Annotated in this window: 58 protein-coding genes (2 of these 58 cut by a window edge); 37 read left to right on the top strand and 21 right to left on the bottom strand. The window is 66.2% G+C overall.

Going from position 1 to position 55287, the window contains the following annotated elements; genetic code table 11:
* The 5 genes in view from JT720_RS02255 to tatC are tightly spaced (at most 29 nt apart) and all read left to right on the top strand, a layout consistent with a single transcriptional unit that may run on beyond the window.
* A protein-coding gene (locus JT720_RS02255) for a segregation/condensation protein A (RefSeq protein ID WP_205479079.1) crosses the window boundary here: on the top strand, window positions 1-466 show its 3' portion. The gene continues 278 nt to the left of window position 1, outside the view; 466 of the gene's 744 nt are visible here — the last part of the coding sequence; the start codon falls outside the window, past its left edge; its stop codon occupies window positions 464-466.
* Entirely contained in the window at window positions 463-1035 is a 573-nt protein-coding gene (scpB, locus tag JT720_RS02250) for an SMC-Scp complex subunit ScpB (protein WP_205479077.1), read from the top strand. The genes JT720_RS02255 and scpB overlap by 4 nt, the downstream gene beginning before the upstream one ends.
* 29 nt (window positions 1036-1064) lie before the next feature.
* Window positions 1065-1337, top strand: coding sequence for a twin-arginine translocase TatA/TatE family subunit (locus JT720_RS02245; protein ID WP_205479075.1), 273 nt, complete (start codon window positions 1065-1067; stop codon window positions 1335-1337).
* A gap of 15 nt (window positions 1338-1352) precedes the next feature.
* Complete coding sequence (locus JT720_RS02240; protein ID WP_205479073.1) at window positions 1353-1712, top strand: Sec-independent protein translocase subunit TatA/TatB; 360 nt, start codon at window positions 1353-1355, stop codon at window positions 1710-1712.
* 29 nt (window positions 1713-1741) lie between these two features.
* Window positions 1742-2554, top strand: a complete 813-nt coding sequence (gene tatC / locus JT720_RS02235) for a twin-arginine translocase subunit TatC (RefSeq protein WP_205480121.1) — start codon at window positions 1742-1744, stop codon at window positions 2552-2554.
* A 98-nt stretch (window positions 2555-2652) separates the two neighbouring features.
* Here the strand turns inward: tatC and JT720_RS02230 are convergent, their stop codons facing one another.
* Window positions 2653-4194: a sensor histidine kinase gene (locus JT720_RS02230; protein WP_205479071.1), complete on the bottom strand. Its 1542-nt coding sequence runs from the start codon at window positions 4192-4194 to the stop codon at window positions 2653-2655.
* 27 nt (window positions 4195-4221) lie between these two features.
* Window positions 4222-4416 (bottom strand): NepR family anti-sigma factor, encoded by a 195-nt coding sequence (locus JT720_RS02225; protein WP_205479070.1) that lies wholly within the window; start codon window positions 4414-4416, stop codon window positions 4222-4224.
* A gap of 299 nt (window positions 4417-4715) precedes the next feature.
* On the opposite strand from JT720_RS02225, the gene JT720_RS02220 reads away from it, so the two are divergent.
* The 3 genes from JT720_RS02220 to JT720_RS02210 all read left to right on the top strand — a co-directional run bounded on the left by JT720_RS02220 (window position 4716) and on the right by JT720_RS02210 (window position 6438).
* The gene (locus JT720_RS02220) at window positions 4716-5519 is read left to right on the top strand and encodes a response regulator (protein ID WP_205479069.1); all 804 of its coding nucleotides are present in this window, start codon (window positions 4716-4718) and stop codon (window positions 5517-5519) included.
* A 64-nt stretch (window positions 5520-5583) separates the two neighbouring features.
* Window positions 5584-5724 (top strand): hypothetical protein, encoded by a 141-nt coding sequence (locus tag JT720_RS02215; protein ID WP_205479068.1) that lies wholly within the window; start codon window positions 5584-5586, stop codon window positions 5722-5724.
* A 75-nt stretch (window positions 5725-5799) separates the two neighbouring features.
* A complete protein-coding gene (locus JT720_RS02210; protein WP_336511925.1) occupies window positions 5800-6438 on the top strand; it encodes a sigma-70 family RNA polymerase sigma factor in 639 nt (212 codons plus the stop codon).
* A 66-nt stretch (window positions 6439-6504) separates the two neighbouring features.
* Here JT720_RS02210 and JT720_RS02205 read toward each other — a convergent pair whose 3' ends face one another.
* The gene (locus JT720_RS02205) at window positions 6505-6741 is read right to left on the bottom strand and encodes a hypothetical protein (protein ID WP_205479066.1); all 237 of its coding nucleotides are present in this window, start codon (window positions 6739-6741) and stop codon (window positions 6505-6507) included.
* 11 nt (window positions 6742-6752) lie between these two features.
* Here JT720_RS02205 and JT720_RS02200 point away from each other — a divergent pair, with 11 nt between their 5' ends.
* The 5 genes from JT720_RS02200 (at window position 6753) to JT720_RS02180 (ending at window position 11860) form a co-directional block, all read left to right on the top strand.
* Entirely contained in the window at window positions 6753-9446 is a 2694-nt protein-coding gene (locus tag JT720_RS02200) for a bifunctional [glutamine synthetase] adenylyltransferase/[glutamine synthetase]-adenylyl-L-tyrosine phosphorylase (RefSeq protein WP_205479065.1), read from the top strand.
* On the top strand, window positions 9440-9895 hold the full coding sequence (locus JT720_RS02195) for a peroxiredoxin (RefSeq protein ID WP_205479063.1): 456 nt from the start codon (window positions 9440-9442) through the stop codon (window positions 9893-9895). Before JT720_RS02200 ends, JT720_RS02195 begins: the two co-directional genes overlap by 7 nt.
* Window positions 9895-10362, top strand: a complete 468-nt coding sequence (locus tag JT720_RS02190) for an MgtC/SapB family protein (RefSeq protein ID WP_205479061.1) — start codon at window positions 9895-9897, stop codon at window positions 10360-10362. Before JT720_RS02195 ends, JT720_RS02190 begins: the two co-directional genes overlap by 1 nt.
* Window positions 10363-10452: 90 nt before the next feature.
* Window positions 10453-11235, top strand: coding sequence for a succinate dehydrogenase iron-sulfur subunit (locus JT720_RS02185; RefSeq protein WP_205479059.1), 783 nt, complete (start codon window positions 10453-10455; stop codon window positions 11233-11235).
* A 160-nt stretch (window positions 11236-11395) separates the two neighbouring features.
* The gene (locus tag JT720_RS02180) at window positions 11396-11860 is read left to right on the top strand and encodes a PaaI family thioesterase (protein ID WP_205479057.1); all 465 of its coding nucleotides are present in this window, start codon (window positions 11396-11398) and stop codon (window positions 11858-11860) included.
* On the opposite strand, the gene JT720_RS02175 is transcribed toward JT720_RS02180, so the two are convergent.
* From JT720_RS02175 to JT720_RS02165, 3 genes are read right to left on the bottom strand one after another with little or no spacing between them, the layout of a single operon-like run.
* Window positions 11857-12537 (bottom strand): ATP-binding cassette domain-containing protein, encoded by a 681-nt coding sequence (locus tag JT720_RS02175; RefSeq protein ID WP_205479056.1) that lies wholly within the window; start codon window positions 12535-12537, stop codon window positions 11857-11859. The genes JT720_RS02180 and JT720_RS02175 overlap by 4 nt on opposite strands.
* On the bottom strand, window positions 12534-13778 hold the full coding sequence (locus JT720_RS02170; RefSeq protein ID WP_205479054.1) for an ABC transporter permease: 1245 nt from the start codon (window positions 13776-13778) through the stop codon (window positions 12534-12536). The genes JT720_RS02175 and JT720_RS02170 overlap by 4 nt, the downstream gene beginning before the upstream one ends.
* A gap of 3 nt (window positions 13779-13781) precedes the next feature.
* Window positions 13782-14786 carry an efflux RND transporter periplasmic adaptor subunit gene (locus JT720_RS02165; protein WP_205479052.1) on the bottom strand — a complete coding sequence of 335 codons (1005 nt, stop codon included), beginning with the start codon at window positions 14784-14786 and terminating at the stop codon, window positions 13782-13784.
* 98 nt (window positions 14787-14884) lie between these two features.
* On the opposite strand from JT720_RS02165, the gene zapE reads away from it, so the two are divergent.
* Together zapE and JT720_RS02155 are read left to right on the top strand one after the other, a co-directional pair.
* On the top strand, window positions 14885-15991 hold the full coding sequence (gene zapE, locus JT720_RS02160; RefSeq protein ID WP_205479050.1) for a cell division protein ZapE: 1107 nt from the start codon (window positions 14885-14887) through the stop codon (window positions 15989-15991).
* A 103-nt stretch (window positions 15992-16094) separates the two neighbouring features.
* Window positions 16095-17534 carry a M20/M25/M40 family metallo-hydrolase gene (locus JT720_RS02155; protein ID WP_205479049.1) on the top strand — a complete coding sequence of 480 codons (1440 nt, stop codon included), beginning with the start codon at window positions 16095-16097 and terminating at the stop codon, window positions 17532-17534.
* 22 nt (window positions 17535-17556) lie between these two features.
* Here the strand turns inward: JT720_RS02155 and JT720_RS02150 are convergent, their stop codons facing one another.
* Window positions 17557-17943, bottom strand: a complete 387-nt coding sequence (locus JT720_RS02150) for a hypothetical protein (RefSeq protein ID WP_205479047.1) — start codon at window positions 17941-17943, stop codon at window positions 17557-17559.
* Window positions 17944-18084: 141 nt separating this feature from the next.
* Here JT720_RS02150 and mdh point away from each other — a divergent pair, with 141 nt between their 5' ends.
* The 8 genes from mdh (at window position 18085) to JT720_RS02110 (ending at window position 27626) form a co-directional block, all read left to right on the top strand.
* On the top strand, window positions 18085-19050 hold the full coding sequence (gene mdh / locus JT720_RS02145) for a malate dehydrogenase (protein ID WP_205479046.1): 966 nt from the start codon (window positions 18085-18087) through the stop codon (window positions 19048-19050).
* A complete protein-coding gene (gene sucD, locus JT720_RS02140) occupies window positions 19047-19931 on the top strand; it encodes a succinate--CoA ligase subunit alpha (RefSeq protein WP_205479044.1) in 885 nt (294 codons plus the stop codon). Before mdh ends, sucD begins: the two co-directional genes overlap by 4 nt.
* A 6-nt stretch (window positions 19932-19937) precedes the next feature.
* A complete protein-coding gene (locus JT720_RS02135; protein ID WP_205479042.1) occupies window positions 19938-22763 on the top strand; it encodes a 2-oxoglutarate dehydrogenase E1 component in 2826 nt (941 codons plus the stop codon).
* 13 nt (window positions 22764-22776) lie between these two features.
* Window positions 22777-24021: a 2-oxoglutarate dehydrogenase complex dihydrolipoyllysine-residue succinyltransferase gene (gene odhB / locus JT720_RS02130; RefSeq protein ID WP_205479040.1), complete on the top strand. Its 1245-nt coding sequence runs from the start codon at window positions 22777-22779 to the stop codon at window positions 24019-24021.
* Window positions 24022-24123: 102 nt separating this feature from the next.
* A complete protein-coding gene (lpdA, locus tag JT720_RS02125) occupies window positions 24124-25515 on the top strand; it encodes a dihydrolipoyl dehydrogenase (RefSeq protein WP_205479038.1) in 1392 nt (463 codons plus the stop codon).
* The gene (locus JT720_RS02120) at window positions 25515-25967 is read left to right on the top strand and encodes a hypothetical protein (protein WP_205479036.1); all 453 of its coding nucleotides are present in this window, start codon (window positions 25515-25517) and stop codon (window positions 25965-25967) included. Before lpdA (JT720_RS02125) ends, JT720_RS02120 begins: the two co-directional genes overlap by 1 nt.
* A 97-nt stretch (window positions 25968-26064) precedes the next feature.
* Window positions 26065-26937 carry an alpha/beta hydrolase gene (locus JT720_RS02115; protein ID WP_205479035.1) on the top strand — a complete coding sequence of 291 codons (873 nt, stop codon included), beginning with the start codon at window positions 26065-26067 and terminating at the stop codon, window positions 26935-26937.
* Window positions 26934-27626 (top strand): PepSY domain-containing protein, encoded by a 693-nt coding sequence (locus JT720_RS02110; RefSeq protein WP_205479033.1) that lies wholly within the window; start codon window positions 26934-26936, stop codon window positions 27624-27626. Before JT720_RS02115 ends, JT720_RS02110 begins: the two co-directional genes overlap by 4 nt.
* On the opposite strand, the gene sppA is transcribed toward JT720_RS02110, so the two are convergent.
* Window positions 27627-29495, bottom strand: a complete 1869-nt coding sequence (sppA, locus tag JT720_RS02105) for a signal peptide peptidase SppA (RefSeq protein WP_205479031.1) — start codon at window positions 29493-29495, stop codon at window positions 27627-27629.
* A gap of 119 nt (window positions 29496-29614) precedes the next feature.
* Here sppA and JT720_RS02100 point away from each other — a divergent pair, with 119 nt between their 5' ends.
* From JT720_RS02100 to JT720_RS02085, 4 genes are all read left to right on the top strand, one after another.
* Complete coding sequence (locus tag JT720_RS02100) at window positions 29615-31009, top strand: MATE family efflux transporter (RefSeq protein ID WP_205479030.1); 1395 nt, start codon at window positions 29615-29617, stop codon at window positions 31007-31009.
* Between the two features lie 160 nt (window positions 31010-31169).
* Complete coding sequence (locus JT720_RS02095) at window positions 31170-31376, top strand: cold-shock protein (protein WP_192585683.1); 207 nt, start codon at window positions 31170-31172, stop codon at window positions 31374-31376.
* A 61-nt stretch (window positions 31377-31437) separates the two neighbouring features.
* Entirely contained in the window at window positions 31438-31635 is a 198-nt protein-coding gene (locus JT720_RS02090; RefSeq protein WP_205479028.1) for a hypothetical protein, read from the top strand.
* Window positions 31636-31836: 201 nt separating this feature from the next.
* Window positions 31837-32412: a DUF4334 domain-containing protein gene (locus JT720_RS02085; RefSeq protein ID WP_205479026.1), complete on the top strand. Its 576-nt coding sequence runs from the start codon at window positions 31837-31839 to the stop codon at window positions 32410-32412.
* Here JT720_RS02085 and JT720_RS02080 read toward each other — a convergent pair.
* The 8 genes from JT720_RS02080 to JT720_RS02045 form a co-directional block, all read right to left on the bottom strand.
* On the bottom strand, window positions 32385-32699 hold the full coding sequence (locus JT720_RS02080; RefSeq protein ID WP_205479024.1) for a GNAT family N-acetyltransferase: 315 nt from the start codon (window positions 32697-32699) through the stop codon (window positions 32385-32387). The genes JT720_RS02085 and JT720_RS02080 overlap by 28 nt on opposite strands.
* Window positions 32700-32707: 8 nt before the next feature.
* Complete coding sequence (locus JT720_RS02075; protein ID WP_205479022.1) at window positions 32708-33520, bottom strand: arginyltransferase; 813 nt, start codon at window positions 33518-33520, stop codon at window positions 32708-32710.
* A 141-nt stretch (window positions 33521-33661) separates the two neighbouring features.
* Window positions 33662-34882, bottom strand: coding sequence for a threonine ammonia-lyase (locus JT720_RS02070; RefSeq protein WP_205479020.1), 1221 nt, complete (start codon window positions 34880-34882; stop codon window positions 33662-33664).
* A 43-nt stretch (window positions 34883-34925) separates the two neighbouring features.
* Window positions 34926-36926 (bottom strand): protein-disulfide reductase DsbD family protein, encoded by a 2001-nt coding sequence (locus tag JT720_RS02065; RefSeq protein WP_205479019.1) that lies wholly within the window; start codon window positions 36924-36926, stop codon window positions 34926-34928.
* Between the two features lie 192 nt (window positions 36927-37118).
* Window positions 37119-39734, bottom strand: a complete 2616-nt coding sequence (gene metH / locus JT720_RS02060; protein WP_205479018.1) for a methionine synthase — start codon at window positions 39732-39734, stop codon at window positions 37119-37121.
* 1 nt (window position 39735) lies between these two features.
* Complete coding sequence (locus JT720_RS02055) at window positions 39736-40782, bottom strand: homocysteine S-methyltransferase family protein (protein ID WP_205479017.1); 1047 nt, start codon at window positions 40780-40782, stop codon at window positions 39736-39738.
* Complete coding sequence (gene metF / locus JT720_RS02050; protein ID WP_205479016.1) at window positions 40779-41702, bottom strand: methylenetetrahydrofolate reductase [NAD(P)H]; 924 nt, start codon at window positions 41700-41702, stop codon at window positions 40779-40781. Before metF ends, JT720_RS02055 begins: the two co-directional genes overlap by 4 nt.
* Window positions 41699-42658, bottom strand: a complete 960-nt coding sequence (locus JT720_RS02045) for a metalloregulator ArsR/SmtB family transcription factor (protein WP_205479015.1) — start codon at window positions 42656-42658, stop codon at window positions 41699-41701. Before JT720_RS02045 ends, metF begins: the two co-directional genes overlap by 4 nt.
* 203 nt (window positions 42659-42861) lie before the next feature.
* Here JT720_RS02045 and JT720_RS02040 point away from each other — a divergent pair, with 203 nt between their 5' ends.
* Both JT720_RS02040 and JT720_RS02035 read left to right on the top strand, forming a co-directional pair.
* Window positions 42862-43137 carry a hypothetical protein gene (locus JT720_RS02040; protein ID WP_192585694.1) on the top strand — a complete coding sequence of 92 codons (276 nt, stop codon included), beginning with the start codon at window positions 42862-42864 and terminating at the stop codon, window positions 43135-43137.
* A gap of 90 nt (window positions 43138-43227) precedes the next feature.
* A complete protein-coding gene (locus JT720_RS02035; RefSeq protein WP_205479014.1) occupies window positions 43228-43401 on the top strand; it encodes a hypothetical protein in 174 nt (57 codons plus the stop codon).
* Window positions 43402-43420: 19 nt separating this feature from the next.
* Here JT720_RS02035 and groL read toward each other — a convergent pair whose 3' ends face one another.
* The 3 genes from groL to ctrA all read right to left on the bottom strand — a co-directional run bounded on the left by groL (window position 43421) and on the right by ctrA (window position 46551).
* Window positions 43421-45061, bottom strand: a complete 1641-nt coding sequence (gene groL / locus JT720_RS02030) for a chaperonin GroEL (protein WP_205479013.1) — start codon at window positions 45059-45061, stop codon at window positions 43421-43423.
* Window positions 45062-45117: 56 nt separating this feature from the next.
* Entirely contained in the window at window positions 45118-45432 is a 315-nt protein-coding gene (groES, locus tag JT720_RS02025) for a co-chaperone GroES (RefSeq protein WP_205479011.1), read from the bottom strand.
* A gap of 411 nt (window positions 45433-45843) precedes the next feature.
* Window positions 45844-46551 (bottom strand): response regulator transcription factor CtrA, encoded by a 708-nt coding sequence (ctrA, locus tag JT720_RS02020; protein ID WP_205479009.1) that lies wholly within the window; start codon window positions 46549-46551, stop codon window positions 45844-45846.
* Window positions 46552-46765: 214 nt separating this feature from the next.
* Here ctrA and JT720_RS02015 point away from each other — a divergent pair, with 214 nt between their 5' ends.
* The 3 genes from JT720_RS02015 to JT720_RS02005 are packed head-to-tail and all read left to right on the top strand — an operon-like array spanning window position 46766 to window position 48295.
* Window positions 46766-47416: an RluA family pseudouridine synthase gene (locus JT720_RS02015; protein ID WP_205479007.1), complete on the top strand. Its 651-nt coding sequence runs from the start codon at window positions 46766-46768 to the stop codon at window positions 47414-47416.
* Window positions 47406-47816 carry an alternative ribosome rescue aminoacyl-tRNA hydrolase ArfB gene (gene arfB / locus JT720_RS02010; RefSeq protein WP_336511924.1) on the top strand — a complete coding sequence of 137 codons (411 nt, stop codon included), beginning with the start codon at window positions 47406-47408 and terminating at the stop codon, window positions 47814-47816. The genes JT720_RS02015 and arfB overlap by 11 nt, the downstream gene beginning before the upstream one ends.
* Window positions 47816-48295, top strand: a complete 480-nt coding sequence (locus tag JT720_RS02005; protein WP_205479003.1) for a GAF domain-containing protein — start codon at window positions 47816-47818, stop codon at window positions 48293-48295. Before arfB ends, JT720_RS02005 begins: the two co-directional genes overlap by 1 nt.
* A 92-nt stretch (window positions 48296-48387) precedes the next feature.
* Here JT720_RS02005 and JT720_RS02000 read toward each other — a convergent pair whose 3' ends face one another.
* Complete coding sequence (locus JT720_RS02000) at window positions 48388-48858, bottom strand: universal stress protein (RefSeq protein WP_336511953.1); 471 nt, start codon at window positions 48856-48858, stop codon at window positions 48388-48390.
* A gap of 118 nt (window positions 48859-48976) precedes the next feature.
* Between JT720_RS02000 and JT720_RS01995 the strand changes: the two genes are divergently transcribed.
* The 3 genes from JT720_RS01995 to lpdA (JT720_RS01985) are packed head-to-tail and all read left to right on the top strand — an operon-like array spanning window position 48977 to window position 52095.
* A complete protein-coding gene (locus JT720_RS01995) occupies window positions 48977-50293 on the top strand; it encodes a pyruvate dehydrogenase complex dihydrolipoamide acetyltransferase (RefSeq protein WP_205478999.1) in 1317 nt (438 codons plus the stop codon).
* A 1-nt stretch (window position 50294) separates the two neighbouring features.
* Window positions 50295-50684, top strand: a complete 390-nt coding sequence (locus JT720_RS01990) for an acyl-CoA thioesterase (RefSeq protein ID WP_237219617.1) — start codon at window positions 50295-50297, stop codon at window positions 50682-50684.
* Window positions 50677-52095 carry a dihydrolipoyl dehydrogenase gene (lpdA, locus tag JT720_RS01985; protein WP_205478997.1) on the top strand — a complete coding sequence of 473 codons (1419 nt, stop codon included), beginning with the start codon at window positions 50677-50679 and terminating at the stop codon, window positions 52093-52095. The genes JT720_RS01990 and lpdA (JT720_RS01985) overlap by 8 nt, the downstream gene beginning before the upstream one ends.
* Here lpdA (JT720_RS01985) and JT720_RS01980 read toward each other — a convergent pair.
* Window positions 52071-53609, bottom strand: coding sequence for a hypothetical protein (locus JT720_RS01980; RefSeq protein ID WP_205478995.1), 1539 nt, complete (start codon window positions 53607-53609; stop codon window positions 52071-52073). The two genes, lpdA (JT720_RS01985) and JT720_RS01980, sit on opposite strands and share 25 nt — an antisense overlap.
* A 122-nt stretch (window positions 53610-53731) precedes the next feature.
* On the opposite strand from JT720_RS01980, the gene JT720_RS01975 reads away from it, so the two are divergent.
* The gene (locus JT720_RS01975; RefSeq protein ID WP_419555388.1) at window positions 53732-55027 is read left to right on the top strand and encodes a Xaa-Pro dipeptidase; all 1296 of its coding nucleotides are present in this window, start codon (window positions 53732-53734) and stop codon (window positions 55025-55027) included.
* 75 nt (window positions 55028-55102) lie between these two features.
* A protein-coding gene (locus JT720_RS01970) for a DUF4142 domain-containing protein (RefSeq protein ID WP_205478992.1) crosses the window boundary here: on the top strand, window positions 55103-55287 show its start. The gene runs 412 nt beyond the window's last position; 185 of the gene's 597 nt are visible here — the first part of the coding sequence; it begins with the start codon at window positions 55103-55105; its stop codon lies beyond the right edge, outside the window.

Raw genomic sequence — 55287 nt, 5'->3', positions numbered from 1 at the left:
GCCGGAAGAGCTCGCGGCCAGGCTGCAGTTGCGGCTCCAGCGGCTCGATGCAATGCGGGAAGCGGGCGCACGGCTGATGGGCCGTGACCGGATCGGGCGCGACGTCTTCATCCGTGGAACTCCGGAAGGTCTGCGACTGGTCCGCAAGGCGGCCTGGCAGGCGACGGCCTACGACCTGTTCTCTGCTTACGGCGGTGTGCGCGCCCGCACGGCCCCCGCGATGCACATCGTCGCGCACCGCGCCGTCCTGACCCTAGAGGCCGCGATCGAACGGGTCGCAGCACTGGTCGGCAGTCGTCTCGAATGGGCTCGAATCGAATCCTTCCTCCCCTCGACCCAGGATTCGGCCTACCGTCGGTCGGCGCTCGCATCCTCCTTTGCCGCAGCACTGGAACTGGCGCGCAAGGGGAGGGTCGTGATCCAGCAGGACGGCCCATTCGCCCCGCTGATGATCCGCGCCGCATGATCCGTGATGAATTCACCCGCGCGGTCGAGGCCACGCTATTTGCGTCCACCGAGCCGCTGACGCCGGACGAGATCGCTCTCCACGCAGGGGATGGAGACGTGTCTGCCGCCCTCAACAGCCTGACGGACGACTACGCTGGGCGCGGCATCGAACTGGTCGAGCGGGGCGGGCGGTGGCACTTCCAGACCGCGCCGGACCTTGCGCACCTTCTCCGCCGCACCCGGGAGGAGCCTCGCCGGCTATCGCGCGCCGCGACGGAAACGCTGGCGATTATCGCCTACCACGAGCCCGTGAGCCGCGCCGAGATCGAAGCGATCCGCGGCGTCCAGATCTCGAAAGGCACGCTCGATGTGCTGATGGAAGCCGGATGGGTGCGGCCGGCCGGACGGCGCGAAGGACCTGGTCGTCCGCTGCTCTATGCAACCACTGCCGAGTTCCTGGCCCACTTCGGTCTGGGCTCGCGCCGCGACCTCCCAGGGATCGACGACCTCAAGGCGGCCGGCCTGCTCGATCCGCTCGACGAGGCCTTCAGCCAACTGCAACTGGAAAGCGTCGACGAAGACGACTAGATACGGCCCCGGTTTAGGAGTTTATTCCCATGGGCGGTTTCAGCCTCATTCACTGGCTCATCCTCGGCGTCGTCATCCTGCTGCTGTTCGGCGGCAATCGGTTCTCGGCGATGATGAGCGATGTCGCCAAGGGACTGAAGAGCTTCAAGCAAGGCTTGTCGGAGGATGACGACGAGCAGAAGAAGCGGTTCGAGGAGCAGCGACGGTTGGGCGCGCAGGACCGGCCGATCGATGTCACGCCGAACCCCCGCGTGCAGGACCCCGTCGCACCGCCGCCACCCTCGGACCAGCAGCCCCGCTAAGCACCGGAGCCGCCGATGTTCGGCGTCGACTCTTCCGAACTGCTGATCGTCGCGCTCGCGGCACTGATCTTCATCGGACCCAAGGAACTTCCCACCGCCATGCGGACCGTGGGTCGTTGGGTGGGCCGGATCCGCGCCCATGCGCGCCATTTCACTGCCGGCATCGAGAACGTGATGCGGGAGGCCGAGCTGGAGGAAATGGAGCGCAAGTGGCGTGAAGAGAACGAGCGGATCATGCGCGAGCATCCGGTCGCTCTTCCGTACCCCGGTGCCGACCCGCAGGCCTTTGCGCCTTCCACCGACCACCCTGTAGCTGGCGAGGAGCCCGAACTTCCGCTGGACCCCCCTGAGCATCATGGGCGGCCACTTCCGTGAAGGACATTGACGACAGCAAGCAGCCGCTGATGGATCATCTTATCGAGCTGCGGCGGCGAATTCTCTGGAGCCTGGCCGCGCTCGTGGTGGCCTTCTTCGCCTGCTACTATTTCGCACCACCTATCTTCAGCGTCCTGGTGCAGCCACTCAAGGCGGCTGGCGAAGGGAAGCTTATCTACACCGATGTGTTCGAAGCCTTCTGGGTGCGGGTGAAGGTTGCCCTTTTTTCCGCGTTGATGGTCTGCTTCCCGATCTTTGCGACCCAGGCGTGGCGGTTCGTTGCGCCGGGCCTCTACGCCAAGGAGAAGAAGGCGCTGCTGCCTTTCCTGCTCCTGACCCCCGTCTTCTTCGCCGGCGGTGCGGCCTTCGCTTACTACGTCGCAATGCCTTGGGCGCTTCACTTCCTGCTCAGCTTCCAGGGCGATGTCGGCGGCGGGGTCCAGCAGGAAGCTCTACCGGGAGTCGGCAATTACCTGTCGTTCGTAACGCGATTCCTCTTCGGGTTCGGTGTCGCGTTCCTGCTTCCCATCCTGTTGATGGTGCTCGAGCGGGCCGGTCTGGTGACCCGCCAGCAACTCGCAGCCAAGCGGCGCTACGCCATCGTTGCGGCGTTCGCGATCTCGGCCGTGCTCACCCCGCCGGATGCGGTGTCGCAGCTGATGCTCGCGATACCCCTATGGCTGCTCTACGAAAGCTCGATCATTGCCATCCGGCTGACCCACTGGCGCGCAGCACGCCGTGCCGCAGCTTCCACTTCCGCCGATGTTGAGGGGCCCCAGACAAGTTTGGGCCCGGAAGCGCCACCGGGGGGGGGGAGGGTTGGCGGTTCCGGGCCCATGTAAGCGGATAGCGAGAGCGGGGGGGCAAAAGGTCACTATCCGAATACAAGAACGACCCGTCCTCGCGAGGGTTCCAACCGTCGTAAAATTATTTTGATCGCTTAACGCGGCGGGAAAATGGGGAGATCCACTCCGTACTTCCCAGGCTCCCGGTCGAGCGTCGAGCGAAGCTGCTTCGCCAGGCCTGCGACGATGCGCTCGAACTGCTTGCGATCGGGTTCGTCGTTGTCGTGGTCCACCAGTGCGGGGCTCTGAAGTTCGAAGCGGGCAGACAGGTCGTTCCGCCGCCGCAGGGACAATTGCACTGTCTGCTCCGGTTGGGTCAGCATCGCGAACTCGACGATTTCCGTAGTGAGGAATGCGATGGCGACCGCGACGTCCTGCGTGGTGTTCAAGCTCTCCAGGTCGAGGTCGATCGCCAGCCCCCGCGCATTGTCAGGCGCGCTTCCACGCAGGGAAGCCGCGAGTTCACTCAGCAGCGGCCGAAGTGCGATGCCGCGATTTTCTTCGAGCTCCGCATAATGGTTGCGATGGACCACCGCCAGCGCATCGACTCGGCGGCCGATCGACGCGTAGGCGTCGCGGGCATCCTGTGATCCGGCGCTGCGGCCATGAATGTTCAGCAGGGAGGCGACGACCTGCAGGTTGTTCTTCACCCGGTGGTGTACCTCACGGACCAGCTTCCGCTGCCCTTCGAGCGCCTCCGCCATGTCGTGCTCGGACTTTTCGATCCGCTCCACCGCGCGGGTGAAAGCCTGGCCGAGTTCCTGGATCTCGTTGGCGGAGCCGAGCCGCTCGGGCAGGTGGAACGGCTCTCCCCCTGGCTGGTAGCTGCTGACTGCCTTCTGGATGCGTCGGAGCGGCCGAATAAGAAAGCTGTTGACCAGCCACCAGCTGAGCAGCGCTGCGGCCACCCACATCAGGACCGGTAGCAGAATGATGACCCGGTCCATCGACTCGATGCGGCTGATCGGCACTGCGGTCGTGATGTCGATCTGGCCTCGGCCGACGCGTCGGGTCGTGGTGAGAAGATCCGGCTGGAACGGCCCGCTTTGTGGATTGTCGACCAGCCTGATGGTGCGCGTGCCGTCGGTCACGACGATGCGAGCGACGTCGGCCTGCGAACTCAGGGCCGCGTCGCGCAACTGCTGGCTGCTGAGCAGTCCTGTGGCATGACCGTCGGCAAGCCCCACGCGATAATAGAGCCCACTGCCGCCCTGCGAGATCCATAGACGGATGTCGCCAGGGGTGACGCGCTCCTTCAGCCTCTCCCAGCGATCACTCCCCGAAGCGCAGAGTGCCAGCCCTCGCGCGTCCGTGAGCGCGAAATTCTCTGCAACTCCGCTGGTGGGCCGAAGGGAGCGCCGTACGTATTCGCAATGATTTTCCGGTTCCCTGAGTGCCCCGCTTGCGGCCACTCGAAGAGCCAAGGCATTGCGAGCGATCAGGGACTCGACTGCCCTTGCTGCCGAACGTCCTTGTGCTTCGGCATTGGCGCGCAAAGCCGAGTTGGCCTGACCGATGCCCGCCGTCGCCGCCAGCACGAGAACCAGCCCGAGAGGGAGAACGGCAGCCGAGAGGATGACCAGCAGCTTGCCCGCTGTCGGCAGCCGCTGAAACCAGCGCCTGACCTTTCCAATCATTCCAGCATTCCGGACGCTAGGGGTGAGCTATTCAAGCTTGCCGAGGAGGTCGAGGAAATCGTCCGGCACGTCTTCGCGCAGCGTCTCGTCATAGACCGACCGCAGGGCACGACCGAGGTCGGCCGGCGCCGCACCCCGCTTCTTTCGTGCCTTCGCCGACTTTGCGGACGACTCCGGAGATTCGTCGGCACGTCGCGATTCGGCCTTGTCGGTACCACTCAACCTCTCGTCCCCCTCACGCTAGCGACGGTGCGTAGCGAATGATGGTGAAATGCTTGTTGACGTCGCGCAACGAAGCTCCCCCCTAAAAGTGGTTCAGCCGACTCGTCAACGCACCGCGCGTACGTATTTCGCGAGTTGAAGCTGCCCGCCCCGGAAACCAAATCGGACAACCTTTGTTCCATGCTTCGGAAAAGAAGTCCCGAACTCCCCGGCCAGGGAGTTTGTGACCGCCCAGCAGGCTTGCGCAATCGGGCATCGGTCACCAATAGGGGCCCAACGATTTAGGGAGCAACGCACGTATGTCGCTTGGCCAGGAACTCGCGCCGCACCTACCATTCTTGCGCCGCTATGCACGCGCCTTGACCGGTAGCCAGACCCATGGCGACGCGTTCGTCCGCGCTACGCTGGAGGCGATCGTCGCCTCTCCGGAAAGTTTCCCGCGGGATGTTGAGCCGCGGCTGGGACTGTACAAGACCTTTCATGCCATCTGGTCGACCGCCAACATCGAAGAGGGCGAAGAGCCTTCCGGCGGCAGCTTCGGCAGCGCGGAAGGAATTGCGCAGGCCCGCCTGTCTCGGATCACCCCGCTTTCGCGGCAGGCGTTGCTCCTGACGGCGTTGGAAGGTTTCTCGTCGTCGGACGCCGGCTACCTGATCGGCGCCAACCCGCAGGACGTGGACAACCTCGTCTCCGAGGCGCTGGAAGAGATCGAGCGCCAGACCCTGGCGGATGTCCTCATCATCGAGGACGAGCCGATCATCGCCATGGACATCGAGACAATCGTTCGCGATCTCGGGCACAATGTCACGGGCGTTGCCGTTACCCGTGACGAGGCGGTTGCCCAGGCTCGCGCCCACCCGCCGGGCCTCGTGCTCGCGGATATCCAGCTCGCCGATGATTCAAGCGGGATCGACGCTGTTCGGGACATCCTCGCGGAGTTCTCGGTTCCGGTGATCTTCATCACCGCCTTCCCGGAGCGCCTCCTGACCGGAACCCGGCCGGAGCCGACGTTCCTCATCACGAAGCCGTTCCAGCGTGCGACCGTAAAGGCCGCGATCGCGCAGGCACTATTCTTCGACGCGGCAACCGTACCGGCGGGTTAAGCGGGGAACTTCGGTTCCACTCGTTGCGTTGGCTAACCAAAATGAATTCGGGGATGCCAACTCAATGGACGACAATCGGCCTGAACATCTGACCGGTACGGAGGCGCGTGCCGGCACGACGCCGCATATGGCGCGCGTGGCACTGCTCGGAGGCCTCGGTTTGGTCATCCTGATCTTTGCCATTATCTTGATCGTCGCCGGCTGAGCCCGGCATTTGCAGATGCAAGCAATCGCAAGTGGCGCCGCGCCTGCAGGCGCCCGCAAGCAAGGGTGGGGAAGCGTGATCGAGGACAGCGACACCGAGGCCGTGGAGCCCGTGCGCAGCGACCCGGTGCCGCTGTCGGACCCGGAGTTCAAGGATCAGCTCGCCCAGGTCATTCCGCACCTCCGTGCGTTCGGCCGCTCCCTTTCGGGCAGCCGCGATCTCGCCGACGACCTGGTCCAGGAAACGCTGCTCAAGGCTTGGGCCGCGCGCAAGCGTTTCCAGGCCGGCACCAACATGCGTGCCTGGACCTTCATCATCCTTCGCAACCTGTTCCTCAGCCAGATGCGCCGCGCGCGCTTCAAGGGGGAATGGGACGAACTCACGGCATCCAAGATCCTCGCCGCGCCGGCCAGTCAGGATCGTCACGTCGAACTGGGCGACATGCAGCGCGCGCTCATGCACCTGCCGCAGCCTCAGCGTGAAGCCCTCATTCTAGTGGGCGCAGGCGGCTTCGCTTATGAGGAAGCGGCCGAAATCTGCGGTTGCGCCGTCGGCACCATCAAGAGCCGGGTCGCCCGCGGCCGGGTGGCGCTCGAGCAGCTGCTCACCGGCGGCAAGCTCCCGTCACGGCGGCAGCACAAGACGGACCCGAACACATCCGCCCTCGCCCAGATCATGGGCGAAGTGGACGACCTGTCCAGGGATCGCGACTAAGGTTAAGCGCTCGAGCCGGTGCTATCGAAACAAGGAAAAAGGGCCGCTCAGCGGTCCTTTTTTTGCTCAGCCCAGCCGCTGCAGCAGCTCGGCAAAGTCGCGATCCGCATTCCCGCTCGGGACGGCCGCGAAGGCTCGCCTTAGGGCTGCGGTGACGCCGGCATGAGCGGGCGGAAGTTCGACACGAATGATACGACGATCCATCGATTCTTCCGCCGCCGCCTTCTTTGAGGGGTCGGAAACCATTTGAGGACATAACGCCAAAGCCTTGAACAGGTTTCGCTCTGCAATCTCTTCGGGCACAAGCTGTGTCCATGTTGCACACGTCTGCGTCCGCCGCCCGCAACGATGCCATGCAGCGGGCGGAGCGGCATTCCCCCTTCCTGCGCGAGGCGATCCGGCAGAGGCAGGACGTCGCCCAGGCGTTCGATCGGGATGGGGCGCAGGCAGCGGTCACTGCTGCATTGGCTGCGACGAATGATGATGTCGGCGCCGATCTGCGACGGCAGCGTCACGGCCTCGCCCTCGCCGTCGCCCTCGGCGATCTGTCCGGCGAGTTTCCGCTGGAGGCGGTCACCGGCGCTCTGAGCGACTTTGCGGACCATGCCATCGACCGGGCGCTCCGGGCGGCCGTAGCCGAGCGGGTCGGGGACGCACCCTTCGCGGGCATGACGGTCCTCGCGCTCGGCAAGCTCGGCAGCCACGAACTCAACTATTCGTCGGACGTGGACCTCATCCTGCTGTTCGATCCGGACACGGTCCCGCGACGCGCGCGCGACGAGCCCGGCCCTGCGGCGGTGCGCTACGGCAGGCGGCTCGTCGAACTGCTCCAGAACCGCACGGCGGACGGCTACGTGGCGCGGGTCGACATGCGCTTGCGGCCGTCTCCGGAGGTCACGCCGATCGCGCTCAGCGTGGACGCGGCGATCTCCTATTATGAATCCTCTGCACTCCCCTGGGAGCGTGCTGCCTTTATCCGTGCCCGGGCATGCGCGGGCGATCTCCACCTCGGTCGCCGTTTCCTCGCGGCCATCCAGCCGTTCGTCTGGCGCCGCTCCCTCGACTTCGGCGTCGTGGACGAAATCCGCGCCATTTCGACGCGCATCCGAGACCACTATCAGCAGGGTCAGCGGCTTGGTCCCGGCTACGACCTCAAGCGAGGCCGGGGTGGGATCCGGGAAGTCGAGTTCTTCGCGCAGATCCAGCAGCTGATCCATGCCGGCCGCGACCCGGCCCTGCGAGCACCCGCGACGCTGGATGCCTTGGCGGCGCTCGGCAAGGCAGGCAAGCTCGATCCTGCGGACGTCCGCGCCTTGTCCGAAGCGTACCGGCTGCTCCGCACCGTCGAGCACCGCGTTCAGATGATCGCGGACGCGCAGACCCACCTGCTCCCGGCGGACCCGCACGCCCTGGCGGAGGTCGCCCGGCTGCACCGACTGGAGGGCAGCAGCGAATTGCTGGCCCTGCTCGAACCGCATGTCGGCCGAGTGGAAGCGATCTTCGGGACGCTTAGCGATGACCGTGGCGGCAAGCTGTCCAACGATCCGATGGTTCTCCGGACGGAATTGCGGGAGATGGGCTATGCCGACCCCGAGCTCGCCGCTGCCCACGTCGCGGAGTGGCGCTCTGGCCGGGCCCGCTCGCTGCGTTCCACCGCCGCGCGCGAGGCGTTCGAGACCATGCTTCCGGCCTTCCTCCGGGCCGTTGCGGAGGGACCTGATCCCGGCCGCGCGCTGAACCGCTTCGGGGATCTAGTCGAGAGGCTGTCCAGCGGCGTCAATCTCTACCGCTTGATCAGTGCCCAGCCGGAGCTCGGCAAGCTCCTCGCCCTCATTCTCAGCCGGGCGCCAGCGCTGGCGGACCAGCTTGCCAGACGGCCAGACCTCTTGGACGGCCTGCTGGACGCGTCGACCTTCGGCCTGCCTGCCGACGCCGCGGAGCTTGCCGACCGGTTCCAGTCGGCCATCGCCAGTGAACCATTCGACCGGGCCCTCGATCGCATTCGTCGCCTCGTCGGTGAACGGCGGTTCGCGCTTGGTGTCCAGTTGCTGACCGCACACCGAGACCCGATCACCATCGCCGAGGGCTACAGTGACGTCGCGGAAGCGAGCGTCATTGCGCTGGCGCATGCGACGGAAGAGGAGTTTGCGCAGACACACGGCCGCATCGCGGACGGGGAACTCGTCATCCTGGCTCTGGGACGCCTGGGAGGTCGGGCCCTGACCCACGCGAGCGACCTCGATCTCATCCTGCTGTTTGACGCTCCGTTGGATGCGCGCTCGGACGGCCGGCGTTCGCTTGGCGCAACCGAATATTACAATCGCCTCGGCAGCCGGATCATCGCAGCGCTCAGCGTTCAGACGGCCGCGGGACCTCTCTACGATGTCGACACGCGGCTCCGTCCGCAGGGTTCGCATGGCTTGCTCGCGGTCAGCCTCGATTACTTCGAAGCGTACCAACGCAAGGAAGCCTGGACCTGGGAGCATCTGGCCCTTTGTCGCGCCCGGCCACTCACCGGCTCTCCCCCGTTGCAGGCCAAGGTCGCCAGTCTGATCCGGTCGATCCTGACGGACCGTGGCGATGCACAAAAAGTGCGGTGCGACGCCGCAGCGATGCGGCTGGAAATTACTCGCCACAAGCCGCCGGCGGGACCTCTGGACATCAAGCTGGGCCCCGGCGGGCTGGTGGACCTCGAGTTTGCCGTCCACACCCTGCAGCTCACCACCAGGGTGGGGCTCGACCCGCGGCTGGAGGTTGCAATCGCAGCCCTCACCGAGGCGGGCTTGCTCGACCCGCAGGTCGACCCCGACCTCCGCCTGTTGAGCCGCATGCTGGTCGTGCTTCGCCTCGTCGCTCCGGCAGGCGCGATGGAGCCGGCGGGGGAGAGCCGTGCTCTCGTGGCTGGCCTCTGCGGATACGGCACTTGGGACGAGCTGCTTGCAGCCCACGACGCGGCGCGCCAGAGAATTGCCGAGCTTTGGAACCGAGTGAAGGAGGGGCCATGTTGAACGAAGGGGACCGCGCGCCCGCGCTGACGGTCACGACCACTGCTGGCGACAGCATCGACCTCGCAGCGCCGGGCACGCCGCTGGCGCTCTACTTCTATCCCAAGGACGATACGTCCGGCTGCACCCGGGAAGCGCAGGACTTCACGAGCTTGGCATCAGACTTCGCGAGCGCCGGCGTGAAGGTGGTCGGAGTGTCGCGCGACGACATGAAGAGCCACCAGAAGTTCATTGGCAAGTACGACCTGGCGGTCCCGCTGGTGTCCGACGACGGCGCGATCAGCGAGGCGTTCGGAACGTGGGTCGAAAAATCGATGTACGGCCGCAAGTATATGGGAATGGAGCGCGCCACCTACCTGATCGGTGCCGATGGCACGGTCCGGAAGGTCTGGCGCAAGGTCAAGGTCCCGAACCACGCGGCGGAGGTCCTGAAAGCCGCCCAGGCTCTCTGATGGGGGAGCTGTTCAACCCGGCCAACTTCAACATCGGCCCGCACGTCGCGGCCTTGCTCACGGCCTATTTGCTCGCGCTTCCGATTGGCTGGAACCGCGAGAAGGAAGAGCGCAGCGCCGGCATCCGCACCTTCCCACTGGTGGCGGTCGCCTGCTGCGGCTTCATTCAGGCCGCCGAGTCCATGGTCGGCGATGAACCCGAGGCCATGGCCCGCGTGATCGAGGGCCTCATCACCGGCATGGGCTTCATCGGCGGCGGCGCGATTCTCAAGGTCAAGAACAGCGTCAAGGGAACCGCGACCGCGGCCAGCCTGTGGGTCACCGGTGCGATCGGGGTCGCCGTGGCGCTGGAAAGCCTCGACGTGGCCGTCATGCTGACGCTGATGACCTTCGTGACTCTGTACCTGCTCGCGCCGCTCAAGAAGATGGTCGAGCCGACCGCGGCCGAGGATGCGGACAAGGAGTAGCATCGCCTTTGGCAGGGCTGGCATATTGACGTTCGCCCGACTATCTCGGCGCCACGCTTGCGGGGTCCTCCCGTCGATCAGGATCGTTTCATGGCCGAGTTCACGCTTCCGAAGAACAGCAGGATCACCAAGGGTAAGGCCTACAAGGCCGAAGGCGCCGGTGGTCGGATCAAGTCGTTCAAGATCTACCGCTATGATCCGGAAACGGGCCAGAACCCGCGCTACGACACGTACGAGGTGGACCTTTCCACCTGCGGACCGATGGTCCTCGATGCCCTCATCAAGATCAAGAACGAGGTCGACCCGACCCTGACCTTCCGCCGTTCGTGCCGTGAGGGCATCTGCGGCTCTTGCTCGATGAACATCGGCGGCCGCAACGGTCTCGCCTGCACCACCGCGATCGAAGACGTCAGCGGGGAGGTCCGCATCACGCCGCTACCGCACTGCGACGTGGTCAAGGACCTCGTGCCGGACTTCACGCACCTGTACGCACAATACGCCTCCATCCAGCCCTGGTTGAAGACCGCGACGCCGTCACCGTCAGGCAAGGAGCGGCTGCAGTCACCCGAGGATCGCGAGAAGCTGAACGGCCTCTACGAATGCATCCTCTGCTTCTGCTGCTCGACCAGTTGCCCGAGCTACTGGTGGAACGGCGACCGCTTCTTGGGCCCGGCGATCCTGCTTCAGGCCTATCGCTGGCTGGCGGACAGTCGCGACGAGATGACGGGTGAGCGGCTCGACCAGCTCGAAGACCCGTTCCGGCTCTATCGCTGCCACACGATCATGAATTGCGCGAACGTCTGTCCGAAGGGATTGAACCCGGCCAAGGCCATCGCGGAGACGAAGAAGCTAGTGGCGGAACGGGCGGCGTAGGCCATTCACCGCGCTCACCCAGAGTAGCGGCGCAGCCGCGTATCGAAGGGCTCTTGGTGCTTCGATACGGGGCCGAGCCTTGCTCGACCTCCAACGCGGCATGAGCGCTGCCGTCGGGCAATGTTGCACTGCACCCAAGCCCCCACTAACCCTCGCTCCCATGGACGCTGCAGAAGACACCCCGCGCCCGTCCGGCGCTCGTGAAGATCCCGATCATCCCGGCTGGTGGAGCTGGGAGGACATACCCGCGGACAGCTTCGCGGCAGCCACCGGCAAACTGCTGTTCCGTCCCGATGGACCAGGCCGTGGGATCGTCCGGATGTTCCCGACGGAGAAGCACCTGAATCTCGGCGGGTCGCTACATGGCGGCGCGGTGATGAGCTTTATCGACATGGCGCTGTTCGGCGGCGGTCGCTGCGCCGGCATGTCGCGTGCCCACTACGTCACGCTGGACCTGACCACCAAGTTCCTTTCGCGGGGGAGGGCGGGCGTGCCGCTCGACGCGCACGTCGAACTAATCCGCCAGACCCGCAGCCTCGCCTTCCTGCAAGGAGTCGTGAAGCAGGATGGCGAGGCGTGCTACAGCTTTACGGGCACGCTCAAGAAGCTGCGCGAAAGCAGCTAGTCGATCTTCTCGATTATCCCGTCCAGCATGTGGATGCGCACGTCGGCTGCCGCCGCGACCTCCGGATCGTGGGTCACGCACACCACTGCCCGCCCTTGGTCCCGCGCTAGGCGCTGGAAGATCTCCACAACTCGCGCGCTGTTCTGGCTGTCGAGGTTGCCGGTAGGCTCATCTCCCAGCACGAGGCTGGGATCATTCGCGAGCGCCCGGGCTATCGCGACCCGCTGCCGCTGCCCACCGGACATGCGATCGGGCGTTTTGCCGGCCTGATCCGCCAGTCCCATGGCCTCCAGCATCGACATGGCCTGCTGGGTGGCGGCCGAGCCCGACAGCCTGCCCAATCGCCGGATCGGCAGGGCGACGTTCTCCAGTGCCGTGAACTCCGCGAGCAGGAAGTGAAACTGGAACACGAAGCCGAAACGCTCCAGCCGAAGCTGGGCTCGCGCATCGCCGTCCAGGGGCAGGGTGTCGACCCCGTCGAACGTCAGCGTTCCGGCGGTCGGACGATCAAGCAAGCCAAGCAGGTAGAGCAGGCTGGACTTGCCGCAACCGGACGGCCCGATCACCGCATGAAAGCGGCCTGGCATGATCTCCAGGTCCACCCCGCGGACCAGAGGAACGGGCGGCTCGCCGGGCAGCGTCCGGCCCAGCCCGCGCGCTTCCATCAGCGCCGTCACGCGGCGCCCCGAAGGATATCCACGGGATCGACGCGCGCCGCCTTTCGCGCCGGCAGCCAGGCCGCGATCACCGCGCAGAACAGGGACGCCCCTCCCGCGATCAGGAATTGCCGTGGCCGCCGGTCCAGAGGGATGTTTTCGACCCGCCCCTGAATGTTGAACTCCAGGCTGCCAAGAATCTGCATCAGCAGCAGACCAAGCCCCCAGCCGACCAGCACTCCGATCAGCGCCAGCACGATCCCTTGCGCGATGAAGATGCGCTGGAGGTCAGCCTCGGAGAAGCCGACCGAGCGCAGGATGGCGATATCGCGCCGCTTATCGACGACGGAGTTCGACACCACCGTGTAGATGCCGAAGCTCGCCACCAGCAGGATAGCCGAGACAACCGAATACATGATGACGTTGCGGGTCAGCAGCAGCGCCAGGAAGTCGGCCGAGCGCTCCTGCCAGCTTTGCGCCTTGTAACCGAACCGCGCCTCCAGGTCCGCGGCGATCTCCTCGGCGGCATAGGGGTCGGGAACGGTGATGCCGATCGAGTTGATGACGAACGGCTGCGCCGTCAACGACTGCGCCTCGCGCAGCAGGACATAGCCGTTGCCGCCCAGCTGTCCCCGTCCGCGCGCCAGCAAGCCGACGACCTTGAGCGTCCGGTTCCCGACCCGGCTGGTCGCGCCCACGATGTCGCCCATCCCCACGCCGAGCCGATCCGCCAGGTCCTCGCTGATGATGATCCCGCCCTGCGTCGTCTCCAGGTCCCGCAGCCGGCCCTGGGCGAGGTTCTCCTCGATATTCCCGAGCTTCTCCTGGATGGCCGGGTCCACCCCGATGATACCCAAGGCTTCTTCCCGTCCACCCACGCGAAGCGTGACCGCGCCCGACAGCGACGGTGCCACGACGGAGCCCGGGATTGCCTCCGCGGCGCGCGCGATCTGCTGCCAGTCCTTGAGGCCGCGCACCTCGTTCCGTGGCTTGTAGCCTCGCACCTGCACCGCCCCGCCGGGCAGCGCGACCACGGCCGGCTGGGGTGAAGGACTGCGGATTTCATCGGAGATGATGATGTGGGGCGCGGCGTCGATCAGCGTCTCGACGAAATCGTTCTGGCTCCCGATCATCAGTGCGGACACCGCCAGGAAGAAGCCGACGCCGACCCCAACACCCGCGACGGCGACGATGGTCTGCCGTCGCCGCTTTACCAGATAGCGGCCGGCCATGCCGAGGATCAGGCGCGTCCGGGCGAACATGCCTCAGCAGCCGCTCACCTGGATGCGCCGTCCATCGGCCAACCCGTCCGGTGGGGCGACGATGACACAGCTCGCGCGGCTCAGGCCTCGGACGACCTCAGTCTTTTCCGCGCCTTCTACCCCGGCGCGGACATCGATCTGACGCGCGCGTCCGTCGTCGACAGCCCAGACCTTGCCCCCCTTGATTGCGTTCGCGGGAAGCAGAAGGGCGCCGTGCTTCACCGTGGAAACGATGTTGACCTCCAAAGTCAGGCCCACCGGCAGCACGACGCCGGGGTCCGGCGCGATCCGCACTCGAAACGACCGCTGGCTCGGATCGCCGCCTGGGGTCACCTCATACACCCGGCCCTTGAACGTCCGCCCGGGATAGGCGTCGGAGGACATGATGGCTTCGGCTCCCGCGCGCACGCGGGGAATGTCGCGCTCGTCCACGGTTGCGGTCACTCGCAGCAGCGCGGGATCGCCGATCTGGAAGAGCGTCCTGCTCGGCGTAGCAAGGTCGCCCGGCTCGACTTCCCTCCGCAGCACGACTCCCGGAATGCTTGCGCGGATGGTGAACTGCGCCAGGCGTCCCCACGCCGCCGCTTCCGCCGCTCGAGCGCTTTGGGCTGCGGTCACCACCCGGTCCCTTGCCGCGGCCGAGGCGAAGCCCTGTCGGTAGAGCGCGAGGGTGCGGCCTTCGTCCTGCTCGGCCGAGCGGGTCTGTGCCGCCAGCTGCGCGATCGTCTGCCGCTGGTCCACGTCGTCCAGCCGCACCAGCGGCTGTCCCGGCGTGACCCGCTGGCCTTCCTCGACGTACAGCTCGACCACCGGCGCGGTGATCCGCGAAGAAACCTCGACGGGTCGACGCGGCTCGACGAAGCCGGTGGCGTAGATCACTTCCATGGCGGGTCCGATGGTTGGCCTTGTCCCGGTCACCTCCACCGGTCGCTGCGTCCACCACCAGGCGCCTGCCGCGGCGGCCAGGATGACGAGGATCACGATCACCCAGGCCGGCCTGATCCTCACGCTGTGTCCTCCCACACCCCGTTGATCTTCTAGCCCGGCGTCCAAAGCCAAGTCGAGCGCGCTTGGCAGCCGGCGGCCGCCTCCGCTAAGCGCAGAGCGTGTCCCCCGTCCTTGATGCGTATCAACAGCTCCTGAGCGCCGGCGAGCTTCGTCCCGATCCCGACCAGCGGCGGGCGGCCGCAGCGCTGGACCGCCTGTCGCTCGACCTTGCCAGCAGTGGCGGCGGGGTCCTGCGGAAGCTGTTCCGCAAAGGTCCGAAACGCGTACGCGGCGTTTACCTGTGGGGCGGGGTGGGCCGCGGCAAGTCCATGCTCATGGACCTGGCGTTCGACCACATCCCGACCGAGCCCAAGCGGCGGGTCCACTTCCATGCTTTCATGCTGGACGTTCACCAGCGCATCCGTCGCGCCCGGGAAGAGGGCAGGGGTGACCCCATTCCGCCGGTTGCGGAGAGCATCGCGGCGGAGGCAAAGCTGCTCTGCTTCGACGAGATGGTCATCAACAACACCGCCGACGCCATGATCCTCTCCCGCCTGTTCACGGCGCTGCTTGATGAAGGCGTGGCGGTGGTCACCACCTCCAACCGCCCGCCATGCGACCTCTACAAGGACGGCCTCAACCGAGAGCTGTTCCTGCCCTTCATCGATCTCATCGAGCAGCGGCTCCAGGTGGTCGAACTGAACGGCCCCACCGATTACCGGCTCGACCGGCTGGAGGGGGTCACCACCTGGCACGTGCCCAACGGTCCCCAGGCAACCGCCGCCCTCAGCCGCGCCTTCTTTCAGCTGACCGACTATCCTGTCGAGGACCGCGCCAAGGTCCCGAGCGAGGAACTGGAGGTCGGCGGAGGGCGAACCCTGCACGTGCCGAAGAGCCTGAAGGGCGTCGCCGTCTTCTCCTTCAAGCGCCTTTGCGGAGAGGCTCGCGGGGCGGCGGACTATCTCGCGATCGCCCAACGGTTCCACACGGTGATCATCGTCGGCATCCCCGTGCTCGGCCCCGAAAACCGCAACGAGGCGGCCCGGTTCGTCACCCTCATCGACGCTCTCTACGAGCATAAGGTCAAGCTGCTCGCTGCCGCCGATGCGGAACCCGCCTTGCTCTACCCGGCCGGGCACGGCGCGTTCGAGTTTCAGCGCACCGTCAGCCGTCTCGAGGAAATGCGCAGCGCCGATTACCTTGCGGAGGGTCACGGCGCGGGCTGAGTTTCACCCTTCGACAAGCTCAGGGTGAGCGCTTAGGATGGTCCGGCTCTGTTGCGCTCACGCTGAGCCTGTCGAAGCGTGGGCTGGATTGTTGGGGGGTTCCATGCACCGCATCGCCTTTGTCCTTGCCGCTTCGTTACTGTCCACCACCGCCGCCAGCGCCGCGAACCCGGTGACTCAGCCGACCAAGCTCAGCCCGGAGTGGCAGGCGAAGACGCGCGCGCTCTACAAGGCTGTGGTCGAGTTCCCCACGGTCGAAGGCCGCAACGAGAACCAGAAGATGGCCGAGTATCTGGCGGGACAGTTCCGCGCGGCCGGTTGGAACGCTGACGACATCAAGATCCTGCCCTACGAAGGCGGACCCGGGAACAATACCGCGGCATTCGTCGCCCGGTGGCGCGCCGATCGGCCTACCGCCAAGCCGATCCTCCTATTGGCCCACATGGACGTGGTGGAGGCCCGCCGCTCCGACTGGCAGCTCGACCCATTCAAGCTCGTCGAAAAGGACGGCTATTTCTACGGTCGCGGGACCGGCGACAACAAGGCAGGGCTGACCGGTGTCGTCACCTCGCTGCTGAAGCTACGGGCAGCCGGCTTCAAGCCGAAGCGCGACATCATCGTCTTCTTCACCGGTGACGAGGAGACCGGCGGTCGCGGTGCCGAGCTGGGCGCTACCCAGTGGCGCGAACTGATCGACGCGGAATTTGCCCTCAACTCCGATGGAGGCGGCGGCGCGTTCACAGCGGACGGACGTCCGCTCGGATACGGACTGCAGACGGCGGAGAAGACCTACCAGAGCTACAATCTGACCGTCCGGAACCGCGGCGGCCACAGCTCCCGTCCGCGCCCCGACAACGCGATCTACGAGCTTGCGACCGCGCTGAAGAAGCTGGAGGCGCATCGCTTCACGCCCATGCTCAACGAAACGACGCGCGGCTATTTCGCAGCGCGCGCCAAGCAGGAGGGGAACAGCCCGCTCGGCCAGGCGATGCGCGCATGGCTCGCGAATGAAAAGGACGCCTCAGCGGCGGACGCAATTGAGGCGAATGAGCTCGAGGTGGGGCTGACCCGGACCCGCTGCGTCGCGACCATGCTCGAAGGCGGCCATGCCGACAACGCGCTACCCCAGATGGCTCGCGCCGGGGTCAACTGCCGGATCATGCCAGGGGTGCAGCCCACGGCCGTAGAAGCAGAGCTGAAGCAGCTGTTCGGAGCGGCTGTTGAGGTGACGCCCAAGGACAATTACGTGGGCAAGCCTACCGACGCATCGCCGCTTCGTCCCGACGTCGTGAAGGCCTACACGGACGCGGTGCACGCATTCCATGGCCCGTCCGTTGACGTGATCCCGCAGATGTCCACGGGTGCAACGGACGGTCTGTTCTTCCGCGCCGTCGGCATCCCGGTCTACGGCGTGGATGGAAGCTGGGGCATCTCGCCGGACGACGAGCGCGCCCATGGCCTTGATGAGCGCATGCCGGTGCGCGCCATCTACGACAACACCCTGTTCTGGGAGATGATGCTGAAGCAGTTGGCCGGGAGGTGAGGGAGCTCCCGATCGGCCGTCTTTAGCGCAGGAGCGCGCTGATCACCTGCTCGATGATCAAGGTCCTGGGGTCGACCCGGTACACATAGCCGTCGCCATAATAATAGCGGTCATTCGGGTCGAAGCCGTATCGCTGGCGCAGGTCGTACGGAATCTGGTCGTACCTCCACCGCGACCCGTAGTCGCTCGGATAACGCTGGCCCACGCGGTACAGCTTCTTGGCCTGGCCCGGAGGCAGGCACCCGTTGTTCTTCTTGGCCAGTCCCGGCGGGCAGCTCCCGTAGCCTGCCGGTTGACCGTGACCCGCATGAGGGTTGCCCTTCCCCGGCTTTGCGTCGGCCGGGCTGGCGGCGAGAGCGAGCAGCGTTGCGCCCGCGAGCAGAAATGCCTGTTTCATGTCGCGGATCATGCCGGAAAGGTAATGAACGAACTCTGACTTGCAGGCCCTTCCTCGGGTTGCCCCGTGGCCGTCCCCGGTCTAGAGCGCGCGGCGCATGCCGCCCCGCCCGGAGCGGCCCTCACATTCTATAAAGGGAAGCGAAGCACCCTCATGGCCCGCAAGAAGATCGCCCTCATCGGCGCCGGCATGATCGGCGGAACTTTGGCCCACCTCGCCGCGAAGAAGGAAATGGGCGACATCGTCCTGTTCGACATCGCCGAGGGCCTGCCGCAGGGCAAGGCGCTGGACCTGGCGCAGTGCGGGCCGATCGAGGGCTTCGACGCGAATATCAAGGGCACCAACGACTACGCCGATATCGCGGGCGCCGACGTCATCATCGTGACGGCGGGCGTGCCCCGCAAGCCGGGCATGAGCCGCGACGATCTGCTCGGCATCAACCTCAAGGTGATGAAAGCGGTTGGCGAGGGCATCAAGGCTCACGCGCCCGACGCTTTCGTCATCTGCATCACCAACCCGCTTGATGCGATGGTCTGGGCGCTGCGCGAGTTCTCCGGACTGCCGCACAACAAGGTCGTCGGCATGGCGGGTGTACTCGACAGCGCGCGCTTTGCGACCTTCCTGGCATGGGAGTTCGGCGTATCGGTCAAGGACGTGAATGCCTTCGTGCTCGGCGGCCACGGCGACACGATGGTTCCGGTGACCAGCTACACCACCGTCAGCGGTATTCCGGTCGATGACCTCGTCAAGATGGGCAAGTCGTCCAAGGAGCGCATCGACGAGATCGTCAAGCGCACCCGCGGCGGCGGCGGCGAGATCGTCGGCCTGCTCAAGACCGGCTCGGCTTATTATGCCCCCGCGACCAGCGCCATCGCCATGGCCGAAGCCTATCTCGGCGACCAGAAGCGCATCCTCCCGTGCGCCGTCTATGTGGAGGGCAAGTACGGTCTCGACGGCCTCTACGTCGGCGTGCCGGTGGTGATCGGTGCCGGCGGCGCGGAAGAGGTGATCGAGATCGACCTCGACGATGAGGCCAAGCAGAACCTCCAGGTCAGCGTCGGCGAGGTGAAGGGTCTGCTGGAGGCTTGCAAGCAGATCGACGGGAGCCTCGGCGCGTGAGCATCCTCGTCAACAAGAATACCCGCGTCATCACGCAGGGCATGACCGGCGAGACCGGGACCTTCCACACGCAACAGGCGCTCGCCTACGGCACGCAGATGGTCGGCGGCGTCACTCCCGGGAAGGGTGGCACGACCCACCTCGACCTACCGGTGTTCGACACGGTCGAGGAAGCGGTGGAGAAGACCGGCGCTGACGCGTCGGTCATCTACGTGCCGCCGCCCTTCGCCGCGGACTCGATCCTCGAGGCGATCGACGCGGAAGTGCCGCTGATCGTCTGCATCACCGAGGGCATTCCGGTGCTCGACATGGTGAAGGTCAAGCGCGCGCTCGACGGCTCCAAGTCGCGGCTGATCGGGCCGAACTGCCCGGGCGTGCTCACCCCGGACGAGTGCAAGATCGGCATCATGCCGGGCAATATCTTCAAGAAGGGCAGTGTCGGCGTTGTCTCGCGCTCAGGCACGCTGACCTACGAGGCGGTGTTCCAGACAACCAACGAGGGCCTCGGCCAGACCACCGCGGTCGGCATCGGCGGCGATCCGGTCAAGGGCACCGAGTTCATCGACATGCTCGAGATGTTCCTCGCCGACGACGAGACCAAGTCGATCATCATGATCGGTGAGATTGGCGGCAGCGCGGAAGAGGAAGCAGCCCAGTTCCTGGCGGACGAGGCTAAGCGCGGCCGAAGCAAGCCCACCGTCGGCTTCATCGCCGGCCGCACCGCCCCTCCCGGCCGGCGCATGGGCCATGCCGGCGCGATCGTTGCCGGCGGCAAGGGCGACGCGGACTCCAAGATCGCAGCAATGGAAGCGGCTGGAATTAAGGTCTCCCCAAGCCCATCTGAGCTAGGCCGTACCCTCACGGAGCTCCTCAAAGGTTAAGTGATCATGGACTCGATGGCGTTCGAGGCGGAACAGGGACCGAGCTGGCAGCGGCCGAACTGGCCGGTGTCCGAGCTTGACGACATCAACCTGGGCCTCGACCCGACCGAGGCGACAATCGAGAAGGTCGCGAAGGCGGCGAAGGCGCAGGCCGTCGCTGCCGGCGTCACGGACGAAGGCACCATTCGCCGCGCCGCGGAGGACAGCATCCGCGCGATGATGCTGATCCGAACCTACCGGGTGCGCGGGCACCTGGCCGCCAACCTCGATCCCCTCGGTCTGTCCACGCGCGAGCTCCCGGCAGACCTCACGCCCGCCTACCACGGCTTCACCGATGCCGATCTCGACCGCCCGATCTTCATCGGCGGCGCGCTCGGACTGCAACAGGCCTCCGTACGCGAGATCGTCCGCATCCTGCAGGCTAACTATTGCGGCCACGTCGGCCTTGAATACATGCACATCAACGACCTGGAGGAGCGGCGCTTCCTCCAGGAGCGCATGGAAGGCCGTGACAAGGAGATCAGCTTCACGCCCGAGGGCAAGCAGGCGATCCTTGAGAAGGTGATCCACGGCGAGCAGTGGGAGAAGTTCCTCGCTCGCAAGTATGTCGGGACCAAGCGCTTCGGCCTGGACGGCGGCGAGAGCATGATCCCCGCCCTCGAGGGCGTGATCAAGTACGGCGGCCAGTATGGCGTCGAAGAGGTCGTGATCGGCATGGCCCACCGGGGGCGGCTCAATGTCCTCGCGAACGTCATGGGCAAGCCCTACCGCGCCATCTTCAACGAGTTCGCGGGCGGCAGTGCCAATCCGCAGGACGTGGGCGGCTCGGGCGACGTCAAGTACCACCTCGGCACGTCCTCGGACCGCGAATTCGACGGCATCAAGGTCCACCTCTCGCTCCAGGCCAACCCGTCGCACCTGGAGGCGGTGAACCCCGTGGTCCTCGGCAAGGCCCGCGCCGTGCAGGTCATCAAGGCCGACCAGGAAGGGGACAAGGTCCTTCCGGTTCTCCTCCACGGCGACGCCGCATTCGCCGGCCAGGGCATCGTCTGGGAATGCCTCGGCTTCTCGGGGCTCCCGGGCTACAACACGGGTGGTTGCCTGCACTTCGTCATCAACAACCAGGTCGGCTTCACCACCTCGCCCCAGTTCGCCCGCTCTTCGCCCTACCCGTCGGACGTGGCCAAGGGCATCCAGGCCCCCATCCTGCACGTCAACGGCGACGATCCGGAAGCGGTCACCTTCTGCTGCAAGCTCGCAATCGAGTTCCGCCAGCAGTTCAACCGCGACATCGTGATCGACATGTGGTGCTACCGCCGCTTCGGCCACAATGAGGGTGACGAGCCGAGCTTCACCCAGCCGCTGATGTACGACGCGATCCGCAAGCATCCGCCGGTCAGCGAACTCTACGGCAAGCGCCTGATCGCCGAGGGTGTGGTCGATCAGGCCTGGATCGACGAGAAGACCAAGCAATTCACCACCCACCTCGAGGGCGAGTTCGAGGCGGGCGCCAACTATCTGCCGAACAAGGCCGACTGGTTCGAGGGCCGCTGGGCGGGCCTCAACCGTCCCGACGAGCCCGTCGGCGGTCGCCGCAACACCGGCACGGCGGTCAGCGACGCGACGCTGGACGAGGTCGGCCGAGTGCTGACCACAATCCCCGAGAGCTTGACCGTCCACAAGACCCTGCAGCGCATCCTGGATGCCAAGAAGCAGATGTTCGCGTCCGGCGACGGCTTCGACTGGGCCACCGCCGAGGCACTCGCGTTCGGCAGCCTGATCGCGGAGGGGCACAACGTCCGCCTTTCCGGCCAGGACAGCGGCCGCGGCACGTTCAGTCAGCGGCACGCGGTCTGGACCGACCAGAAGACCGGCAACAAGTTCGTGCCCCTGACCACCATCGAGGGCGGCCGGTTCGAGGTCCGGGATTCGCCGCTCTCCGAGTTCGGCGTGCTCGGCTTCGAATATGGCTACAGCCTCGCCGACCCGCGCACCTTGGTGCTGTGGGAAGCGCAGTTCGGCGACTTCGCCAACGGCGCGCAGGTCATCATCGACCAGTTCATCGCGTCGGGCGAAGCGAAGTGGCTGCGGGCCAGCGGCCTCGTCCTTCTGCTGCCGCATGGGTTCGAGGGGCAGGGGCCGGAGCACAGCTCCGCCCGGCTGGAGCGCTATCTCCAGCTCTGCGCCGAGGACAACATGCAGGTGGCGAACTGCACGACTCCGGCCAACTACTTCCACCTCCTTCGCCGGCAGCTGCTGCGCGACTTCCGCAAGCCGCTGGTCGTCATGACCCCCAAGTCGCTCCTCCGGCACAAGCTCGCCGTTTCGAGCCGCGCGGATTTCACCGGCGACAGCCATTTCAAGCGTATCCTCAGCGATACCAACCCGCCTGCAGAAGGGCAGACCAAGCGGTTGGTGCTGTGCTCCGGCAAGATCGCGTACGAATTGATCGAAGCGCGCGACGCGGCCGGCGCGAAGGACATCGAGGTCGTCCGGGTCGAGCAGCTCTACCCGTTCCCGTCCGAGCCGCTGGTCAAGCGCCTGCAGGCTATGCCGAAGCTCGAGGAAGTCGTCTGGGCGCAGGAAGAGCCGCGCAACAACGGGTCGTGGTTCTTCGTCGAGCCATTCCTCGAGGAGTGCCTGAAGCAGAGCGGGCACAACCTTCGTCCGCGTTACGCCGGACGTCCTGCGGCCGCCTCACCGGCCACCGGGCTCGCCAAGCGGCACGCGCGGGAGCAGACGGACCTGATCGGCGACGCGCTGGGCACCCCCCATTCCACAAATGCGGCGGTTGAGGCTAAGCAGCCGGCGCCGGCACAAGCTAACGCCTGAGGACAGAACAAGAATGGGCATTGAGGTCAAAGTCCCCGCTCTGGGCGAGAGCATCACCGAAGCGACCTTGGGCCAGTGGCTCAAGAAGCCCGGCGACCCCGTGGCGGCCGACGAGCCGGTGGCAAGCCTCGAGACCGACAAGGTCTCGGTCGAGGTGCCGTCGCCCGTGGCTGGCGTGTTCGGAGAAGCGCTGGTCAGCGAGGGCGACACGGTCAACGTCGGCGCGGTGATTGCCACGATCGGCGACGGAGCGGGTGCTTCGGCTGCTCCCAGCGATCCCGCGCCGGCGGCAGCCCAGGCCGAGGCTCCAGCCGAGCCGGCTCAACCGCACGACCTGAGCGATGCCGAGGCATCTTCGCTGCGCCTCAGCCCGGCCGTGCGCCGCGCTGTTCTTGAAGCAGGGATCGATCCCTCCACGATCAAGGGCTCCGGCAAGGACGGCCGCCTGACCAAGGACGATGTCGTCGCCGCGGCGGAAGCGAAGAAGACTGGTGCTCCCGCTCAGGCCGCAACCCCGCCGAGCCCGCCTGCCTCGACGACCGCCGCCACCACGAGTGAGCGCCGCGAGGAACGCGTCCGCATGACGCGGCTGCGGCAGACGATCGCGACGCGCCTCAAGGACGCGCAGAACACGGCGGCGCTGCTGACCACGTTCAACGACGTGGACATGAGCGAGGTCATCGCCGCCCGCGCCCGCTACAAGGACCTGTTCGAGAAGAAGCACGGCATCCGCCTCGGTTTCATGGGCTTTTTCGTGAAGGCGGTAGCGCTGGCGGCGCGCGACGTTCCCGCGGTCAACGCCCGCATCGACGGCGACGAAATCGTCTACCACGACTATCTCGACGTGTCGGTCGCCGTGTCCGCGCCCAAGGGCCTGGTGGTCCCGGTGATCCGCTCCGCCGACCGGATGAGCTTCGCCGAAATCGAGCAGGCGATCGCCGGGTTCGGCAAGAAGGCGAAGGAAGGCACGCTCACCGCCGAGGACATGAAGGGCGGCACTTTCACCATTTCCAATGGCGGGGTCTTTGGCTCCCTCCTCTCCACCCCGATCATCAACCCGCCGCAGTCGGCCGTGCTCGGCATGCACCGGATCGAGGAACGGCCGGTGGTCAAGGACGGGCAGATCGTCGCGCGGCCGATGATGTACCTGGCGCTCTCGTACGATCACCGGCTGATCGATGGTCGTGAGGCAGTGACCTTCCTCGTCCGCATCAAGGAAGCGATCGAAGATCCGACCCGGCTGTTGATTGACCTTTAGGCAAGAAGAAGCGCGCTCACCCTGAGCCTGTCGAAGGGTGACCTCCACGTTCGAGAAGCTCACATTTCGACAAGCTCAATCTGAGCGCATTGGGAAAGACCCATGGCAGACTACGACTTCGACGTTCTCATCATCGGTGCCGGCCCCGGCGGCTACGTCGCCGCGATCCGCGCCGCGCAACTCGGGCTCAAGACGGCCTGCGTCGAAAGTCGCGAGACCCTGGGCGGCACCTGCCTCAACGTTGGGTGCATCCCCTCCAAGGCCTTGTTGCATGCGTCCGAGCTGTTCGAGGAAGCCGCGCACGGCCACATGGCGCAGTGGGGCATCACGGGCGAGTTCAAGCTTGATCTCGACAAGATGCACGCGGGCCGGAAGGAAGCGGTCGGAGGCCTCACGAAGGGCATCGAGTTCCTGTTCAAGAAGAACAAGGTGGAATGGCTCAAGGGTCAGGCCACCTTCGAAAGCAAGGACAGTGTCCGCATTGGCGACCGCACGGTCCGCGCCAAGAACATCGTGATCGCGACCGGCTCGTCCGTCACCCCGCTTCCGGGCGTCACGGTCGATCAGCAGCGGATCGTCGATTCCACCGGCGCACTCGAGTTGCCGCAGGTTCCTGAGCACCTGGTCGTGATCGGCGGCGGCGTCATCGGCCTAGAGCTTGGGTCCGTCTGGCGGCGGCTCGGGGCCAAGGTCACCGTTGTCGAGTATCTCGACCAGATCCTGCCCGGCATGGACGAGGAAGTCCGCAAGGAAGCCAACAAGATCTTCAAGAAGCAGGGCTTCGAGTACAAGCTCGGAACGAAGGTCACCGGCGCGCAGGCGAACGGCAATGGTATTACCGTGACGGTCGAACCCGCCAAAGGCGGCGCGGCCGAGACCATCGAGGCCAGCCACGTCCTCGTCTCCATCGGCCGTCGTCCGAACACGGAAGGCCTCGGCCTCGACAAGGCCGGCCTCACGGTCAACAACCGCGGCCAGATCGAGACCGACCACAGCTTCCGCACGTCCGTGCCCGGCATCTGGGCGATCGGCGACGTGATCCCCGGTCCTATGCTCGCCCACAAGGCGGAGGATGAGGGCATTGCGGTGGCCGAGAACATCGCCGGCCTGACCGGGATCGTGAACCACGCGGTCATCCCGTCCGTGGTCTATACCACGCCGGAGATCGCGGGCGTCGGCTTGACCGAGGAGCAGGCCCGGGCCGAGGGCGAGGTCAAGGTCGGCAAGTTCCCGATGATGGCGAACAGCCGCGCGAAGACCAACCGCGAGCCTGACGGCTTCATCAAGGTCATCGCCGACGCCAAGACGGACCGCGTGCTCGGCGTCTGGATGATCAACAATCTCGCCGGCACCATGATCGCACAGGCGGCGCAAGCAATGGAGTTCGGCGCCACGTCGGAAGACATCGCCTACACCTGCCACGCGCACCCGACCCACGCCGAGGCCTTCAAGGAAGCGGCGATGGCGGTCCGCGGCAAGCCGATCCACATCTGATGACAGGCGCGCTGCTCGCCTTGGCCGGCGCTGCAGCATTGGCCCCAGGCTTTGCGCCATTGCAAGCCTGGGTCGGGATTTGCTGGACCGGCCAGGTTTCGCCGACAGCGGTCGACCGGCATTGCTTTTCCGCGATCCTGGACGGGCGGCACGTCCGCGACGAACACCAGGTCAGCGTTGGCGGGCGCGTCGTTTACGCCGGTGAAACGCTTTACAGCCTCGAAGGCGAAGAGCTTTTGTTCACCTACTACACCTCCCTTGGCGGAATTGGGCGAGGCGTGGTGCGGAAGGGCTCGGCGGGCCTGACCTTCACCGGCACCATGCGGGCGAACCCCTCGGCATCGCCAAAGCCCTTCCGATCGGACTGGCGAATGACGAGCCCGGCCGGCTACGAAGTGACGACTGATGGGAAGACGGTGATTTTCCGTTCTGGCCCGGAGCCTGCACGTTGAACCGTCACCTGCCACCCCCTCCCGCACTACACCGAGGCTTGTCACGAGCCGGCGATGGTGTCTTCGGCAAGCCAGCCCACATTTGAGGAGAAGCGCCATGACCGAGCGAATCCGCTTCGAGGTGGAAGGCAGCTCCGTCGTTGGCGACCTCCACCTCCCCACCGCTCCCGGCCAGCATCCGGCTGTGGTCGTTGCCGGCCCAATGACCAGCGTGAAGGAGCAAGTGACTGGCGTTTACGCCGCCGCGCTAGCACGGCGCGGCATAACGGCGCTGGCGATCGATCATCGTGGGTACGGCGAAAGCGAGGGTGAGCCGCGCCAGTACGAACATTGGGGTCGCAAGATCGCCGATCTCCACGCCGCTCTCGATCATCTGAAGTCACGTGAGGATGTGTCTGGCGTCGGCCTTGCCGGCGTTTGCCTTGGGTCCGGCTATGCCGCCACAGCCGCCTCGCAGCGCCAGGACATCCGCGCTCTCGGGCTGGTGGTCGGCTACTATCGAGACCCAGCCGCCATGCGCAATGCCGATCCGGACGGCTTCGACGCCAAGGTCGCAGAAGGGCGGGCGGCCCGTGAGCATTATGAAGCAACCGGAGAGGTCGTGACCATTCCCGCTGTCGCGCTCGACGGCGATGCGGCGATGCAAACCGCTGAGCTTTTCGACTATTACGGCACCTCCCGGGCCGGGGTCGCGAACTACACCAACGCTTTCGCCGTCATGTCCCGCGAGCATTTTGTCCCCTTCGATGTTCAGCAAGCCGCACCGAAGCTGCGCCAACCTGTTCTGATGATCCACGGGGAGAACGCCCTTTCGCGGCATTGGGCACGGCAGTTCCACGACGCCTTGCCCGGCGAGAAATCCATGCATTGGCTCGACGGCGCCAGCCAGGTCGCGTTCTACGACAGTCCGGACCTGGTCGCGCAAGCCGCGGATCTTCTGGCAGCACACTTCCAGCGACACCTCGCGTGAAGGTTCGCCAGACCCTTCGCCGCTGGCACATCTGGCTGGGCTGGCTGGTTGGTATCCCCATGCTGTTCTGGACTGTGTCGGGCGTGATCATGGTCTGGAAGCCGATCGAGGAGGTGCGCGGCAGCGATCTTCTCGCCGATCCGCCGCCCGCGCGGCTGACAGCGCCGCCCGTGGTCCCCCCCCAGGTCGCTGGACTGCCTGTCGAGCGCCTGGCGCTGGAGCCGCGGGCCGACGGACCGCGCTGGGTCATCGCGCTGGCGGGCGGACCCAAGCGGCTAGCCGACCCGCTCACCGGACGCCTGCTCCCCGCGCTCGGGCCCAGTGACGCCGCGCGGGAGGTCACCAGCCGCTACCGTGGCAGGGCGTCGGTCGCCACCGTCCGCCGCACCTCCGCCGACGCTCCCCCGCTCGACCTGCGCCGACCAGTCGCCACATGGGCCGTCGAGATGACGGACGGAACGCGCTTCTATGTCGACGCGGCCACCGGCGAGATCCTCGCCCGCCGCACCCGCTGGTGGCGCATCTACGACTGGATGTGGGGCCTCCACATCATGGACCTCGACACTCGCGAGGACACGCACAACCCTTGGGTGCTGGGCTTCGGCCTCGCCGCCCTGTTCACCAGCTTTCTTGCGCTGTTCCTCCTTCCGCTCAGCGTTCGCCGCCGCCGAAAGACGAACAGCGACTGATCAGCGCCGGGCGAGCCAGCCCAGCAGGTTGCCAAGCAGCGACTGTTCCTGGGACGCGACCCGCGGAGCTGCACCCACCGCCGGCCCGCACTCCAGGCACCGCACCTGCACCGTCGGCCCCGTTAGGATCGCGCGCGCGTCGGCCATCGCGGACACCAGCTGCAGTTCGTGCCGTGCTCCGATGGCCGCAAAGGCGTCGACACCCTCTGCCTCTTCCTCGCCCTGCAGCATGTCGAGCACGGCCGCCCAGGAGCTCCGCGGACGTTCCAGGTAAGTGACCTTGCGCTCCTCGCCGAGGTTGGCCAGCTGCGCCGCCTTGGCGATCGCCGCGTCCATCCCCCCGAAGCTGTCCACCAGTCCGAGTTGCCGCGCCGTGCCGCCGGCCCAGACGCGCCCCTGCGCGATCTGGTCGATCTGCTGCGGGGTCTTGCCCCGGCTCTGCGCCACGATCGCGAGAAAGCGGCGGTAGATGCTCTCCACCCCCATCTGCACCAGGCGGCCTGCCTCGGGCGAGGGGCCGTTCAGCAGGTCGGGCTCCCCGGACAGCGGCGTGGTCTTCACCCCGTCGGCGCCGATACCCAGCTTCTCCAGGCTGCCCTGGAAACTCGGCAGGATCCCGAACACACCGATAGATCCGGTGATGGTGGAGGGCTCGGCCATGATGTGGTCCGCACCCGTCGCCACCCAGTAGCCGCCCGATGCGGCGACATTGCCCATCGACGCGACCACCGGGATGTTCTTCGCCTTGGCCTGCAGCAGCGCCTGCCGGATACGCTCGGACGCGGTTGCCGATCCGCCCGGGGAGTCGATCCGAACCACCAGCGCCTTGATCCGGTCACTGGCGAGGCCCTTCTCGATCGCCTCCGCGATGCTGTCGCCGGCCGCCGTGCCTCGCGGAGCGCGACCATCGACGATCGTCCCGGCCACGGTTACCACTCCGATCGGCCCCTTCTCGGCGCTCGTGTCGGTGGCCGCGAGATAGTTCTCCAGCTTGATGCGGTTGTAGCCGCCGCGGGCCGTCTTGTTCTCGCCGCCAAGCGCCGCCAGCCGCGCCTCGAACTCGCGCCGGCTGCCGACCTTGTCGACCAGTCCCGACCGCAAGGCCGCCTGCGCGAAGTCGCCACCGGCCGCGGTCACCGCCGCCGCCGGATCACGGATGTACGGCTCGAGCCGCGCTTTGCCGCGTGCCTGGCGCACGTCCTGGAGCCAGCTTTCGAACAGGTTGCCGGCCAGTTCCTGGGCGTTCTGCCGCGCCTCGGGCGACATGTCGCTGCGGACGAATGGCTCCACCGCGGACTTGTAGGTGCCGACGCGATAGACGTTCGCGGTCACGCCCAGCTTGTCGAGCAGGCCCTTGAAATACAGGTTGTTGCCGCCCGGCCCGGCGATGGCGACCGTTCCCATGGGATTGAGCCAGACCTCCGAACCGTGTGCGGCCAGCTGGTAGGCATCGTCGGTATAGGCCGTCGCATAGACCAGGACCGGCTTGCCGGCGCGCCGCACCTCGCTGAGCGCCTCGCCAACCTCGCCGATGGCCGACACGCCGCCGCCGCCGAAGCGATCGAGGTCCAGCGCAACGGCCTTCACCCGCTCATCGTCCTTGGCGCGCAGCAGCGAGGCGCGAAGCTGGCGCAGCGCATATTCGCGCGGTCCGCTGCCGCCGCTCAGCAAGGCGCCCGGATCGGCCTCTGCCGGCTGCTCCACGATCGGGCCCCTCAGGTCCATCGTCAGCACGCCTTCCGCCACGGCTGGGGAGGGGCGGGCGGACAGGATCGCGTAGAGGGCACCGAAGAACAGCAACATGAAGACCAGGACCAGCCCGTCCTTCACGCCGACCAGCAGATGCCACACACCCCGAACGAACCGCATCGGTCCTGCACTCCTCTTTGCCTTGCCATTCCGCTAGCCGACGCCGGGCACCCCGGTAAGGGGGTTTCGACCAACGACGACTTAACGAACGGCAACGCAGCGGCTAGGCGCTTCCTCCCATGCCGATCCCCGTCGCCTCTGCTCCCGCCAACTGGCGCGAAGAGCTCCGTGCGATGCTTCGGCTCGGCGGGCCGCTGGTGCTCGCCAATCTCGCGCAAATTGCCATCACCACCACCGACGTGCTGATGGTCGGATGGCTGGGGGCAGAGCCGCTCGCGGCATCGGCGCTCGCGGTCAACCTGTTCAACATCATCCTCTTTTCGGGGATGGGTCTCGGCGTGGCGACGGCGCCGTTGATTGCTGCCGCCCTTGGAGCCCGCCGCCACGCCGTGCGCGAGACGCGGCGCAGCTTCCGCATGGGCCTGTGGCTGGTCAGCTTCTACGCGGCGGCCGGCCTCCTGGTCCTCGCCAACGCCGAACAACTATTCATCCTGTTCGGCCAGGATCCGCGTCTCTCCGCACAGGCGGCCGTTTACATGAACGTAATCATGTGGGCGATCTGGCCCGCCCTGGTGATCGCGGTCTTCCGCACGCTGCTCACCGCCTTTGACCGGACCGCGATCACGTTGGTCGTGACCCTGGCGGGCGTTGTCCTGAATGCCGGCCTCAACTGGCTGCTGATCTTCGGCAACTGGGGCGCTCCCAGGCTGGAACTCGTCGGCAGCGCCATCGCCAGCCTGATCACCAACCTCGCCATGGCGCTCGCGCTCGGCCTCATCATCCGCTTCGCCCCGCGCTTCCGCCGGATGCACCTGTTCGGGCGGCTGTTCCGGCCCGATTGGTCGCGGCTGAAGCGGCTCTGGGTCGTCGGCCTGCCGATCGCCGGAAGCTGGGCGTTCGAGGTGACGGTGTTCAGCGCCGCCGTCTACCTGATGGGCCTGATCGACACGGTCTCCGTCGCGGCGCACGTCATTGCGCTTCAGCTGGCCTCCCTGACCTTCATGGTGCCGATGGGGCTCGCGCAGGCGGTCACCATCCGCGTGGGCCTGGGCTATGGAGCGCAGAACCCGGCTTGGGTCAGCCTGGCCGGCCGGGTGGCGTTCGGGCTCACCATGGTCTTCATGGCCAGCGCGGCCCTCGTCATGTGGACCTTCCCGCGAGAACTGGCCGGATTGTTCCTCGATCGCACCAGGCCGGACAGCGGTCCGGTCCTGGACCTTGCCGTGCGATTCCTCGTCATCGCCGCCGTCTTCCAGCTGGCCGACGGCGCCCAGGTCGTGGGCGCCGCCATGCTGCGTGGCCTCCAGGATACGCGCGTTCCGATGATCTATGCGGGCTTCGGCTACTGGCTATGCGGCCTCGGCAGCGGAGCGGTGCTGGCGTTCGTTCTGGGCTGGCGGGGAGTGGGCGTGTGGACCGGCTTGGCGATCGGCCTGGCGATCGTCGCGGCCCTCATGCTGACCCGCTGGAGCAGGCGCGAACGGCTCGGGTTGGTGCCCGCCGTTCCGCGCTAATTCGCGGCCGGGTTTGCAATCGGGGCGCGCGGCCCCATATAGGTTTCGCTACTAGTCGCATTCAGTCGGTCTTCGGTGCTTTGCGGCTCCACTTCCTTCTCGCTCGCCTCTCTTAGCAATTGGAGAGGTCGGCCATCGGCCTCAGGAAGGAACCAACATCATGATCACCGGAACCGTTAAATTCTTCAACGCCGATAAGGGCTATGGCTTCATTCAGCCGGAGGACGGCAGCTCGGACGCGTTCGTGCACATCAGCGCGGTTGAGGCCGCCGGAATGCGCACGCTCGATCGCGACCAGCGCGTCACCTACGAGCTCGAGAATGACCGGCGCGGCCGGGCCAGCGCAGTGAACCTGCAGAGCGCCTAAACTGACAGGAGGCTCCTTCGCTCACCGGCGGAGGAGCCTCTTTCTCAAGGAGGACCACCGAATGGTGACCATCACATTCTATGAGGAGCGTGCGGCGGAGTGCCGTCAGCAAGCGACCGAGGCCTCCCTGACCAACGTCCGCGAACGCTGCCTGAGTGCAGCCGAAGCCTGGGACAATATGGCGGCGCGTCTGAAGAAGACCAAAGCCTATCGCGACACGAACGAGCAGGGCTCCGTGAGTACCGCACTCGCGGACTGACGAGCTCGATCAATACTTTTACCCGCGCCCACCCCGAGCCTGTCCAAGGTCGTTGGAGCCGCCTCTCACCCGCGCTCACCCTGAGCCTGTCGAAGGGTGGAAGAGTACGCTTGGACAAGCTCAGCGTGAGCGCGAACAGACTTCATCTCCCCTTCTTTTGCCGGACTTGCCCGAGTCCCGTTCCTGTCCGACACTCGGTCCATGCCGGACAACACCGACAACCTATCTCGCCTAACCGAGTTGGAGCCCGCAGCTCCGCTTCCAGACGTCCTGCGATTCTACGACAGCCTACCGCCCGTGCCCGTGGATGCCATCCTGGGCTCCTGGCGCGGCGCAGAGCTGGCCACCGGCCACGCCTTCGACGGACTGCTCGGACCCTCGGGCTGGCACGGCAAGCGCTTCCGCTCTCCCGACGATGTCGATCCCCTGATCTTCCGCCGGACCAACGGCCGGCTCTTCGCGGGCAATCCGGCAATCATGCCGATCGGACTGATCCAGCGCTTGCCGGGGCTTGCCAGGCACCCGCTCTCCGCCGCCCTGTTTCGCAAGATCGCGCCGTGGCTCGCAACCAAGCGCGCGCGTGCGCGGCTGCGCCTGACGGAATATCGCGGTGTTACGACCGCCACGATGATCTACGACGATCTGCCGATCAACGACGTCTTCCGGATGATCACCCCGGACGTCGTTCTCGGCGCCATGGACATCCGGGGGTCGGCAAACCCCTTCTTCTTCACTCTCCGGCGCGAACCTCAGCCGAGCCCGAGCAGCTTGGCGTAGCTGGGGTCCAGCAGGTCGTGAGTCTCGGCATGCCGCTTCATGTAGCTCGCGAAGAAGGGGCACTGCGGCATCACCTTCAGCCCTTCTGACCGCGCCGCATCCAATCCCGCCCGGATCAGGCGACTGCCGAGCCCCTGGCCCTCATGCTTCGGCGGAACTACGGTGTGCGGGAACAGGATGGCGTTCTTCAGCCGCTTGTACTCGGCAAAGGCGACCTCCCCATCGTCGAGCACGATCTCGAACCGTTCCTCCTCGCGATTGTCCCGGACGGGAAGCTCGGACCCCATGCGCGGCTCTAGACCTTGAGCAGTCCCAGCCGCCGCTCAGTCGGTGCCGCGTGCGTCACGCCGCGGTCGGCGGGGAGTCGTCCCTGCGGCGCTTCGAACCGCCGCCAACCGTCGCGGCCCAGCCGCTCCAGCGGCCGGAAGTTGGCCTTGTAGCCCATCCGGTCCGATCCCTCGACCCAGTAGCCAAGGTACACATAGGGCAGGCCGGCGCGGGCGGCCCGGGTGATATGGTCGAGGATGATGAAGGTGCCCAGCCCTTTGCGCGCCGACGGACCGGCATCGTAAAAGCTATAGATCATGCTCAGCCCATCGCCCTGCTGGTCGCTGAGGCAGGCGCCGACCAGCTTGCCCGGCCGGCCGTTCACCGACGGCTCGCGATACTCCACCACGAAGGTCCGCACGGGGGTCTGCTCGACCATGTCGGCGAAGTCGTTCTCGTCCATCTCAGCCATGCCGCCGCCCGGATGGCGGATGGCAAGATAGCGGCGCAGCAGGTCGAACTGCTCCTGGGTCGTCCACGGCTTGCAGGCCGTCACCTCCAGGTCGGCGTGACGCCGCATCAACTTGCGCTGGGTGGGGGTGGGCTCGAACTCGTCCGCGACGACCCGCACCGACACGCAGGCGCTGCAATCGATGCAGCTCGGGCGATACGCCACCGACTGGCTCCGGCGGAACCCGATCCGCCCGAGCGCCTCGTTCAGTTCACCGGCATGGGCGCCCGACAATTCGGTGAACACCTTCCGCTCCACCTTGCCGGGCAGGTACGGGCACGGGCTCGGCGAGGTGACGAAAAACTTCGGAAAGCGAAACGGTGCGCTCAAGGGGCCGCCCTCAAGATGGTTACGAGCTCGTTTATGCTTGTGCTCAACGCTCTTGGAAAGAGGTGGAGCCATCAGGAAGGTGGTTAATGAGGCGAGCTGTGCCAAGGCGGGGCAGGCGAAATCCCCGCGAGGGCCGCAAACCTAGTCCAGCGAGGCTCGCGTCACGTGGAATCCCGCCTCCTCCAGCTTCGCCACCAGCCGGTCGATGCTCTCCGAATCCCGCGCTTCGCATTCCACTTCGATGACCGTGTCCTTGGCCGGCAGCCGGGTGAAGATCCGGTGGTGGTTGGTCTCGATGATGTTCACGCCGACCTCGAAGAACTTGGCCGTGATTGCGGCCAGCGCACCCGGCCGGTCCTGCGCCGCGATCCGCAGCCGCGCGATCCGCCCGCAACGCACCAGCTCGCGGATCAGCACGTTGGCCAGCAGGTGCGTGTCGATGTTCCCGCCGCACAGGATCGTCCCGACCTTTCTGCCCCGGAACCGCTCCGGCTCCGCCAGGATGCGCGCCAGCCCCGCCGCGCCGGCGCCTTCGACCACGGTCTTTTCGATCGCGACCAGCAGCGCCACCGCATGCTCGATGTCCCGCTCGGCCACCAGGTCGATCCGGTCTACCCTCTCCCGGATGATCCGCCGCGTGAGCTCGCCCGGCTCCTTGACCGCGATGCCCTCGGCCAGCGTGTCGCCGCCAATCGCCGTCTCGGTGCCGTCAATGACATTCTTCATCGACGGGTAGAGCTCCGCCTCCACCCCGACGACCTCGATGTCCGGCCGCAGCGTCTTGGTCGCGATCGCGACGCCTGAGATCAGCCCGCCGCCCCCGATCGGCACCACCAGGGTGTCGAGCTCCGGCACGGCCGCGATCATCTCCAGCGCGATCGTGCCCGTGCCCGCGATGATGTGCGGATCGTCGAACGGATGCACGAAGACCAGCCCCTCGGCGGCCTCCAGCTCCCGCGCATGGGCGTAGGCATCGTCGAAGCGCTCGCCGAACAGGATTACCCGTGCGCCATGCTCCTCCGTCTGCATCACCTTCACGGTGGGCGTGGGCTTTGGCATGACGATGGTCACCGGGATGCCGAGGCGCTTGGCGTGGTAGGCCACCGCCTGCGCGTGGTTGCCCGCGCTGGCCGCGATCACGCCCCGGCGACGCTCGTCCGCATCCAGGTGGAGCAGCTTGTTCAGCGCGCCGCGCTCCTTGTAGGCGGCGGTGAACTGCAGGTTCTCAAACTTCAGGTAGACCTCCGCCCCCGTGATCTCCGACAGGGTCCGGCTCTTCAGCGTCGGACTGCGCAGGACGGCCCCTTCGATGCGGGCAGCGGCGGCGCGGATATCTTCGATAGTGGGGGAGGGCAGGTCCATGGGGCTGCGGCCTAGCGGCTCGGGCCGGAGGCGACAATGCCGCTCAGCCCCGGCGCTGCGCCCGCTCCGTCAGCATGCCGGGAGTGAGCACCTGCGGCAGCTCCTCCGGCTCGGCCTGCCCCGGCTCATACCACAGGTAGAGCGGCACGCCCGCTCGGCCGCGGCTTTCGAGGAAGCGGGTGATCGCCGGATCGCCGTTGGTCCAGTCGCCCGCGAGCAGCTCTACGCGATTGGCCTTGAATGCTTCGCGCACGCTGTCCCTGTTGATCGCTCCGGCCTCGTTGACCTTGCACGTCAGGCACCAGTCCGCGGTGAAGTAGACGAACGCCGGCCGGCCCTCCTTGAGTGCGGCTGCGACCCGCTCTTCGCTCCACTGCGCGGTTCCCGTAGGTACGCGGCTCGCCACCGCCATTTCCCCGCGTCCGAGGCCCAGGATCGGCAAAGACGCCGCAACCAGCGCCAGCACCACGGCCGGACCCAGCGCCGGCTGACCCGAGCGCTGCCGCCGACCCGCAAGCGCCAGCGCGAACCCCAGCAGAACGACCGCCACGGTTCCGGCCAGCAGCGGACTCCAGCCGCCCTGCCGCCACAGCAGCCACAGGCAGCCCGCGGCCGTCGCGGCCATCGGAATGGCGAGGAAGCGCTGGAGTCGCTGCATCCATGGACCCGGCCTGGGCAGGCGACGCCGCAGCGCGGGCACGAAAGCGACCAGCAGGAAGGGGATCGCCAGCCCCAGGCCGAGCGCCGCAAACACCAGCACCGCGCCGGCCGCCGGCAGCAGCAGCGCGGTCCCCAGGGCAGCCCCCAAGAACGGACCTGCGCAGGGCGTCGCCACGAACGCCGCAAGCGCGCCCGTTGCGAACCCGCTTCGAGGGCTGGTCTCTCCACCGATCACGGGCAGCCGGAACAGCCCCAGCAGATTAAGCGTGATCGCGACCGACAGCAGCAGCAGGATGAGAATGGTCCGGGGGTCCTGAAGCTGGAAGGCCCAGCCGGCCGCGCTTCCTCCTGCTCGGATTGCCAACAGGATCAGCCCCAGCGCGCCCGTTCCGATCACTGCCCCGGCCGTGTACGCCAGCGCGTCGCGCCGAGCTTCCCGCTCGCCCGAGCCCGCCTTGGCGAGCGCCAGCGCCTTCAGCGCAAGAATCGGGAACACGCATGGCATGAGGTTGAGCAACAGTCCGCCGACCAGCGCGCCGAGCACCGCCAGCAGGATCGCGTCCGCTCCGTCACCCCCAAGTGGCCGCCCGCCTTCGGGCACAGGCCCCGGAACCGCCTCGAACGACAGCCCGCGCCCGTCCCCCAGCGACAGCACTCCGGAAAAGCGCCGCGGCTCTCCGGAACGGCGCGGAAGCTCTGCAACCAGCGTGTCGCCCGATCGCCGGAACTGCTGCTCGCCGGCATAATCGACCGTCCCGTCCTCGGCCGGAAAGACATAGGGCTCGCCAATCGTGACGCTCCGCGGCAGCGGAATGGCGAGGCGGAGCTTGTCCCTGCTCAGGGCGAACCTGGTCGGGCTACCGAGGGGGCGAGGCAGCTTCTGCCGCCATTCGTCGAAGCGGGCACTCTCGTCAGGCCCGCCTCCAATCGGGATGTCGAGGGAGAGGCTTCCCTGCTCGGGCACGCAGATCTTGTCGGTGCAGGCCAGCCATTGCGCCTCGGCCCGGACCGGCAGGATCCCGCTGGCATTCGCCGGAACCTTCAGCCGGGTGAGCACCGCGTAGGGCCCCTTGTAGACATAGTTCATGAGGCCGGCGATCGTCAGCCGCTCGGGCACCGGATAGCGCAGCGGTCCCACGCTCGTGCCCTGTGGCAGCTGCCACTCCACGCTCATCGACTGGCCCGCGTCGCCCGGGTTCTCCCAATAGCCGTGCCAACCCGCTTCCGGGGTCATCACGATGGCGAGGTCGACCTCGCTCCCGGGCCGCACTGGCCCATCCACGACCAGCTGAGGCGTGATCGCGGTGTTGCCGGATGGCCGCAGCTGCGCGGCGGCCGGGTGCGCAGCAAGGAAGGTCAGCAGCAGAAGGAAGAAGCGAAGCATCAGCCCAATAGCGTCATTGCGAACCGAAGGTGAAGCAATCCCTCCCGAGGACCGGGGCATGCGCTCACGCTGAGCCTGTCGAAGCGTCTTTCCCCACCCTTCGACAAGCCCAGGGTGAGCGCCGGGCCTCCTGCAGGGCCTTGCGACAGAGTCTAGAGGAATGGACTCATCATCCCGCTCGCGACGGCAAGTTCAGTCCAGGTTTGGCCGGAGCCAGCGCGTCGCGGTCTCCACGTCCACGCCGCGCCGCTCGGCATAGTCCTCCAGCTGGTCGGGTCCGATCCGGGCCACGCCGAAGTAGGCACTCTCCGGATGGGCGAAGTAGAAGCCCGACACGGCCGACGCCGGCATCATCGCGAAGCTCTCCGTCAGGCGTACGCCCGCGCCTTCGCCCAGCAGTTCCAGCAGCAGGGGCTTCAAGCTGTGGTCCGGGCAGGCGGGATAGCCCGGCGCCGGGCGGATGCCGCGGTAACGCTCCTTGATCAGGTCCTCGTTCGACAGGTGCTCGTCCGGCGCATAGCCCCACAGGACGGTCCGGACGTGGCTATGAAGCCGCTCCGCGAACGCCTCGGCGAGTCGATCCGCCAGCGCCTTCAGCAGGATGTCGCTGTAATCGTCGTTGTCCGCCTTGAACCGCTCAAGGTGCGGCTCGATGCCGTGGATCGCGACCGCGAAGCCGCCGATCCAGTCGTCCGCGGGCGCGACGAAGTCTGCCAGGCACATGTTGGGCCGACCCTGCCGCTTCTTCATCTGCTGGCGCAGGAAGGGCAGGCGCACCTCCTCGTTCCCGCCGATCACCAGCACATCGTCGCCCTCCCGGCGCGCCCGCCACAGGCCGACGACGGCGCGCGCCTGGAGCCAGCCTTCGCCGATGATCCGATCAAGCATCTGCTCGGCATCGATGAACAAGGTGCGCGCTTCCTTGCCGACCACGGGATCGTCGAGGATGGCAGGGAAGGTGCCGGCAAGCTCCCAGGCGCGGAAGAAGGGGGTCCAGTCGATGCAGCGTCGAAGGTCTTCCAGGCTCCAGCTCTCGAAGCAATGCACGCCCGGCTGGAGGGGCGTCGGCGCGGGCCTGGCCGCGTCTCCGTCGAAGCGGTTGGCGCGAGCTTCCTCAAGCGTGGCGAGATCGCTGGCGCCGCGGCCTTCGCGACTTTCCCGCAGTGACCGGTAGTCGTTGGCGGTGCGGTCGATCAGTTCCTGCCGCTGCTCGCCGTCACTGACCAAGGCCGACGCGACACCGACCGCGCGGCTCGCATCCAGCACGTGGATCACGGGCCCGGTGTAGGCCGGTGCAATCCGCAGCGCAGTATGCGCCCGGCTGGTCGTCGCTCCGCCGATCAGCAGCGGCATGCTGAGGCCGGCTCGCTGCATTTCGGAAGCGACGGTCACCATTTCGTCCAGGCTGGGCGTGATGAGCCCGGACAGGCCGATCATGTCCGCGTCCTGCTCCCGCGCCGTGTCGAGGATCGTCGTCCAGGGTGTCATCACGCCCAGATCGATCACCTCATAGCCGTTGCACTGGAGCACGACGCCGACGATGTTCTTGCCGATATCGTGCACGTCGCCCTTGACGGTCGCCATGACGATCCGACCCTTGCCCTTCGCGCTCTCGTCCTTCTCCAGCTCGATGTAGGGCAGGAGGTGCGCCACCGCCTTCTTCATCACGCGGGCGGACTTCACCACCTGCGGCAGGAACATCTTGCCGGAACCGAACAGGTCGCCGACGATGTTCATGCCGTCCATCAGCGGCCCTTCGATGACCTCGATCGGGCGCTTGGCCAATTGGCGGGCTTCTTCCGTATCCTCGACGATGAAGGCGTCGATGCCCTTCACCAGCGCATGCGCCAGGCGATCGTGCACCGGCCAGCTGCGCCAGGCCTCCGCTTCCTTCTCGGCCACTGCGTCCGTGCCGCGGAACCGTTCGGCCAGCGTGATCAGCCGCTCCGTCGCATCGTCCCGCCGGTCGAGGATGACGTCCTCGCACGCCTCGCGCAGTTCGGGGTCGATCGCGTCATAGACGTCCAGCTGGCCCGCATTGACGATGGCCATGTCCAGCCCCGCCGGGATGGCATGGTAGAGGAACACGCTGTGCATCGCTCGGCGAACCGGCTCGTTGCCGCGGAACGAAAAGCTGAGGTTGCTGAGGCCGCCGGAGATATGCGCGCCGGGGCAGCGGGCGCGGATTTCCCGCGCGGCTTCGATGAAATCCAGCGCGTAGCGGCGATGCTCGTCGATGCCGGTCGCAATGGCGAAGATGTTCGGGTCGAAGATGATGTCCTCGGCCGGAAAGCCGTTCTCCACCAGCAACCGGTAGGCCCGCTCGCAGATCTCGATCTTGCGCTGCGCCGTGTCGGCCTGGCCGGTCTCGTCGAAGGCCATGACCACGACCGCGGCGCCGTAGGCGCGCAGCGTCCGGGCCTGATCCAGGAACGGCTCTTCGCCTTCTTTCAGGCTGATCGAGTTGACGATCGGCTTGCCCGACACGCACTTGAGGCCGGCCTCGATCACGCTCCACTTGGAACTGTCGATCATCACCGGCACCCGCGCGATGTCCGGCTCGGCGGCGATCCGCTTCAGGAAGGTCGTCATCGCTGCTTCGCTATCGAGCAGCGCCTCGTCCATGTTGACGTCGATAATCTGCGCGCCGTTCTCGACCTGCTGGCGCGCCACCTCGACCGCCGCGTCATAATCGCCCGCTAGCACGAGTTTCTTGAACCGCGCGGACCCGGTGACATTGGTGCGCTCGCCGATGTTGACGAAGCGGGTGGCCGCGGCGGCGGCGCTGATGTCGGACTGAGCAGTCATGTCAGGCGGCGAGAACCATTGGTTCGAGCCCCGCGAGCAGGGTCGTCCGCGGCGCCGTCGGCAGGGTCCGCGGGGGGAAGTCCTTCACCGCTTCCGCGATCGCCGCGATGTGCTGCGGGGTCGTCCCGCAGCAACCGCCCACGATGTTGATGAGGCCCTCCTCGGCCCACTCGCGCACCTGCGCCGCCGTCTCCTCGGCAGCCTCGTCATACTCCCCCAGTTCGTTGGGCAGACCGGCATTGGGGTAGGCCATGACCAGCGCATCCGCCTGCCGCGACAACGCGGCCAGGTGCGGCCTCAACTGGGCCGCTCCGAACGAACAGTTGAGCCCGATGGTCAGCGGTCGCGCGTGCCGGACGCTCGCCCAGAAGGCTTCCACCGTGTGTCCCGACAGATTGCGTCCGGAAAGGTCGGTTAGCGTCATGGAAATCATGATTGGCAGCTCGCGGCCGACATTTTGCTGCGATTCCAGGGTCGCCATGATGGCCGCTTTGGCATTTAACGTGTCAAAAATGGTCTCGATCAGGATGAAATCGGCCCCGCCCTCGACCAGCGCATCAACCTGTTCGCGGTACACTTGCTTCAACGTGTCGAAATCCACCTCGCGGTAGGCGGGATCGTTCACGTCAGGGGACAGCGACAGCGTTTTGTTGGTCGGCCCCAGCGCTCCGGCAACGAAGCGACGGCGGCCATCCTTCTGCGCCTGCCGCTCGGCAACCTCCCGCACGATCCTGGCCGAGGCGATGTTCATCTCCGTGACCAGATGCTCCGCGCCATAATCGGCCTGGCTGATCCGGTTCGCATTGAAGCTGTTCGTACCCAGCACGTCCGCGCCCGCCGCCGCATAGCCTTCGCAGATTTCCGCGATCAGCTCCGGGCGCGTCAGGCAGAGCAGGTCGTTATTGCCCTTCTGATCCTTGTTCAGCGCCAGGTCGCCACGATAGCACGCCTCCTTCAGCCCCGCGCGCTGGATCGCGGTTCCGAAGGCGCCATCCTTGACGAGGATACGTTTCGCTGCAGCGGATCGGAAGGCTTGGGCAGGGCTCACGCGGTCACGGCTTTCGCTCGGACGCCCAGCAGGTGGCAGATGGCATAGGCCAGCTCCGCCCGGTTGAGCGTATAGAAATGGAAGTGGCGGACCCCACCGGCATAAAGCTGGCCGCAGAGCTCCGAAGCGATGGTGGCCGCAACGAGCTGGCGCGCCGCCGGGAGCTCGTCCAGACCCTCGAACTTATCCTCCAGCCACGCCGGAATGGCGGCTCCGCAAAGCCCGGCAAACTTTCGGGTTTGTGAAACGTTGCTCACGGGCAAAATGCCGGGGACGATCTCCGCCCGGATGCCTGCGGCGGCGGCACGATCGCGGAAGCGGAAGAAGCTGTCCGCCGAGAAGAAGAACTGACTGATCGCCCGGTCGGCCCCGGCGTCGACCTTGCGCTTCAGGTTGTCGAGGTCCGCGTCTGGGCAGCTCGCCTGCGGGTGGGTCTCGGGGTAGCAGGCAACGCTGATCTCGAACGGAGCAACTTTCTTCAGCCCCTCCACCAGTGCGGCGGCATCGGCATACCCATCTGGATGGGCCTCGTAGGGACGGCCAGGCTCCGGCGGGTCGCCCCGCAGCGCCACGATATGACGGACGCCAATGTCCCAATATTCCCGAGCGATCTCGTCGATCTCGCCCCGGGTTGCGTCCACGCAGGTGAGGTGCGCGGCGGCAGGAAGATGCGTTTCACGGACGATCCGCTCCACGGTTGCGTGGGTGCGCTCGCGGGTTGAGCCGCCTGCGCCATAAGTTACCGACACGAAGCGGGGATGCAGCGGCGCAAGCATCTCGATTGAGCGCCACAGCGTGTCGGCCATGGCGTCGGTCTTCGGCGGGAAAAACTCGAAGCTGACACCGATGTCGCCGCAGGTGTGGGCGAACAAGGGAGCCGGTTCCGGCGGTGGGACAGGTGCCAGTGCCGCGGGGCTCATGCGGCCCTCCGCGCGCGCAGCGCCTGCTTGTCGCCCGCCCACAGCGTGACCGTCAGCTCTCCGCCTACCAGATGTTCGACGACGCTGCCGCTGAGACCAGCAGCCTCCAGCCAGCCCACCACGGCTTCGTCCGCAAAGCCAAGGCGGGCATGGGCGTCGCGCAGCCGGAGCTCCTCCCGCTCGTGCAGCGCGAAGTCCACGATCAGCAGACGTCCGCCCGGTACCAGCAGCCGCGCAGCCTCCGTAATCGCCGCAGCCGGGTTGTGGGCGTAGTGCAGGACCTGGTGCAGCAGAACGACGTCGGCGCTGCCATCCTCGAGCGGGAGGGCGTACATGTCGCCTTGCCGCAAGCTTGCCCGAACGTCGGCGGCTTCAAGCTTCACCCGAGCCACCCGCAGCATCTCGGAACTCTTGTCGATGCCCACGGCGTCCGTCGAACGACGACCGAACAACTCGATCATCCGTCCGGTCCCGGTCCCGATGTCGACGAGCCGGCCAAGCGGGTCTCCGCCTAGTGCACGGCTGATCGCTGCCTCGACCTCGCTCTCTGCGACCTGAAGCGACCGGATTTCGTCCCACACGCCCGCATGCGCGGCGAAGTAGCGAGCAGCAGCCTCGGTCCGGTCCTGGCGCACGGCCGAGAGCCTTGCCGAATCGGCCGCGAAGACTCGCTTGGAACTGTCCTCCTCGGCGACGTCGGTGAGCGCGAACAGCGCGGTTGCAAGCTCTGCCCGTCCAAGGGTGAGAAACACCCAGCTTCCCTCCTTGCGGCGCTCCACCAGGCCTGCGTCCGTAAGAATCTTGATGTGTCTCGAAACCCGCGGCTGGCTCTGCGCGAGAACTTGCGCCAATTCCCCGACCGACAGTTCCATCGTTCTCAAAAGAGCGAGGATTCTCAGCCGCGTAGGATCGGCGAGAGCCTGAAACAGATCGGCGAGAGGAAGCGGCTGGCTCACGAGATAACGATATAAAGATATCTTTATATCGTCAACGTTCTCGAGTGCGTTTCATGGGCGCAACTCGATTCATCGCAAATGACGATTGCGTGACGCCGCTCGCTTGCCTAAATCCGCGCGCTGGCCTGACCACAAATATGCGGCGGGCCGAGCCCCGTGCCGGGCAAAGAATCCGGCACATGATTGATAGGGATGGAACGATCATGAAGAAGATTGCTCTTGCCGCTGTTGCGGTTCTCGGCCTCAGCCTGGCTGCTTGCCAGGACAACGCCGCCGACAACGCCACCTCGACCGAGAACACCATCGAGACCGAGGCTGCTACCGACCTGAACGCTGCGGAAGCTGGCACCGAGAACCTCGGCGCGTCGGCTGACAACGCTCTGGACGCTGCTGGCAACTCGCTCGAGAACGCCGGCGCTGCCGTCGAGAACGCGGCTGAGGACGTCGCCAACGGCCAGGACAACGTCGCGGGCCAGTAAGCCCCACGTTCGTCACTGACGAAAACGGAAGGGCCGCTCGGGCAACCGGGCGGCCCTTTTGCTTGCCTGCCGAATTGCTAAGCTGATCGGATGAAGGCGCTTCTCCCCCTGTTCCTCCTGCTCACCGGCTGCAGCGATGACCGACCGCCAGCTCCCACCGCGGAAGAAAACCGTCGCCTGGACGAGGCCGAGGCGATGTTGAACGGCCTCAACGAAGAAGGGCCGGCACCCGAAGGCACCGGCCCTTCCAATTCGTCGGACTGAGCAGTCCGGCGGAGCAGACTTAGAAGTCCATCCCGCCCATGCCGCCCATGCCGCCGCCCATCGGGGCCGCCGGCTTGTCTTCCGGCAGCTCGCTCACCGCCGCTTCGGTGGTGATGAGCAGGCCGGCGACCGAAGCCGCGTCCTGGAGGGCAGTACGAACGACCTTGGTCGGGTCGATCACGCCGGCCTGGACCAGGTTCTCGTAGGTGTCGGTCTGGGCGTTGAAGCCGAGCGACGTGTCGTTGCCGTCCAGCAGCTTGCCCGAGATCACCGCACCGTCATGGCCGGCGTTCGCCGCAATCTGACGGACCGGCGCGTAAAGCGCCTTGCGGATGATGTCGACGCCGCGGGTCTGGTCGTCGTTCTGACCCTTGAGGCCCTCGATCGCACGGGTCGCATAGAGCAGGGCAGTACCACCGCCCGGAACGATGCCTTCCTCGACCGCGGCGCGGGTCGCATGGAGAGCGTCGTCGACGCGATCCTTGCGCTCCTTCACCTCGACCTCGGTCGAACCGCCGACCTTGATCACCGCAACACCGCCGGCGAGCTTGGCAAGACGCTCCTGGAGCTTCTCGCGGTCGTAGTCGCTGGTCGTGACTTCGATCTGCTGGCGGATCGCTGCGACGCGGCCCTCGATGCCGGACTTCTCACCCGCACCGTCGACGATGGTGGTGTTGTCCTTGTCGATGGTGACGCGCTTGGCGGTGCCGAGCATCGCGGGAGTAACGTTCTCGAGCTTGATGCCGAGATCCTCGGAGATCATCTCGCCGCCGGTCAGGATGGCGATGTCCTCGAGCATCGCCTTGCGACGATCGCCGAAGCCCGGGGCCTTGACCGCCGCGACCTTGAGGCCGCCGCGCAGCTTGTTCACCACGAGCGTGGCCAGAGCCTCGCCCTCGATGTCCTCGGCGATGATCAGCAGCGGACGACCCGACTGCACGACCGCTTCGAGGATCGGCAGCATGGCCTGCAGGTTGCTGAGCTTCTTCTCGTGAATGAGGATGTAAGGGTCGTTGAGTTCGACCTGCATCTTCTCCGGGTTGGTGATGAAGTAGGGCGACAGGTAGCCGCGGTCGAACTGCATGCCTTCGACGACGTCCAGCTCGAACTCGAGGCCCTTGGCCTCCTCGACGGTGATGACGCCTTCCTTGCCGACCTTTTCCATGGCTTCGGCGATCTTCTCGCCGACTTCACGGTCGCCGTTGGCCGAGATGATGCCGACCTGGGCGATCTCGTTGGAGCCCGCAACCGGCTTGGAGCGGCTCTTGAGGTCCTCGACAACCTTGCCGACGGCCAGATCAATGCCACGCTTCAGGTCCATCGGGTTCATGCCGGCCGCAACCGACTTCATGCCCTCGCGAACGATCGCCTGGGCGAGAACGGTCGCGGTGGTGGTGCCGTCGCCGGCAATGTCGTTGGTCTTCGAGGCCACTTCGCGCAGCATCTGCGCGCCCATGTTCTCGAACTTGTCCTTGAGCTCGATCTCCTTGGCAACGGTGACGCCGTCCTTGGTGATGCGCGGAGCGCCGAAGCTCTTGTCGATGACGACGTTGCGGCCCTTGGGGCCCAGTGTCACCTTGACCGCGTCGGCGAGGATGTCGACGCCACGAAGGATGCGCTCGCGCGCGTCACGGCTGAATTTTACGTCCTTGGCTGCCATTGGCTAACCCTTTCCTTGATCTCGAATGTTCCGAAAGTTCGCGGTTGCGGCGTCGCTTACGCGGCCTCGCGAACGGCGGCGGCGCCCTCGAGAATGCCGAGAATGTCGCTCTCCTTCATGATCAGGAGATCTTCACCGTCGACCTTGACCTCGGTGCCGGACCACTTGCCGAACAGGATGCGATCGCCGGCCTTGACCTCGAGCGGGGTCACGGTGCCGTTTTCGGAACGGGCGCCGGTGCCGACGGCGATCACTTCGCCTTCCTGCGGCTTTTCCTTGGCGGTGTCGGGAATGATGATCCCGCCCGCGGTCTTTTCTTCAGCCTCGACCCGACGGACGAGAACTCGGTCATGAAGCGGCCTGAAAGCCATATGCCTAGCCCCTCTTTGCTCTAGTGTTGAACGGTTCCGCTGGCACTCCTCAGGCAGGAGTGCCAGCGACGGGGCGCATATGGGTTGGGCTTTCCTACCCGTCAATGGGGCGTTCATGCGCTCCAGCCGGTTTCCGCGAGCGGCTCACCTTGTAGAGCAGGCGCGGTGTCCGCGTCCGACCCATTGCGGACACTGGTGAACTATGGCCATGACGTGGAATGAAAGTGCTTGGGGCCGCCGCAAGTGGTCTGGCCCATCATCTTCGTATGCGAGGCGCTAGGCTGGGCTTGGCTGTACGCGGCTACCGACCGCTAGGAATGGTAGCTCTCCAGCCATAGCGGACATTCGCCCGATAACGAAAAACGGCGGAGCGTTGCCGCCCCGCCGTCCGCTCCCGCCAGCAGGTGAGTGTCAGGCGACCGCCGCTTCCGGCAGTTCGCTCTCGTTGGAATCGCGCAGCACGTAGCCGCGGCCCCAAACCGTCTCGATGTAATTGTCGCCGCCGCATGCAAGGCTCAGCTTCTTGCGCAGCTTGCAGATGAAGACGTCGATGATCTTCAGTTCCGGCTCGTCCATCCCGCCATAGAGGTGGTTGAGGAACATTTCCTTTGTCAGCGTGGTGCCCTTGCGGAGCGAAAGTAGCTCCAGCATCGCATATTCCTTGCCGGTCAGGTGCACGCGGCTGCCGTCGACCTCAACCGTCTTGGCGTCCAGGTTCACCGCCAGCTTGCCGGTGCGGATGACTGACTGGCTGTGGCCCTTGGAGCGGCGGACGATGGCGTGGATGCGGGCAACCAGCTCGTCGCGGTGGAAGGGCTTGGTCACATAGTCGTCGGCACCGAAGCCGAGCGCCCGGACCTTGCTGTCCATCTCGCCGATGCCGGACAGGATCAGGACGGGCGTCCCCACCTTGGCCGTGCGCAGCTTCTTCAGCACGTCATAGCCGTGCATGTCCGGCAGGTTCAGATCGAGGAGGATGATGTCGTAGTCATATAGCTTGCCGAGATCGAGGCCCTCTTCCCCGAGATCGGTCGTATAGACGTTGAAGCCTTCCGTCCCGAGCATCAATTCGATGCTCTTCGCAGTCGTCGGCTCGTCCTCGATCAGCAGCACCCGCATTTCGATTTCCCCCGTTCAACGGCTTTGGGCTCACTATAGAGTATTACGCGAGCTTAACGGCCTTGAAGCGTGCATTAACCATTCGGGGTGTCGCCGGAAAAGGTTAATATGATCTAAAAGACTGGAATCCGGCGGAATCGTTGCTTGGGTGCATCAGTCGCTGCCGAACCTCCTCCCTTGAAAGGGGAGGGAGAAGGTGCCACCCGCCCGCCTCATGCTTTCCGATCGCATCCTCTTCATCGACGCCGACGCGCTGGTGCTCGATAAGCCGCCCGGACTGCCGGTCGATACCCCGCGTCACGGGGGCGACAGCGTGGAGCGGCGGTTGGATGAGCTCAAGGCGGGGTTCAAGCGGCCGCCCACCGCGATGCACCGGCTGGACCAGGATACGTCTGGGTGCCTGCTGTTCGCGCGCAATCGGCGGGCTCGCGCGCAACTGCAGCAGGCGTTCGAGGCACGACGCGTCGAAAAGGCTTACCTGGCGCTGATCGGCACGGAGGTGGGAGAGGAGAGCGGCACGATCAGCCTGCCTCTTACCAAGCGCTCCAGTGCGGAGGCGGGATGGCGGATGGTGTCGGATCCGAAGGGACAAGAAGCGGTCACCCATTGGCGGCGCATCGCCGTTCGCGACGGTCGAACACTGGTCGAGTTCCGCCCGGTGACCGGCCGCACGCACCAGATTCGCGTCCACGCGCGCGAGGCGTTCGGCGGTGGGATCGTCGGAGACCGGATCTACGGGATCCCGGGCGGTGCAATGCTCCTCCATGCCTCACGTCTCGTGGTGCCGCGGGAGGGCAAGACGACCATCGACGTCACTGCACCCCTGCCGGACCAATGGCCGGAGGAATGGCGAAGTGAGCCCTGAGGACATCGTCATCCCGGAGGACGCGCTGACCGAGAAGTTCCTGGCCGCGACTGGTCCGGGCGGGCAGAACGTCAACAAGGTCGCGACTGCCTGCCAGCTGCGGGTGGACGTCTTCCGGCTGGGTCTTCCGCCGCACGCCTACGACAAGCTCAAGAGTTTGGCGGGCAGCCGGATGACGACGGGCGGAGAGCTGGTCATCACGGCGCGCAATTACCGGACGCAGGAAGCCAATCGCGAGGACGCGCGAAAGCGGCTGGCGGAACTGATCGCGGCTGCCCATGTGAGGCAGGCGAAGCGCCGCCCCACGAAGCCATCGCGTGCTGCCAAGGCCAAGCGCGTGGATGCCAAGAAGGGGCGCGGGGCGATCAAGGCTGCCCGAGCAAAGGTGAAACTCGACTGATGTACGACCTCCGCATTCAGGCCGACAGCAAGGCCGAGCTGTATCGCGACCTCGTCGCGGCGCTCGAGAGCCTCGTGACTGGCGAGCCCGATCCGACCGCCAACATGGCGAATGCCTCCGCACTGATCATGGAGTCGCTTCCCGACCTCAACTGGGCTGGCTTCTACCGCAATGTTGGAGGCGAGCTGGTCTTGGGGCCGTTCCAGGGGCGTGCCGCCTGCATCCGCATCCCGTTCGGCAAGGGCGTGTGCGGCGCCGCGGCCGAGACTCTCCAGGTGCAGCGGGTGGACGACGTTCACGCCTTTCCGGGTCACATCGCCTGCGACGCGGCGAGCGCTTCGGAGCTGGTGGTGCCGATTGCTCGCAATGGGGAACTGATCGCGGTGCTGGACCTCGACAGCCCAAGGGTCGCGCGCTTCACGCAAGAGGACGAGGACGGGTGCGTGGCGCTCTGTGAAGTGCTTGCGCGAGTGCTGTAGCCGCGCTCACGCCGAGCCTGTCGAAGCGTACTTCGTCACCCTTCGACAAGCTCAGGGTGAGCGCACGAGTAGTTGCCGCAACTGTTCCCGTCTCAGCTCAGCTGCTCCAGCCGCTCGTCGCTGAGCGAGCCTGGAATGATCATCACGGGGCAGGGTAGCTTGCCGGCGTCCGTCCCCGTGAAATCCTTGACCAGAGGGCCGGGGTCGCCGCTCGGACTGGCGCCGAGCACCAGTGCGGCGATGTCGTCTCGGGTACCGATGAATGCGCGGACGACGGAGACCGGCTCTCCCTCGCGCACCATGATATTGGGCTCGATCCCGGCCGCGTCCACGATCTCGCCCAGCGATGCGGTGATGCTGGCTTCGATGCGCAGCCGCTGCTCTTCTTCGATCGCGGCCTGAACCCCGCCCCACTGCACGAAGTCCTGCGGCTCGACGACCGCCAGCACTTCCACGGCGCCGCCGGTCTTGACCGCTCGCCTCGCTGCGAAGCGCAAGGCGACCCGTGCTTCCGGGCTGTCGTCGATCACGACGAGGTACGTGCGGGTCTGCTGCTGGTCCACCGGTTCACCGTGCGCGAAGCGGCTTCGACACGCAAGGAGGCTCAGCACCGCCTTGACCCGCACCGGCGCATGGTCTTTGAGCGACGGCGCTGTTTGCCCCCGCGCGCGAAGGTTTCTCATGCCCGTCGAACTCAAGATGCCCGCTCTCTCGCCGACCATGGAGGAAGGCACGCTCGCCAAGTGGCTGGTGAAGGAAGGGGACACCGTGTCCTCCGGCGATATCCTGGCGGAGATCGAGACCGACAAGGCCACGATGGAATTCGAAGCCGTCGACGAGGGCACGGTTGCGAAGATCCTGGTCGCCGAGGGTACGGACGGGGTGAAGGTCGGAACGCCGATCGCCTTGATCGCGGGGGAGGGCGAGGACGTCATCGCCGCGTCGAGCGCGCCGTCCCCGGCTCCGGCTGTCGAAGCGCCACAGCCAGCGGCGGACGAAAAGCCCGCAACCGCTCCCGCGCCGACCGCTGCTGCGCCGGTCGAGACCCCCGCCGCTCCGCCCCAGGCCGCGTCTCCGGCTGCAAGTGAAGGCGACCGCATCAAGGCTTCCCCGCTCGCGCGCCGTCTTGCGCAGGCGCAAGGGATCGACTTGTCCACCCTGAGGGGTAGCGGGCCGGGCGGGCGCATCGTCCGCGCCGATCTCGGCCAGGCGGCTGGCGGAGCCCTGGCTCGACCGCACGCGCAGCCCCAGGTCCCCGCCGCCCAGGTCTCGGCTGCGGCTGCACCTCCACAGCCGTTCGAGACCACGATCCCGCATGAAGCGGTCAAGCTCAGCAACATGCGCAAGACCATCGCGCGGCGTCTGACCGAGTCGAAGCAGCAGATCCCGCACATCTACCTGACGGTGGACGTGCGCCTCGATGCGCTGCTGAAGCTGCGCGGCGAGCTCAACGCCAGCCTGGCGACCCGCAGTGTGAAGTTGAGCGTCAACGACATGCTGATCAAGGCACTCGCGCTGGCGCTGATCGAAGTGCCGGAATGCAACGTCAGTTTCGCCGGCGATCAGCTGATCAAGTACAGCAGGGCCGACATTTCGGTGGCCGTGTCGATCCCGAACGGGCTGATCACGCCTATCGTTGCCGACGCTTCGGCCAAGAGCATTTCGGCGATCAGCAAGGAAATGGCGGATCTCGCCGCCCGTGCGAAGGAGGGCAAGCTCCAGCCGCACGAATATCAGGGCGGCACCGCCAGCATCTCCAACATGGGCATGTTCGGGATCAAGCAGTTCGATGCCGTCATCAACCCGCCGCAGGCCATGATCCTGGCGATCGGCGCGGGCGAGAAGCGGCCCTATGTGCTCGGTGACGAACTCACCGTGGCCACCGTGATGAGCGCCACGGGCAGCTTCGACCACCGCGCCATCGACGGTGCGGACGGCGCGCGGCTGATGAAGGCGTTCAAGGAACTGGTGGAGAGCCCGCTGGGGCTGGTGGCTTAGCATGACGACCGAGCGGGTCCCGGTGATCCGCACCACCGCCATGCCGGCCGACACCAACCCCTATGGCGGCGTGTTCGGCGGGTGGCTGATGGGCCAGATGGGCCTCGCCTGCGGCTCCTTCGCCTCGCGGCACTCGCAGGGCAAGGCGATCCTGGTAGCGGCGGACGAGGTGCGCTTTCCCGGCGCAATGGCGGTTGGGGATGAGCTGTCAGTCTATGTCGAGCTGCTGCGGCAGGGCAGGACGTCGCTGCGCTTGAGGGCGGAAGCAATTGCGCGGGAGCGGGACGGAGAGGCGGAGAAGCTCGTCGCCTCCGGTGAGTTCACCTTTGTTGCCTTGGATAATCATGATCGGCCGCGAACGATTGCGGCAGGAGAAATGACGAATGGCTGACCAATTCGATGTGATCGTGCTCGGTTCCGGACCCGGCGGCTATGTGGCGGCAATCCGATGCGCCCAGCTTGGGCTCAAGACCGCCATTGTCGAGCGCGAGAACCTCGGCGGCATCTGCCTTAACTGGGGGTGCATCCCAACCAAGGCGTTGCTCCGCTCCGGCGAGATGCTGCACCACATGAGGCACGCGGACAGTTACGGCCTAGTGAATAGCGGCGAAGTGAAGGCGGACCTGCCCAAGATCGTCGCCCGCAGCCGCGCGGTCGCCAAGCAGCTCAACCAGGGCGTCACCGGCCTGATGAAGAAGAACAAGATCGCCGTTTACATGGGCACCGGCAAGCTGACAGCTACGGGCAAGATGGTCGTCGCGCTCAACGACGGGAAGACAGCGGACCTCCAGGCGAAGCATATCATCGTCGCTACCGGCGCTCGGGCCCGGGACCTTCCGTTCGCCAAGGCAGACGGCAAGCGCATCTGGACCTATCGGCACGCCATGGTCCCGGAGGAGATGCCCGCCGAGCTTCTGGTCATCGGGTCCGGCGCGATCGGGATCGAGTTCGCGTGCTTCTACAACGACTGCGGCGCTAAGGTGACAGTGGTCGAGATGCTCGACCGGATCGTACCCGCAGAGGATGCGGAGGTCTCGGCACTTCTGCAGAAATCTCTGACCAAGCAGGGAATGACCATCCTGACCTCCGCCGGGGTGGAGAGCCTCACCGCCGACGCGAACGGCGTCGCGGCGAAGATCAAGACCAAGGACGGCACGGTCGAGGACAAGCGCTTCAGCCACGTCATCGTTGCGGTCGGCATTGTCCACAATATCGAGGGGATCGGGCTCGAGGAGCTCGGTGTCGTGGTCGAGAAGGGCCGGATCACGATCGATCCCTATGGCCGCACGAATGTGCCCGGTGTGTGGGCGATCGGCGACGTTACAGGCGCGCCGTGGCTGGCACACAAGGCCAGTCACGAAGGCATCATCGCGGCCGAGAGTATCGCCAAGGAGCTCGGCAACGCCGACGTCCACCCGCACACGATGGATGCGAGCAACATCCCGGGCTGCACTTACTGCCATCCGCAGGTCGCATCCGTGGGCTTGAGCGAAGCCAAGGCCAAGGAGGCCGGCTACGAGGTCCGGGTCGGCAAGTTCCCCTTCATTGGCAACGGCAAGGCGATTGCGCTCGGGGAGACGGAGGGCTTCATCAAGACGGTGTTCGACGCCAAGACCGGCGAGTTGCTCGGCGCGCACATGATCGGCGCCGAAGTGACGGAGTTGATCCAGGGCTATACGGTCGGCAAGACGGCGGAGCTGGTGGAGGAGGACTTCATCAACACCGTTTATCCGCACCCGACGCTGTCGGAGATGATGCACGAAAGCGTTCTGGCAGCCTACGAGCGCGTGCTGCACATCTGAGGCGGCGCGCCATCGCCCCCGCGACGGCGGAACACCTGCAAGTAGTCGGCATCGGGTGCGGGTTCGTAGTTGCGGATTGCCGTGCGGAACACTGGGTCCCCCACGAAGAAGCGAAACACACTGCCCTCCGGGACAATGCTGTCGTAGCGGCGGTCTACGAGCACCATGGCCGGCCGTTTGCAGGCGATCTCGAGCGCGGCCTGCCGCCGGGTCGTCGCGGCCAGCTGTTCCAGCGCCGGATCGATCCTGCCGTCCTGCCGCTCGGACCAGGCGGGCGCCAGCATCCAGAGCATCATGTGCGGCGAGTGCCAGCGAAAGCCGCGTTCCTGAACAAGCGGCCATACCGTGACGCCGCTTGCGGTCAGAGCAGTGATCGCGGAACCATGGGGCAGGGCTGCGGTGGCTCGTCCCGCTGCCTGGTCGTACCTTGCTGCTCCTGCGGCAAACGGAACCGCCAGCGCGCATCCGGAGGCTAGTAGGCCGAGCAATTTTCCGATGAGTGGCTGCTTGGCATTTCCGGCTGTGAACAAGCCGAGGAGAAGGGCAACCAGGGTTGTCGCGAGCAGGGGCACGGCGTGATACGCGAAAGCCTTCGCCTGCAGAAAGTAGCCGATCGTGAACGCTGCGGTCGCAACGATTGCTGCACCGGCTAGCGGTGGCCGTTTCTGGTCCCGCAAGATCAGCACGCCGGCGGTGAACAGTGCGGCGAACAGCGCGGGCTCCCTCAGCTGGATCGGCAGCGGCTGGTTGTAACCCCCGTACGCGGTACGCAGCAGTGGGACCATGGTGGTCAAGTAAGCGGGGGTGAACAGCGCGATCGACCCAAGGTAGCCCACTCCCGCAAGCACGAGAGTCACAAATTCCGGCCGAAGCGACCACCGCCTTGTCCGCCAGAGCAGCCACACCTCCAGCGCCAACGGGGCAAGGGCGAAGTAGTGCTTCAGCGCTAGCCCGACGGCCGCGAACAGCGCCACCGCGATCGCCGGCGGGGCCTTGATCCGTCGACCCTCCGCACGCGCGGAGACAAGGGCGAGGTAGGGGAGGATGGTGACGGCGGTCAGCTGCTCACGCTGTCCAAGCGCGAATGGGCTGGTCAGGAAGAGGGTGAGGACCAGCGCGCCGCACAATGCAAGTCGCTGCGCGCGGTCCGGCAACAACCGACGGCAAAGAAGAACCCCCGCTCCCGCGAGAAGCGCGAGAGCCACCGTCAGCGATCTCGCACCGGTCACGCCGGTCGCATCGGTCGTCCGCTCGATCAGCGCCCCGAACCAGAACCAGAGTGGCGGGTTCAGTTCCAGGATGTCGACATACAGGCGTGAGCCGCTGTTGATCTGCCGCCCGATCCAGAGCTGCCAGCCCACGTCGTTGATGAGCGGGCCGTTCCAGAAAACAGCAACCCAGACTACGAGAGCCGCGAAGGCGGTAATCTCTGGCCGGGCGGTCAGTAGCGCCAGCCGACCTCCGCTGCTCGTAACCGCATGTTCGAACGTAACCTGGCTGATCGTGGCTGTCATATGTGCAGCGAATGTCCCCCGGGCCGCTGTGACAGGCTTAACCTAAGGGACGGCTAAGCCAAGGGCTGTCAATCGGCCCTTGCGCGGGTGGCCGAAGTGCCACAGAAATCGCGGCCATGAAGATGCTCCTCCTAGCCGCCGTCGCCGCCCTTTGCCTCACTTCCGCTCCGGCCGCTGCCGAGCAGGTCGTGGTGACTGCCGACCGGATGGTCGACGTGCTGACCGGAAAGGTGGTGGACAACCCCGCAGTCTTCATCGGTGACGACGGTCGGATCACCAGCATTGCGGATGCGCGGACGGTGCGCTGGGGCAGTGACGTCCGGCACATCGCGCTGCCCGGACGCACCCTGCTGCCTGGGTTCATCGACATGCACGTTCACCTCGACAGCCCGGCAGATATCGGCGGCTACCGCGGGCTGGAGTTCACGGACAGCTTCTTTGGCATGACCGCGGTCGGCAATGCACAGGCGATGCTCAATGCGGGCTTCACGACGGTGCGCAACGTCGGTTCCCAGAACCGCAACGACATCGGGCTGAAGCAGGCAATCGATAACGGCTACACAGTGGGACCGCGGATTGTGCCGGCGGGCAATGCGCTGGGTGTCACGGGCGGTCACTGCGACAGCACCTTCTATCCGCCCAGCATGGAAAAGCCCGAGAAGGAAGAAGGCGTCGCCGATACGCCGGAGGAGTTCCGCTACAAGGTCCGCCGGGAGCGCAAGTATGGCGCGGAGGTCATCAAGGTCTGCGCCACGGGAGGGGTGTTCTCCCGCAACACTGAACCGGGCCAGCAGCAGATGTCGGAGGGCGAGCTGCGCGCCGTCGCCGACGAAGCGCACATGTGGGGACTTCGGGTAGCGTCGCACGCTCACGGCGCGGAGGGCATCAAGGCCGCGATCCGCGCTGGCATCGACACGATCGAGCATGTCAGCCTGGTGGACGACGAGGGCATCCGGTTGGCCGTGCAGCGCAAGCAGCCGGTCTGGTTCTCGATGGACATCTACAACACCGACTACACCCAGGCCGAGGGCAAGAAGAACGGCGTGCTCGAGGACAATCTGCGTAAGGATCGGGAAGTCGCCCAGATCCAGCGGGACAACTTTCGCAAGGCGCACCGCGCTGGCGTGCGGATGGTGTTCGGATCTGACGCTGGCGTGATGCCGCATGGCCAGGTGGGTCGCCAGTTCGGCACCATGGTGCAATATGGGATGACCCCGCTCCAGGCGATCCAGGCGGCCACCCGCAACGCGGCCGAAGCATTGGGGCGTGAGCGGGACCTCGGCGCCATCGCGGTGGGTCGGTATGGCGACCTGGTCGCGGTCTCGGGTGATCCCCTCCGGGACGTGTCCGTGCTTGCCAATGTGGACGCGGTGATCAAGGGCGGCACCCTGGTTAAGGCGCCTCCGATCAACCGCTGATCGCTCTTCGGGAACGTCAGGAGAGCCGGCGCATTCCTCGCACGAGCCGTATTGTCGCGGCGTGGAGGACATCGGATGAGGAAGGCACTCCTGGTGCTGGGCAGCACGTTGGGGCTGACCCTCGGACTGACCGGCTGCCAACAGCCTGGCACGACCGTCAGCAACAATGTCGCGGGGACGCCGGACGGAGGACCGGACGAGCCTGGCGTTGAGAACCTCGGTGCGGCCGCCGCTCCCACGCCTGACCCGCAGTCGCCGGC

The sequence above is a fragment of the Sphingomonas arenae genome (assembly GCF_016924655.1).
GTDB lineage: Bacteria > Pseudomonadota > Alphaproteobacteria > Sphingomonadales > Sphingomonadaceae > Sphingomicrobium > Sphingomicrobium arenae.
This window is presented reverse-complemented; position numbering and strand designations above follow the sequence as displayed.

Excerpts from the sequence above, each read along its gene's own strand:
- scpB (WP_205479077.1), top strand. The coding sequence starts at position 463 with ATGATCCGTGATGAATTCACCCGCGCGGTCGAGGCCACGCTATTTGCG.
- JT720_RS02245 (WP_205479075.1), top strand. The coding sequence starts at position 1,065 with ATGGGCGGTTTCAGCCTCATTCACTGGCTCATCCTCGGCGTCGTCATC.
- JT720_RS02240 (WP_205479073.1), top strand. The coding sequence starts at position 1,353 with ATGTTCGGCGTCGACTCTTCCGAACTGCTGATCGTCGCGCTCGCGGCA.
- tatC (WP_205480121.1), top strand. The coding sequence starts at position 1,742 with ATGGATCATCTTATCGAGCTGCGGCGGCGAATTCTCTGGAGCCTGGCC.
- JT720_RS02230 (WP_205479071.1), bottom strand. The coding sequence starts at position 4,194 with ATGATTGGAAAGGTCAGGCGCTGGTTTCAGCGGCTGCCGACAGCGGGC.
- JT720_RS02220 (WP_205479069.1), top strand. The coding sequence starts at position 4,716 with ATGTCGCTTGGCCAGGAACTCGCGCCGCACCTACCATTCTTGCGCCGC.
- JT720_RS02215 (WP_205479068.1), top strand. The coding sequence starts at position 5,584 with ATGGACGACAATCGGCCTGAACATCTGACCGGTACGGAGGCGCGTGCC.
- JT720_RS02200 (WP_205479065.1), top strand. The coding sequence starts at position 6,753 with ATGTTGCACACGTCTGCGTCCGCCGCCCGCAACGATGCCATGCAGCGG.
- JT720_RS02195 (WP_205479063.1), top strand. The coding sequence starts at position 9,440 with ATGTTGAACGAAGGGGACCGCGCGCCCGCGCTGACGGTCACGACCACT.
- JT720_RS02190 (WP_205479061.1), top strand. The coding sequence starts at position 9,895 with ATGGGGGAGCTGTTCAACCCGGCCAACTTCAACATCGGCCCGCACGTC.
- JT720_RS02185 (WP_205479059.1), top strand. The coding sequence starts at position 10,453 with ATGGCCGAGTTCACGCTTCCGAAGAACAGCAGGATCACCAAGGGTAAG.
- JT720_RS02180 (WP_205479057.1), top strand. The coding sequence starts at position 11,396 with ATGGACGCTGCAGAAGACACCCCGCGCCCGTCCGGCGCTCGTGAAGAT.
- JT720_RS02170 (WP_205479054.1), bottom strand. The coding sequence starts at position 13,778 with ATGTTCGCCCGGACGCGCCTGATCCTCGGCATGGCCGGCCGCTATCTG.
- JT720_RS02155 (WP_205479049.1), top strand. The coding sequence starts at position 16,095 with ATGCACCGCATCGCCTTTGTCCTTGCCGCTTCGTTACTGTCCACCACC.
- JT720_RS02150 (WP_205479047.1), bottom strand. The coding sequence starts at position 17,943 with ATGATCCGCGACATGAAACAGGCATTTCTGCTCGCGGGCGCAACGCTG.
- mdh (WP_205479046.1), top strand. The coding sequence starts at position 18,085 with ATGGCCCGCAAGAAGATCGCCCTCATCGGCGCCGGCATGATCGGCGGA.
- JT720_RS02135 (WP_205479042.1), top strand. The coding sequence starts at position 19,938 with ATGGACTCGATGGCGTTCGAGGCGGAACAGGGACCGAGCTGGCAGCGG.
- odhB (WP_205479040.1), top strand. The coding sequence starts at position 22,777 with ATGGGCATTGAGGTCAAAGTCCCCGCTCTGGGCGAGAGCATCACCGAA.
- lpdA (WP_205479038.1), top strand. The coding sequence starts at position 24,124 with ATGGCAGACTACGACTTCGACGTTCTCATCATCGGTGCCGGCCCCGGC.
- JT720_RS02120 (WP_205479036.1), top strand. The coding sequence starts at position 25,515 with ATGACAGGCGCGCTGCTCGCCTTGGCCGGCGCTGCAGCATTGGCCCCA.
- JT720_RS02115 (WP_205479035.1), top strand. The coding sequence starts at position 26,065 with ATGACCGAGCGAATCCGCTTCGAGGTGGAAGGCAGCTCCGTCGTTGGC.
- sppA (WP_205479031.1), bottom strand. The coding sequence starts at position 29,495 with ATGCGGTTCGTTCGGGGTGTGTGGCATCTGCTGGTCGGCGTGAAGGAC.
- JT720_RS02100 (WP_205479030.1), top strand. The coding sequence starts at position 29,615 with ATGCCGATCCCCGTCGCCTCTGCTCCCGCCAACTGGCGCGAAGAGCTC.
- JT720_RS02095 (WP_192585683.1), top strand. The coding sequence starts at position 31,170 with ATGATCACCGGAACCGTTAAATTCTTCAACGCCGATAAGGGCTATGGC.
- JT720_RS02090 (WP_205479028.1), top strand. The coding sequence starts at position 31,438 with ATGGTGACCATCACATTCTATGAGGAGCGTGCGGCGGAGTGCCGTCAG.
- JT720_RS02085 (WP_205479026.1), top strand. The coding sequence starts at position 31,837 with ATGCCGGACAACACCGACAACCTATCTCGCCTAACCGAGTTGGAGCCC.
- JT720_RS02080 (WP_205479024.1), bottom strand. The coding sequence starts at position 32,699 with ATGGGGTCCGAGCTTCCCGTCCGGGACAATCGCGAGGAGGAACGGTTC.
- JT720_RS02070 (WP_205479020.1), bottom strand. The coding sequence starts at position 34,882 with ATGGACCTGCCCTCCCCCACTATCGAAGATATCCGCGCCGCCGCTGCC.
- JT720_RS02065 (WP_205479019.1), bottom strand. The coding sequence starts at position 36,926 with ATGCTTCGCTTCTTCCTTCTGCTGCTGACCTTCCTTGCTGCGCACCCG.
- metH (WP_205479018.1), bottom strand. The coding sequence starts at position 39,734 with ATGACTGCTCAGTCCGACATCAGCGCCGCCGCCGCGGCCACCCGCTTC.
- metF (WP_205479016.1), bottom strand. The coding sequence starts at position 41,702 with ATGAGCCCCGCGGCACTGGCACCTGTCCCACCGCCGGAACCGGCTCCC.
- JT720_RS02040 (WP_192585694.1), top strand. The coding sequence starts at position 42,862 with ATGAAGAAGATTGCTCTTGCCGCTGTTGCGGTTCTCGGCCTCAGCCTG.
- JT720_RS02035 (WP_205479014.1), top strand. The coding sequence starts at position 43,228 with ATGAAGGCGCTTCTCCCCCTGTTCCTCCTGCTCACCGGCTGCAGCGAT.
- groL (WP_205479013.1), bottom strand. The coding sequence starts at position 45,061 with ATGGCAGCCAAGGACGTAAAATTCAGCCGTGACGCGCGCGAGCGCATC.
- groES (WP_205479011.1), bottom strand. The coding sequence starts at position 45,432 with ATGGCTTTCAGGCCGCTTCATGACCGAGTTCTCGTCCGTCGGGTCGAG.
- ctrA (WP_205479009.1), bottom strand. The coding sequence starts at position 46,551 with ATGCGGGTGCTGCTGATCGAGGACGAGCCGACGACTGCGAAGAGCATC.
- JT720_RS02015 (WP_205479007.1), top strand. The coding sequence starts at position 46,766 with ATGCTTTCCGATCGCATCCTCTTCATCGACGCCGACGCGCTGGTGCTC.
- JT720_RS02005 (WP_205479003.1), top strand. The coding sequence starts at position 47,816 with ATGTACGACCTCCGCATTCAGGCCGACAGCAAGGCCGAGCTGTATCGC.
- JT720_RS01995 (WP_205478999.1), top strand. The coding sequence starts at position 48,977 with ATGCCCGTCGAACTCAAGATGCCCGCTCTCTCGCCGACCATGGAGGAA.
- JT720_RS01990 (WP_237219617.1), top strand. The coding sequence starts at position 50,295 with ATGACGACCGAGCGGGTCCCGGTGATCCGCACCACCGCCATGCCGGCC.
- lpdA (WP_205478997.1), top strand. The coding sequence starts at position 50,677 with ATGGCTGACCAATTCGATGTGATCGTGCTCGGTTCCGGACCCGGCGGC.
- JT720_RS01980 (WP_205478995.1), bottom strand. The coding sequence starts at position 53,609 with ATGACAGCCACGATCAGCCAGGTTACGTTCGAACATGCGGTTACGAGC.
- JT720_RS01975 (WP_419555388.1), top strand. The coding sequence starts at position 53,732 with ATGCTCCTCCTAGCCGCCGTCGCCGCCCTTTGCCTCACTTCCGCTCCG.